This is a genomic window from Ruegeria sp. BC2 (assembly GCF_056539245.1).
Genome location: NZ_JBQFUQ010000004.1, coordinates 221137 through 275469 on the forward strand (window position 1 = coordinate 221137; position 54333 = coordinate 275469).

Sequence of the window (54333 nt, forward strand, 5' to 3'; positions counted from 1 at the left end):
AGACCCGAGGCGTTGGCCGCAGTCACCGAGCCATCCTTCGTGAAGGCTGGACGCAGCTTGGCCATCGCCTCCATGGTCGCGCCGTGACGGATGTACTCGTCACTATCCATCACGATGTCGCCCTTGCGAGTCTTGATGGTGAAGGGCACGATCTCGTCCTTGAACTTGCCGGCCTTCTGCGCGGCCTCAGCCTTGTTCTGGCTGGCCACCGCGAACTCATCCTGCATATCGCGGCTGATCTGCCACTTCTCGGCCACGTTCTCGGCGGTCTGGCCCATGTGGTAGCCGTTGAACGCATCCCACAGGCCGTCGCGGATCATGGTGTCGATGTATTTCATGTCGCCCATCTTGTGGCCCGCGCGCAGCGATGCGGCGTGGGGCGACAGGGTCATGTTTTCCTGACCGCCTGCGCAGACGATCTCGGCATCGCCCAGCTGGATATGCTGAGCGCCCAATGCGACGGCACGCAGGCCCGAACCACAGACCTGGTTGATGCCCCAGGCCGCGCTTTCCTGCGGTAGGCCGGCGTTGATGTGCGCCTGGCGTGCGGGGTTCTGGCCTTGGGCGGCCGTCAGAACCTGACCCATGATGGTTTCGCTCACCTCGGACTTGTCGATCCCGGCGCGTTCCACGACGGCTTCGAGGACGGCAGCGCCCAGATCATGTGCGGGGGTGTTCGCAAAGGAACCGCCAAAGCTGCCGACGCCCGTGCGTGCGGCGGATGCGATTACTACGTTGGTCATACAGTCAATCCTTTACCGTCAAGGTCCTGTGGGAAATCTGACGGCGCAGGTCGCACAGAGCCTCTCTGGCGATGCAAGAGCGCCTCGTGATCCCCCGCTCCAGCACTTTCTGCCATAGCGCAATGCTGCACGTGCAGCAACGGACAGCTTGTCTCATGAGAAAGCCTCGGCTGGATAGCGCCCAAGGGAATTGGGTTCAACTTCCTGTTTTGGCTTCTTTTTCCGGTTGCCACGGGGCTTTCACCGTCGGAGCGCCGAATAGGTAGCCCTGCAGACAGTCCGCACCGCTGGCCACCAGAAACTCGGCATCTTCACGCGTTTCGACCGATTCGGCGATGACCAGAATCTCGAATTCACGGGCGACGGCGATCAGCGCGCGCACCAGCGCCTGATTGTCCGGGTTGGTGCTGACACCCCGTACGAACTGCCCGTCGATCTTCGCCGCGTCAAAGAAGAACTCGCGAAAATACCTGAAGCTGAAGTTGCTGGCGCCGAAGTCATCCAGCGCAAAAGCGATCCCGCGATCCTGAAGCCGGCCCATGAAATCGATCACCAGTTCGGGAACCTGCATTGCCGAGCTTTCGGAGATTTCGAGGATAAGCCGCTCGCCCAGCGTTTTGTCCCGCTTGAGAAACCGGTCCAGGATCCGCGACCAGCGCGCGTATCCGATCGAGCGTGCGGACATGTTGACCGAAAGCCGGATTTCCGGATTGCGAGACAGGGCGCGCAATCCTTTTTCCAATGCTATGCAGTCCAATTCCCGGCCGATTGGTGTGTTTTCCACCTGCGGCATGAACTCCCGCGCGGGGATCACACGGCCGGTTTCGTCCAGCACGCGGATGAATGCCTCATAGAAGGCAACGCCGTGCGGGTCTCGTGCTTGCATGACGGGCTGGAACGCCAGGCGGCATTGCTGATGCTTGACAGCCTCGGTCGCCATTTGAACGGTCGAAGTATCTCGCGCGGCGACGGCCGAATTCAACGGGCTGTCCCCACCCTCTGGCAGATCTGCAAAGTCCTTTTTCCGCATCGACGCCGAATCCCCGTACGTTTCCGAAACCGGTCAGCACGTAGTTTCGGGTCGTACCGGTGAATTTGCGGTTAATGCGCGTCGGGAATCAGTCGGCGGGATCAGCGGGTCGTCTGGGCTGCGTGGCGCAATTCGACTACGGCGCCAATCACGGCGCCCAGGAAGCCTGTGCCCACCATAGCAACTCCAAGCATCATCACCGCCGGCGCAGGCTGCTGGCCAAGGGCGCTGAGCATCGCGATTACCAGGCCCAACAGGCCGGTTGCGGTGAAGATGGCTGTAACGCGGGACATGGTGGAACTCCGACCGAACAAACTTGTCACTTGTCCGGATATGGAGCACGCGCGCCGGAATTCAAGCGCCCGCCCGGCAGACGCCGCCAGTCTCAGGCCTGTTTTGCCTGTTGGTTGGGCAGGTTTTCGTCGAATTGCTCGAAACCGGGCGTTCCGCGATCTTCGGGGTGGCGGGCCAGGTGCTTGGACTTGATCTGCTCGGAGCTGTCACGGCTGCCGTCATGGCTGTAGCCCGGCGGGGCAAAGCAATAGGCCAGCCGCTGTTTCAGGGTCAGGCCCGGCTGGGTCGCGTCGCGCCAGATGGCCACCCATTCGTGAAAGGCCACCCGCAGCGGGTTGAAGGTGCCGATATTGTGCACGAGACCATAATCGACCCGGTCGTCCTCCTGTTCGGGCACGAAGGAGCCGAACAGCTTGTCCCAGATGATGAACACCCCGGCATAATTGCAATCCAGATAGCGCGCGTTGCGGCCGTGATGAGCGCGGTGGTGGCTGGGGGTGTTCATGACCGCCTCGAACCAGCGCGGCATCTTGCCGATGGCCTCGGTGTGAATCCAGAACTGGTAGATCAGGTTCAGGCCGCCGCAGAACAGCACCATCGCCGGGTGGAACCCCAGCAGGATCAGCGGCGCGCGCACGACCATCATGAAGGTGAAGGTATAGGTCCAGGTCTGCCGCAGGGCGGTTGTCAGGTTGTAGTGTTGCGAGCTGTGGTGGTTCACATGGCTGGCCCAGACCCAGCGGATGCGATGCCCGAACCGGTGCACCCAATAGTATCGCAGATCATCCAGCACAAAGCACAGGATGATCACCGGGATCGATGTGCCCAGATCCAAGGGCGTGATCTTCCACAGCCACATGAAGAACCCATAGGCGATGAAGCCCAGCAGGAACCCGGACGCGATGTTGCCCGCCCCCATGATCAGCGAGGTCACGGCGTCGCGGGTTTCGTACCGGCCGCCGCGACCCTTCATGGCAATCCACAGGAATTCGGCCAGGATGGCGGCGATGAAGAACGGCACGGCCCATTGGACGACATCGGGAAAGCTGATCTGGTCGGTCATGCGGGCTCCAACAGGTGGCGCCAGTGGCGGCGCTCGGTTTCGTCAAGGCGGACGGTCACGCCGGGGGTGGCGAAGTCGTGGAACTGGACCTCGATTCCCTCGGGGTGGTCGATCCAGTCGAAATCGCGCAGGTGGCGGGCCACCGTGTCGGCGCCAAAGGACCACAACAGGCCCGGCCCGGTCTCGGTACGTAGCAGTGCGGCGTGTCCGTCATGGGTCAGGGTGACGTCGATGATGGTGTCGTCGGGGAAATGGCGCACCCATTCGGCGCGCGCGGTATCGGCGCTCAGCACGCGCAGGCGCGATTTGCCCGTCAGATGCAGCAGCGCGGTGATGCCGGCAATGCCTCCGACCACCAGAACCAGCAGGATTTCCAGCGGCATGATGTCCTCCCGCGGACAGAGTGCAAGCGGGGTCAGGCCCTGTCAAAGGTGGCGTTGCGTCAGCGGGCATCGTGCGGCTCCAGCAACTCGTGCCGGACAACGCGCTCGACGAAGGGCACCAGCCCTTCGGGCCCCGAGGCGCGATCCTTGAGGTGAATGCAGATATCCGGCCGCCGCGCCGCGATGATGCCCACCAGTTCGCCGCGCACCTTGTCATCGAGGCCCGCGCCCATGATCGCGCAGGCGATGCGCGGTTCGGCGTCCAGTTGCCGCCGCACCTCGTCGGGATCATGCGCGCCCAGCCACCGGATCGGAAGATGGTCCAGTTGCCGCGCCACGTCGCCGATCACGTTGGGCAGCCGGCCGATCAGCAAAACCACCGGTTTCATCTCAGCCTCCTGTCTGTTGCCAATGAAAAACCGGCCCTGTTCAGGCCGGTTCCAGTCTAGCACAAAAGGCCGGTCAGGTGGTCAGCTTTCGGGGTTCAGCAGGGCCGCGATGATCGCCTTGGCGCTGTCCGAGTTCCATTCGGCATCGCCGATCAGCCGCGCGATTTCCCGGCCGTCGGGGTCGATGATCACGGTGATCGGCAGACCGACGATGCCCATCTCGCGGGCGACGGCCTGTTTCGGGTCTTGATGGCGGGGCAGGTTGGTGATGCCGTTTTCGTCAAAAAACTTTTTGATCCCCGCGGGCGAGTTGCGCCCGGTGGCCAGCGTCAGAACCTCGAACTGGTCTCCGCCGAATTCCTCCTGCAACTCGGCGATCTGGGGCATCTCCTTGCGGCAGGGCGCGCACCAGGTGGCCCAGAAGTTCAGCAGAACGTATTTGCCGCGATAATCCGCCAGCGTGGCGGTGCCGCCGTCATCTTCCAGCAGGAATTCCGCGTCCGAGACCGGTTTGGGCTCGGAATGCAGGATCAGGCGTTTCAGGCTGCCGTCGCGCAGGTCGGCCAGGGCCTGCGTGTCGGCGGCCAAAGCGGCATTTGCACCCAGCGCAAGGGCCATATAAAGGGGGATCAGACGAAACAGGCGCATATCAACTCCGGGTTTTCCAGCATGACCGAACAATCCTCGAACCAGATGTGGGGCGGCCGCTTTGCCGCCGGACCAGACGCGATCATGGAGGCGATCAATGCCTCGATCGGGTTCGACCAACGGATGGCAGCCCAGGACATTGCGGGCTCGCGTGCCCATGCCGCCATGCTGGCCGCCACGGGCGTCATAAGTGATAGTGATGCCGAGGCCATTCGGGAAGGGCTGCTCACCGTTTTGTCAGAGATCGAACGCGGCGAGTTCCAGTTCTCGACCGCGCTGGAAGACATCCACATGAATGTTGAGGCGCGGCTGAAAGAGATCATCGGCGAACCCGCTGGCCGCCTGCACACCGGCCGCAGCCGCAATGACCAGGTAGCGACCGATTTCAAACTGTGGGTCCGCGATCAGCTGGACGCCGCCGAATCCGGCCTGCTGGCCCTGATCCGCGCGCTTTTGGCGCAGGCCGAGGCCGGGGCCGATTGGGTCATGCCCGGATTCACCCACCTGCAGACCGCGCAGCCGGTGACCTGGGGCCACCACATGATGGCCTATGTCGAGATGTTCGGCCGCGACCTCAGCCGCGTGCGCGACGCGCGGGCGCGGATGAACGAATGCCCGCTGGGTGCTGCGGCGCTGGCCGGCACGTCCTTCCCGATCGACCGGCACATGACGGCGCAGGCGCTGGGCTTTGACCGGCCCGCCGCCAACTCGCTGGATGCGGTCAGCGATCGCGATTTCGCGCTGGAATTTTTGTCGGTGGCCTCGATCTGCGCGGTGCATCTGTCGCGGTTCGCCGAAGAACTGGTGATCTGGTCCTCGGCCCAGTTCCGCTTTGTCACCCTGTCCGACCGGTTCTCGACCGGATCGTCGATCATGCCGCAGAAAAAGAACCCCGACGCCGCCGAGCTGATCCGCGCCAAGGTGGGTCGGATCTTTGGCGCCAACACGGCGCTGATGATGGTGATGAAGGGCCTGCCGCTGGCCTATTCCAAGGACATGCAGGAAGACAAGGAACAGGTCTTTGACGCCGCCGACAACTGGATGCTGGCGCTGGCCGCGATGGAGGGCATGGTCAAGGACATGACCGCCAACCGCGACAGCCTGGCCGCTGCCGCCGGCTCGGGCTTTTCCACCGCGACCGATCTGGCCGACTGGTTGGTGCGGGTGCTGGGCCTGCCCTTCCGTGATGCGCACCACGTCACCGGATCGCTGGTCGCCATGGCCGAAAAGAAGGGCTGCGACCTGCCCGATCTGACGCTCGAGGACATGCAATCGGTCCACGCGGGCATCACGCAGGATGTCTATTCTGTCCTTGGCGTGGATAATTCGGTAAACTCGCGCCAGTCCTATGGCGGTACGGCCCCGGACCAGGTCCGGGCGCAGATCGCCCGCTGGAAGGAGATGCTGGAATGACAATCTTGCGTGTGATTGCCCTGATCGGGGCCGCCTTCACCTTGGCGGCCTGCGGCGCTGACGGAGAGCCCGTCCAGCCGACCCTGAACGCCAATGTGGGCGTTTCGACCAGTGGCACATATGTGAGCGGGGGCGTCGGCCTGCACCGAGGCCCCCTCAGCGTGTTTCTGGGGATCTGAACGCTCTGCGGTTGAAAGCGACGTGCCAGTCGCCATTTAGCAAGTGATCCAACAAATGAAGGCAGCGAAATGAAACCACTCGGCCTTATCCTGTCGCTTGCCATACTGGCGGCGTGTGAGACCACGAATCCGCCGCGTTCGCAGCCAGTAGAAGAGCCCGCGCGCTCGGGGGCTGGAGTGTCCGTATCCGGATACGCGCGGGCCGGGGTGTCGACGAATTTCTGAATGAGCCGTTGATGCGTTCAGCCGGCCACTGGGTGCCCGCGCTGCCGCAGACACTCGATCAGAATGTCACGCCGGGTGTTGCGCATCTCGGCGGCTCCGGCGACGGCACCTGCCGCTGATCCCACTGCTGCGCCGGCTATGGCGCCTTCTGTGTTTCCAACCGTGTCGTCCGAAATGCCTGCCAGTGCGCCGATCCCGGCGCCTATCAAGGCCTGTGTCCGGGTTTCCGGGTTCCACAGGTCCTGGGACTTGGCCAATGCGCGGCACTGATCCAGATCAGCGGCGTAAGCCGGGCCCGGCTCGGCAGACAGGACGGGTTGGTGTTGGGCCCCGGTGCCGCTGCATGCGGCTGTGACCAGGGCCAGCGGCAAGACGGTCAATGTGAATCGTTCCTTGAACAGCATGAGTTGTCTTTCCTTGTCGGTATTCCGGCGGGACCCGGAGCCACTTCCTTTTGCTGTGGCTTCGGCCCCTATACGAGGGCGTGCCGGGCGGGTTCAGATGTGGCCCAGGCCACGATGAGCCAAGGCCACGATGTAGAAAGCCAGGATGAAATCCAGAATCTCGATCAGTCCCAGCATCAGCGGAATTGAGTCGGGTGATGTGGGGAAGACGTGACCCAGGTCCAACAGGACCACGAAGATGTATCCCCAGGCCGCCACGATGGCGCCCCAGCTTGCCGTTGCCGAACCGCGCAGCATGGCCACCGCCGACCCCACGGCCAGCAGGGCAAGCGCGATCAGAAAGGCGTTGAAACCCCAGAACACCGTTCCGCCCAGCCCGGAAAAGTCGCGGGTCTCGATCGGGCCGCCTGGGACCAGCGTGACAAAGCTGGCGACGAGGACAAGCATCAGTTTGGCGGCTGTCGCCGTGGGTTGGGACGCCATAGGCCGCGTTGGGCCGGTGTTGATTTGTGACGAATGCGCCATGACGGAATCCTTTTAATGACTGGCGGGTCATAAATGGAGATGACTTTACTGACCGTCAAGTCATTAAAAGATTGAATTCGCGTGACGCCGCGTCCAATCTGAGTCAAGAGAGGCGCGCCGGAAGAAAATCGGGGGGCAAGATGCCGAAGATCGTCGATCGCGAAGAGATGCAGGGGCGGATATTGGATGCCGCCATGGCCTGCTTTCTGGATCAGGGCTATCACGCCACCAAGATGCAGGAAGTGGCCCATCAGGCCGGGATGGCCAAGGGCACGTTGTATCTGTACTTCCAAAGCAAGGAGGCTTTGCTTCTGGCGTTGCTGCAGCGGTATTTCGAGGATATCCGCGCTCGCATCAACGACATCCCGGCCCCGCAGACGCTGGACCAGTTCATGACCGGGCTACGTCTGTCCATGCCCGCTGACCGTCTGGCGGCGACGCGGCTGTTCTTTGACGTGCTGGGCCCCGGATTTCAGGACCCGCGCGCGGCCGAGATCATCGGCGGGTTCTTCGCCTGGCTTGCCGATCATTATGCTGCTCAGTTCGCCCCATTGATCCGCGCGGGTGAAATCCGCGGCGATCTCAGTGCGCTGGCCGCCGCGCAGGCGGTGACGGCGATGCTGGATGGATTAGTAATCCATCTGGCGATCTTCGGGGGCGATGAAAGCGACTTTGAAGCGCGGCGCGACGCGACCCTTTCGTTGCTTGAGGCCGGCCTGCGCGGATAAGCCGTTGCGCCCGACTACTGTGCGGTTCGCACCGGAATGCGTGCCCGCGACGCAAATCCCGTTGATCCACAGGCCTGTTTTGGTCTAAGCGCGCAGATATGGATCACTTTCTCTACCGCGATGGCGTGTTGTGCGCCGAGGATGTCCCGGTTGCCGAGATCGCAGCTGCGGTCGGCACGCCGTTCTATGTCTATTCCACGGCGACGCTGCTGCGGCACTACAACCTGTTCGACGAGGCGTTGGCAGGTACCGACCACGTGGTCTGTTATGCGATGAAGGCCGCCAGCAACCAGGCCATTCTGAAAACGCTGGCGCAAGCCGGCGCGGGGATGGACGTGGTTTCGGGCGGCGAGTACCTGCGGGCCAAGGCAGCGGGTGTGCCGGGCGAAAAGATCGTGTTCTCGGGTGTCGGCAAAACGGTCGAGGAAATCCGCATCGCACTAACAGGCGGGATTCGCCAGTTCAACGTCGAATCCGAGCCCGAGATGGAGGTGATAAACGCCGTCGCGCAGGAACTGGGCGTGATCGCGCCGATCACCGTTCGCGTGAATCCGGACGTCGACGCCAAGACGCACGCCAAGATCGCAACGGGCAAATCCGAAAACAAATTCGGCATACCGATCGCCCGCGCACCCGAGGTCTATGCCCATGCGGCCAGCCTGCCCGGCCTGAAGGTGGTGGGCATCGACGTGCATATCGGCTCTCAACTGACCGATCTGGAGCCGTTCCGCCAAGCTTACTCCAAAGTCGCCGAACTGACCGAACAGCTGCGTGCTCAAGGCCACGACATTCACCGTCTGGACCTGGGTGGCGGGCTGGGCATTCCCTATGCCCGCTCGAACGAAGCACCGCCGCTGCCGTTGGAATACGGTGCGATGATCAAGGAAACGCTGGGCCATCTGGGCTGCGAGATCGAGATCGAGCCGGGCCGTCTGATCGCGGGCAACGCGGGGCTGATGGTGTCAAAGGTGATCTATGTGAAGTCGGGCGAAGGGCGCAATTTCCTGATTCTTGACGGGGCGATGAACGATCTGATCCGCCCGGCCATGTACGACGCCTATCATGACATCGTTCCCGTCATTGAGCCCGCGCCGGGGGTCGAACAACGCCCCTATGACATCGTCGGGCCGGTCTGCGAGACCGGGGATACCTTTGCGAAACAAAGGGCGATGCCACCGCTGAACCCGGGGGATCTGGTCGCATTTCGCAGTGCCGGCGCCTATGGCGCGGTTATGTCCAGTGAATACAACACCCGGCCTCTGATCCCCGAAGTTCTGGTTCATGGCGATCAATTCGCGGTTATTCGTGAACGGCCAACCTTTGACGAAATCATAAACCGCGATACCATACCTGAGTGGCTGTGACGCGATAACCGCGCGGGCCCGACCCGGAGGCCTGACGTGACCGACACTCGCAACCTGCCGATCCCCAGACTGTCCCTGTTGCTGACGCGCACGGGGATGCTGGCCGAGCAGGTGATGCGCGCCTTTTGGCCGTTCCTGTCGATTGCGGCCCTGATCATGGCGGCCTTGCTGCTGGGTCTCCACGACCTGATCGGCGTTGAAACCGTCTGGATCATCGGAGCCGCATCCATTCTGGCGTTGACGGTTGCATTGGTCTGGGGCGCGCGGAGGTTTCGTTTCCCCACCCGCACGCAGGCGCTTGTCCGACTGGACGAGACACTGCCGGGCCGCCCCATCCAGGCATTGCTGGATGATCAGGCCATCGGGGCGATGGACGAAGATTCGCGCGCATTGTGGCAGGCCCATCAGGCGCGCATGGCCGCCCGCGCCGCGCAGGCCGGACCGGTCAAGCCTGACCTGAACCTTGCCGCTCGTGACCCCTACGCGCTGCGCTATGCGGCGCTTTTGGCGCTGGTGGTCGGATTGCTGTTCGGATCGTTCTGGAAAGTTGGATCGGTCGCCCAGATGACACCCGGCACGGCCGTAGCCGGCCAGGGCCCCAGCTGGGAAGGCTGGGTCGAGCCACCTCGGTATACCGGCCTGCCGACGCTGTATCTGGCCGATCAATCCGGTCCGACGCTGACAGTGCCACAAGGCAGCCGCGTCACTTTGCGCTTCTATGGCGAGGTCGGCGCGCACAGCTTGACTGAAACCAGTTCCTCCGCTTCCACCACAACAGCAACCGATCCGGATCAGGAGTTTGTCGTCGAGCGTTCGGGCCGATTGTCGATCGAGGGCCCTGCAGGACGTGACTGGGGTGTCGAGGTCATTGCGGACGCGCCGCCGGTAATCGCCGTGGCCGAACCCGCCACCGCCGAGGCTGGTGGCCAGATGAAACTGCCGTTCTCGGCGCGTGACGATTATGGCATCCTGTCAGGCACCGCGTTGATCGAGTTGGACCTGTCTGCGGTCGATCGTCGCCATGGTCTGGCCGTTGCGCCCGAACCTCGCGACGCGGTCACCGTCGACCTGCCCATGCCGATCGCTGGTGACCGGAGCGATTTCACGGAAGATCTGATCGAGGACTTTTCGGAACACCCTTGGGCGCACCTGCCGGTCAAGATTACCCTTTCGGCCGTCGATGCCGCTGATCAGGTGTCGGAGTCGGATGTCTACCGAACCGACCTTCCTGCCCGCCGGTTCTTTGATCCGCTGGCTGCGGCGGTGATTGAACAGCGCCGCGATCTGCTGTGGTCGCGCGACAATGCCAAAAGGGTGGCTCAGCTGTTGCGGGCTGTTTCGCACCGGCCCGAGGATGTCTTCCGTTCGGAAACCGCATATCTGCGACTGCGCTACATTCTGCGCCGGTTGGAAACCTTTACGGAATTCGGCCTGGGCCCCGAACAGCAGACCGAGATCGCGCAAGCCTTGTGGGATCTGGCCATCCTGATCGAAGAAGGCACGCTCGCCGATGCGCTGGAGCGGATGCGTCGCGCTCAGGAACGTCTGACCGAAGCGATGCAGAACGGTGCCAGCGATGAGGAGATCGCCGAGTTGATGCAGGAACTGCGTGAAGCGACCGACGAGTATCTTCGTCAGCTGCAGCGGCTGGCGCAGGAAAACCCGGACGGCCAGCAAGGCCAGCAGAACCAATCCGGTGAATCCATGCAGATGACGCAGGATGACCTTCAGCGGATGTTGGACCGGATCCAGGAACTGATGGAGCAGGGCCGCATGGCCGAGGCCCAGCAGGCGCTGGAGGAGTTCCAGCAGATGATGGAAAACATGCGCGTGACCCAGGGCCAGGGACAGGGGCAACAATCCGAAGGCCAGCAGGCCATGGAAGGATTGGCCGAAACCCTGCGTGAGCAGCAGGGCCTGAGCGACGAGGCCTTCCGTGACTTGCAGGAGCAATTCAATCCCGGCGCGCAGGCCGGTGAAAGCCAGGGCAATGAAGGCCGCTCGGGCGGTCAGGGGCGCGGCCAGAGCCATGAGGGTCAGGGCGGCCAGGGCCAAGGATCGGATCAGGCGGGCGAAGGCCAGCAAGGGCAAGGGACTCTGGCTGACCGCCAACAGGCGCTGCGCGATGAACTGAATCGCCAGCAGCAGAACCTGCCAGGCGCCGGAACACCCGAAGGCGACGCCGCACGCGAGTCGCTGGGGCGTGCAGGTCGTGCCATGGATGAGGCCGAAGATGCCCTGCGGAGCGACGACCTTGCCGAAGCGATCGACCGCCAGTCCGAAGCAATGGAAGCGTTGCGCGAAGGGATGCGCGAGCTGGGTGAGGCCATGGCCCAGAACCAGCAGAACCAGCCCGGTCAGGGTACGCAGGAAGGCGACATGCAGGCCAACAACCGCGATCCGCTGGGTCGGAATCCGGGTGCTGCGGGCTCGATCTCGACCGAGGAGAACCTGCTGCAGGGGGATGATGTGTACCGCCGTGCCCGCGAATTGCTGGATGAAATTCGTCGCCGCACGGGCGAAACCGACAGGCCCAGAATCGAACTGGAATACCTCAAAAGGTTGCTCGAGCGGTTCTGACCGGCAGAGTTACTCGGTCGCGGAGCCAGCCTGCGATTCCAGCCAGACCCGGGCCTGATCGACCATCGAGACATACGACTGCAACACGGGCTCGGCCTGGGGAACCGCCTCGCTGATCTGGCGGGCGTTGCCGTAGATCAGGAACAGGATGACCCCGATAATCAGGATCAGCGCAAAGCCGCGCAGGAACCCGCCCGATTTCCGCGGCGGGGCCTCGGCGGGCTCTGCTTCGGCGGGTGCGTCGTCGCTGCGCAAAGTCGAGTTGATGCTGTCCACATCCGGCAGCGCCTCTTTCTGACCGGTTCCCGAGGCGGTTTCGGTCGCCGCAGGAGGTTTGGGCTTGGGGGCCGGTTCCGGCTGCTGATCCAGGCCCAGATCCGGTTGACTTTCCAGGCCGGATCCTTCCTTGGCGCGCAGTTCGGCCTCACGCGCGGCTTCCTCTCGCAGGATTGTCGCAACGGCCGGATCGACGTTGCCGGTTGGAGCGGCTGGCCGGGCTTCGTCGTCGGGTTCGGGATCGGGCTGTTCGGCTTCTACCTGTTCGTCTTCTGCCTGCTCCGGTTCCGGCGCAGCAGCTTCGGCGGCTGGCGGCTCAGACGCATCCGAGGGCGCACTTTCGGCCGGCCCGTCATCGGTTTCGGCCGCGACAGGCTCAGCCTCCGGGTGTTTGGGTTGGAACCAGGTCTGCTCGCAGCTCGAGCATTGCACGTCTCGGCCTTCTTCCGGAATGACCTCATCCGGAACCTCGTACTGGGCATTACAGTTCGGGCATGTTAGTCGCATACTGCCTCCCCGGCCGCCAGCGGCCTGTCGTCGTTTTTCCAAGAATGATAATCCGTTAAGGCGAAACAGCAAAGCGCGTTTTCGGTCCGGTGGATCAAGTGTCGCCAAATGGACTCGGTGCAGGCATTGAAACCGTGGTCGTGCTCGGGCAAGAAGGGCGCAAGCAATATTGAGGGCAGGCGTGATCGAGCTTGAAAATGTCAGCTACAGCTATGGCGGCGGCGAACTGCTGAGCAATGTCTCGGTCCAGTTGCAGCCAGGGTCGTTCCATTTCCTGACCGGCCCGTCCGGAGCGGGCAAAACGACCCTGTTGAAACTCTGCTATGGCGCGTTGCTGGCCAGTTCGGGGCGGATCAGCGCCTTTGACCAGGACATTGCCCGACTGGACCGGGACCAGATGGCCCTGCTGCGCCGCCGCATCGGTGTCGTACATCAGGACTGCCGGTTTCTGGACCACATGACTCTGGCTGAGAATGTCGCCCTGCCACTGATGGTGTCGGGACGCTCTGTCGAGTCCGAGCAGGAAGATCTGACCGAACTCCTGTCCTGGGTCGGTCTTGGTGGCCGCCTGGACGCACTTCCGCCGGAGCTTTCGGGCGGCGAGCGGCAACGGGCCGCACTGGCGCGGGCGGTCATCCTGTCACCGGACGTGGTGTTGGCCGACGAACCCACCGGCAACGTCGACTGGGAGATGTCCCAGCGTCTGCTGCGTCTGCTGATCGAGCTGAACCACATGGGAAAGACCGTGGTGATCGCCACCCATGATCTGAGCTTGATCCGGGCGGCCAAAAGCCAGGTGCAGGCCCGGGTTCTTCGTATCTCGCAGCGGCGGCTGCAACTGGCGGGGGCGGATCTATGATTGCCGATGACATTCGCGCCCTGCTGCGTCGGGACGCCCGGGCCGACCGCGTCGTGCCGCCAACCGGATTTACGGCGCACCTGACCCTTTTCGTGTCAGGTGCGATGGCCTTTCTGACAGTATTCGCGCTTGCGCTGTCGCTGGCCTCGGGCCGGTTGGCCGATCGCTGGGCCTCGGAGCTGGCCGGAGCGGCCACTCTGCGGATCAATGCGCCTGCTGAACAGCGTGCCGCGCAGACGGAGGCCGCTCTGGAGGTTCTGAAACAGACCTCGGGCGTGGCCTCGGCCCGCGCGCTCAGCGCCGAAGAACAGGCCGCGCTGCTGGCCCCCTGGTTTGGACCAGACCTGCCGCTGGACACGCTGCCGGTGCCACAGCTGATCGAGATCATCGAGGGCGAGCCGGGGCTGGACACGATGGGCCTGCGCCTACGGCTGGCGGCCGAGGTGCCAGGCGCGGTTCTGGATGACCATTCTCGCTGGCGCGAGCCGCTGGTCGATGCGGCCACCTCGCTGCGGCGGTTGGGCTGGATCTCGATCCTGCTGATCGGTGGTGCCACGGCGGCGATGATCACGCTTGCGGCCAATGCCTCGCTTGCGGCCAACGCCCAGATCATCGAGGTGCTGCGTCAGGTCGGTGCACGCGACCGTTTCATCGCCGGTGCCTTCGTGCGGCGCTTCACCTGGCGCGCGTTTTTCGGTGCCTTGGTGGGGACGGTTCTGGGCCTGACCGGGGTGCTGCTGCTGCCGGAGGCCTCGGATGCGGGCGGTTTCCTGACCGGCCTTGGATTCCAGGGCGCCGACTGGCTACTGCCCGCCGTAATCCCCGTTTTGGGCGCGGCCGTGGCCTTTGCCGCCACATGGTTGGCGGCCCGTCGCAAATTGAAGGAGCTTTCGTGATGGCAATGGCGGTCCAATGGGTGCGCTCGCTGATCTTCATGGTCACGATCTACGCCTGGATGGCGGTTCTGGGCCTGGTCTTCGCGCCCTATGCGCTGTTCTCCAAGCGCGGGGCGCTGCGCGCCTGCAAGACCTATGCGCGCACGACCATATGGCTGGCGCGCTGGATGGTGGGCATTCGCAGCGAGGTGCGCGGCAACGTGCCCACGGGTGAAGTGGTGATCGCCGCCAAGCATCAATCCTTCTTCGACATCATCCTGATCTTCGACGCGATCCCCCATGGCAAGTTCATCATGAAGCGCGAACTGCTGTGGACCCCGATTATCGGCATGTATGCCCGTCGTCTGGGCTGTATCCCGGTCAATCGCGGCAAGCGAGGCGCGGCAGTGGCCAAGATGGTCAAGGACGTTTCCAAAGAGTTTACCGAGCCCGGGCAACTGGTGATCTATCCGCAGGGCACCCGCGTGGCGCCGGGGGTCTACAAGCCCTACAAGGTCGGCACCGCCGTACTGTACGAGGGGCTGGGCTTCCCCTGCGTGCCGGCGGCCACCAATGTCGGTGTCTTCTGGCCTCGGTCGGGGATTCTGCGCAAACCCGGCCATGCGATCGTCGAGTTCCTCGACCCGATCGAACCGGGCGTTGATCGCGACTCGTTCCTGGCCCGGCTGGAAGAGGTGATCGAGACGCGCTCGAACGCGCTGATGCGCGAAGTGGGGTTTGATCCGGATGCAGTACATCAATGACATCACCGCGCTCGAGGCGCTGTACGGCACCCCCGGCGCGGCCTCGATGCGGAAGGTTGCGCGGCAACTGACGCCGCTCTACCGCAAATGGATCATGGCGTCGCGGCTGTGCGTGCTGTCCACAGTGGGCCCCGAAGGCGTGGATGGCAGCCCCCGGGGCGATGACGGCCCGGTGGTGATAGAACTGGACCCAGGCACCCTGGCCTTGCCCGACTGGCGCGGCAACAACCGCCTGGACAGCCTGCGCAACATCGTGCGCGATCCGCGTGTGGCGTTGATGTTCATGGTGCCCGGCTCGAACAACGTGGTGCGGGTGAACGGTACCGCCCGGTTGACGGCCGATGCCGACCTGCGCGCCCGGTTCGAGAAAAAGGGTAAGCAACCGGCCACGGTGATCGTTATCGAAATCGGGGAAATCTACTCGCAATGCGCCCGCGCGCTGATGCGGGCTGAAACCTGGACCGGCGGCGATCTCAGCGCCGGGTTGCCGACGGTGGGCGAGATTCTGGCCGAGGTGTCTCAGGGCGAGGAAGGCGGCGCACGCTATGATCGGGAATGGGGCGCGCGCGCCGCAAAGACGATGTGGTGATCACGCTGCCGCTGCGCCCAGTCGGGTGACCCGCGCGATCCATTTCTGGACGCTGTCCTGCTTGGGATAGCTGGCACCGGAAAACCAGGTGAACCGCGTCGGCTTGAACCCGACAAATCCCAGAACCTGACCGCGCATCTGGTGAATCAGCGCCCGGCGGTAAACCAACCGCATGAACCAGCCCGGCGTGTCCGAGGTGATGATGACGCGCGCCGATCGGCCGTCGAGCATCGGCGCCGGGAATCCCAGTTTGTTGGGATTGCGGGTGTCGAACGTACGGCCCGGGATGAACATCCGGTCGATCAGCCCCTTGAGCTTGGCGGGCAGGCCGCCCCACCACATGGGCGTGGTCAGAACCAGGTGATCGCTCCATTCGAAATCCTGCAGAACCTGTTCCAGAACCGGCTCCAGCGGTTTGAAATCATGATAGTTGCCCTGTCCGAAATCGAAATCGAACTCCAGATCGCTGAGGTGAACGGTTTTCACTTCATGGCCCTTGGCGCGGGCGGCTTCGGCATAGGTGTCGGCAAAGGTGCGCGACAGGCTGCTTTCGGCGGGGTGACCGTCGAGGATGAGGATTTTCTTGGGTTGCATCGGGGTTCTCCTAAAATTGACCACGGTCAGTTTATAAAATCAAAAATTGACCACGGTCAATATTAAATTTGACCACGGTCAAAAAACATGCGAACAAGCCTCATGCAGAAGACGATTCAGAAACGAACCCTGAAGACCCGCGCCAAGCTGCTGCAGGCGGCGGCAGACGTGGTGCAGAAGAACGGATACCAGGCGTTGCGCGTGGAAGAGGTGGTGCAGGCCGCCGGTGTGGCCAAGGGCACCTTCTTTGCCCATTTCCACGACAAGGACGCGCTGATGGAGATCCTGATCGGCGAAAAGCTGGACGCCTGTCTGGATCAGGCGCAGGCGGCGGAACCGCCGAAAACCGTGCCCCAGATCATCGAGGCCCTGGCCCCGGTGCATGATTTCATGATGTCCGAACGCTATGTGTTCGACCTGCTGATCCGCTATTCCGGGGCGGCCGCGATCTCTGAAATTGGGCCGATTGCCTATTGCTTCGAGAAATACTTCCGGATCGTGATGATGTGGCTGGATCAGGCCGAGGTTAGACAGGACGTGTCGACCGACCTGCTGGCCGAGGGCGTGCAGGCCTTTGCCATCCAAGCCATGTCACTGAAATTCTGCGCCCTGCATTCAGCGACGACTTTCACCGACCGGCTGGAAACCTATCTGCGGGCGTGGCTGACTCCGGCGGCCTGACCGCCGGAGCCGAACTCATCAGGCGTGGATCGGCCCGTCGCCGCAGGCCAGCGCCGCCTCGCGCACGGCCTCGGAATAGGTCGGGTGCGCGTGGCAGGTCAGCGCCAGATCCTCGGCCGAGGCGCCGAACTCCATCGCAACGCAGACCTCGTGGATCAGGTCGCCCGCGCCGGGGCCGATGATGTGGCAGCCCAGGATGCGGTCGGTCTCCTTGTCGGCCAGGATCTTGACGAACCCGTCGGCGGCAAAGTTCGCCTTGGCGCGGCCATTGCCCATGAAGCTGAACTTGCCGACCTTGTAGGCGCGGCCCTGCTCTTTGAGCGTGGCCTCGGTCTCGCCGACATTGGCAACCTCGGGCCAAGTGTAGATCACGCCCGGAATGACGCCATAGTTTACGTGCCCATGCTTGCCGGCGACCACTTCGGCAGCGGCCATGCCTTCGTCCTCGGCCTTGTGGGCCAGCATCGGGCCTTCGATCACGTCGCCGATGGCGTAGATGCCCGGCACGTTGGTCTGCCAGTCCTTGCCGACCTTGATCTGGCCGCGCGGAGTCAGCTCGACCCCCAGCGCCTCCAGACCCAGCCCGTCATGGAACGGCTTGCGCCCGGTGGCGACCAGAACGGTGTCGGCCTCGATCACGTGCTCGCTGTCATCCTTGCGCAGCTTGTAGGTCACCTTGGCCTTGGTCTTGGTGGCCTCGGTCTTTTGCACGGCGGCGCCCATGACGAAGTTCAGGCCCTGTTTTTTCAGGATGCGCTGGAAGGTCTTCTGCACCTCGGGGTCCATGCCCGGGGTGATGACGTCCAGATATTCGATCACCGTCACCTCGGCGCCCAGACGCTGATAGACCGAGCCCAGTTCCAGCCCGATCACGCCTGCGCCGATCACCACCAGCTTTTTCGGGATCTTGCCCAGCTCGAGCGCGCCGGTCGAGGTTACGACGACCTTCTCGTCGACCTCGACGCCGGGCAGCGAGGCCGCCTCGGAGCCGGAGGCGATGATGATGTTCTTGGCCTCGTGCACTTCGTCGCCGACCTTTACCTTGCCGGGCGCGGGGATCGAGCCCCAGCCCTTGAGCCAGTCGATCTTGTTCTTCTTGAACAGGAACTCGACGCCCTTGGTATTGGTGTCGATCACGTCCTGCTTGTAGGCCAGCATCTGTTTCCAGTCGACCGAGGGGCTTTTGCCCTTGAGGCCCATCTTGGCAAAGTTGTGCTCGGCCTCGTGCAGCTGATGGCTGGCATGCAGCAGCGCCTTGGACGGAATGCAGCCCACGTTCAGACAGGTGCCGCCCAGCGTCTCGCGCCCTTCGACGACGGCGGTTTTCAGGCCCAGCTGCGCGCAGCGGATGGCGCAGACATAGCCGCCGGGACCGGCGCCGATTACGATGACGTCATAGTTAGCCATTTTGTTCTCCCAAATCCGCGGAGTGTTCTTTTTGAAAAGGCGACCCACGGGGTGGATCGCCTGGGTGCCTGTTCAGACAGGTGTCAGAACCTTCACCTGAATATGTGCGACGCCGCCACGTTCATGGTGCATGGCCAGCTCTTCCGATTCGATGAAGCTCTGGGCCCGGTCCAGATCGGTAATCTCGAACAGGGCAACCGCATGATCGCGCTGTTCGGGGTCTTTCCAGACGTGCAGATCGACAATCCCGGCCGCCTTGCGCATCGGCTTGTCCTCGCGGAACACCTTCAGCCAGGCGTCGAAATCGGCCACGTCGGCCTGCCAGAGTACATGCGTCGCCATGATCACAGATCCATCAACAGACGGCGCGGGTCTTCCAGCGCCTCTTTCACGCGCACTAGGAAGGTGACCGCGCCCTTGCCGTCGACGATGCGGTGGTCATAGGACAGCGCCAGATACATCATCGGACGGATCTTGATCTCACCGTTGATGACCATCGGACGTTCCTGAATCTTGTGCATGCCCAGAATGCCCGACTGCGGGGGGTTCAGGATCGGCGAGGACATCAGCGAGCCATAGACGCCGCCATTCGAGATGGTGAAGGTGCCGCCCTGCATTTCGGCCATGCTCAGCTTGCCGTCACGGGCGCGCTTGCCCTTCTCGGCGATGGCTTTCTCGATCTCGGCGAAGGACATCCGGTCCGCGTCGCGGATCACCGGAACCACCAAGCCCTGCGGAGTGCCGGCGGCGACGCCCATGTGGACGTAGTTCTTGTAGACGATGTCATTGCCGTCGATCTCGGCATTGACCTCGGGCACCTCTTTCAGCGCGTGGCAGCAGGCCTTGGTGAAGAACGACATGAAGCCCAGGCGCACGCCGTGCTTCTTCTCGAACTGGTCTTTGTACTGGTTGCGGAGGGCCATCACCTCGGTCATGTCCACCTCGTTGTAGGTGGTCAGGATCGCAGCGGTGTTCTGTGCGTCCTTCAGACGCTTGGCGATGGTCTGGCGGAGGCGCGTCATGCGCACGCGTTCCTCGCGGGCGGCGTCCTCGGCGGCTACGGGCGCGCGCGGGGCTGCGGCCGGTGCCGGAGCGGCCGCGGCAGGGGCAGCGGCGGTTGCGACGGCGCGGGCCACGTCTTCCTTCATGATGCGACCATCGCGGCCGGTGCCGGTGACCTGATCGGCCGACAGACCGGCTTCGGCCATGGCCTTTTCGGCCGACGGCGCATTGGCCACGTCCTTGCCGGTGGCGGCTGCTGCCGGGGCAGGGGCTGCCGCGGCTGGCGCAGCCGGTGCGGCGCCTGCTTCAGCGCCCGAGATCACGGCAAGCTTGGCGGCCGCGTCGACCGTCGCGCCTTCGGGGGCCACGATCTCCGCGAGTACACCCGCAGCCGGAGCCGGGACTTCAACCGAGACCTTGTCGGTCTCCAATTCGCACAGCATTTCGTCCTGTGCGACGGTATCGCCGACCTTCTTGAACCAGGTCGATACGGTCGCTTCGGTGACCGACTCACCCAGTGTCGGAACCATCACGTCGACGCTGCCACCCGAGGCCGCAGGAGCCGCTGCCGGAGCGGCTTCAGCTTTTGGAGCGGGGGCCGCACCCTCACCGGCCTGGATCGTTGCCAACAGCGCATCAACGCCGACCGTCTCACCTTCGGCGGCTACGATCTCGCCCATCACGCCGGCTGCGGGCGACGGAACCTCGACGGTGACCTTGTCCGTCTCAAGCTCGCACAGCATTTCATCCACGGCGACGGCATCGCCGGGTTTCTTGAACCAAGTTGCGACCGTGGCTTCGGTGACGGACTCGCCCAGCGTGGGAACACGAACTTCAATCGTCATCGTTAATTATCCTTCAATGGTCAGCGCTTCGTTCACCAGCGCTTCTTGTTGGGCTTTGTGTTGGCTGGCCAGACCCGTTGCGGGCGAGGCCGAGGTGGCGCGGCCGGCATAGATCGGCCGGGTATGCTTGGCGCCGATGCGGGACAGGACCCATTCGATGTTGGGTTCGATGAATCCCCAGGCGCCCTGGTTCTTGGGCTCTTCCTGGCACCAGACCATCTCGGCTTGTTTGAACCGCTCAAGCTCGTTGATCAGCGAATGGGCCGGGAACGGATAGTATTGCTCGATCCGCAGCAGATAGACGTCGTCGATCCCGCGCGCGTCGCGCTCCTCGAGCAGGTCGTAGTAGACCTTGCCCGAACACATCACCACGCGCTTGATCTTGTCGTCAGGCACCAGTTGGGTATCCGAATTGCCCTTTTGCGCGTCGTCCCACAGCACCCGGTGGAAGCTGGACCCGGTGGTGAAGTCCTCAGCATTGCTGATCGCCAGCTTGTGGCGCAGCAAAGATTTGGGCGTCATCAGGATCAGCGGCTTGCGGAAAGTGCGGTGCAGCTGACGGCGCAGGATGTGGAAATAGTTCGCAGGCGTTGTGCAGTTGGCCACGATCCAGTTGTCCTGGCCGCACATCTGCAGGAACCGCTCCAGTCGTGCCGACGAGTGCTCGGGGCCTTGCCCCTCGAACCCGTGCGGCAGCAGGCAGACCAGACCGGACATGCGCAACCATTTGCTTTCGCCCGAGCTGATGAACTGGTCGAACATGATCTGCGCGCCGTTGGCGAAATCGCCGAACTGGGCCTCCCACAGAACCAGCGCGTTGGGCTCGGCCAGCGAATAGCCGTATTCGAAGCCCAGCACCGCGTATTCCGACAGCATCGAGTCGATCACTTCGTACTGCGACTGTCCGGCGCGGATGTGGTTCAGGGGATAGTAGCGCTCTTCGGTCTCCTGGTTGATGAAACCCGAATGGCGTTGGCTGAATGTGCCGCGGGTGGCGTCCTGCCCCGACAGGCGTACCGGATAGCCCTCGGTCAGCAGCGACCCGAAGGCCAGCGCCTCGCCGGTGGCCCAGTCAAAGCCCTCACCGGTTTCGAACATCTGCTTTTTGTGCTCGAGAAGGCGACCTACCGTCTTGTGCAGGGCAAATCCTTCGGGCACCGTCACCAGCGCCTTGCCGACCTCGGCCAGCGTGTCCGGCGTGATTGCAGTGTCGCCGCGGACATATTCTTCCTTGTTCTTGTCCAGATGCGACCACCGGCCATCCAGCCAGTCGGCCTTGTTGGGTTTGTAATCCTTGCCGGCCTCAAACTCGTCGTTCAGATGCGCCTGGAAGGCGGCCTTCATGTCCTCGATCTCGCCCTCGGGGATCAGACCGTCCTTGACCAGCCGCTCGGTGTACAGCGACAGCGTGGTTTTGTGGGTCTTGATCTTCTTGTACATGATCGGGTTGGTGAACATGGGCTCGTCGCCCTCGTTGTGACCGAACCGGCGGTAGCAGAAGATGTCGATGACCACGTCCTTGTGGAACTTCTGGCGGAACTCGGTCGCGACCTTGGCCGCGTGCACCACCGCCTCGGGGTCGTCGCCGTTCACGTGGAAGATTGGCGCCTCGACCATCAACGCAATATCGGTCGGGTACGGGCTCGACCGCGAGAAATGCGGCGCAGTCGTAAAGCCGATCTGATTGTTCACCACGATATGCATGGTGCCGCCGGTCTTGTGACCGCGCAGACCGGACAGGCCAAAGCCTTCGGCCACGACACCCTGGCCGGCAAAGGCCGCGTCGCCGTGGAGAAGAATGCCCATGACCTTGCTGCGATCGGTGTCGCCAAGCTGGTCCTGCTTGGCCCGGACCTTGCCAAGAACAACCGGGTTCACGGCCTCGAGGTGAGACGGGTTCGCCGTCAGCGACAGGTGCACGGTATTGCCGTCGAACTCACGGTCGCTGGACGCACCGAGGTGATATTTCACGTCGCCCGACCCATCCACGTCCTCGGGCTTGAAGCTGCCGCCCTGGAACTCATTGAAGATGGCGCGGTAGGGTTTGCCCATCACGTTGGCCAGGATGTTCAGACGTCCGCGGTGCGGCATGCCGATCACGATATCGCTCAGGCCCAGAGCGCCGCCACGCTTGATGATCTGTTCCATCGCCGGGATCAGCGCCTCGCCCCCGTCCAGACCGAACCGCTTGGTGCCCATGTATTTCACATGCAGGAACTTCTCAAAGCCCTCGGCCTCGACCATCTTGTTCAGGATCGCCTTGCGGCCTTCCCGTGTGAACGAGATTTCCTTGCCATAACCTTCGATCCGCTCTTTCAGCCAGGCGGCCTCCTCGGGGTTCGAGATGTGCATGTACTGCAGCGCGAAAGTGCCGCAATAGGTGCGCTTCACGATCTCGACGATCTGGCGCATGCTGGCCATCTGCAGACCCAGCACGTTGTCGATAAAGATCGGCCGGTCCATGTCGGCATCGGTAAAGCCATAGGTCTTGGGGTCCAACTCGGGATGGTTGGTCGCGGCGCGCATGCCAAGTGGGTCCAGATCGGCGGCCAGGTGACCCCGGATCCGATAGGCCCGGATCAGCATCAGCGCGCGGATCGAATCCAGCACCGCGCGCTTGATCTGTTCGCCGCTGACATCAACCCCTGCCTTGGCGGCCTTTTCCTTGATCTTGTTGCCCGCTGCCTTGGCGTCGACCTCAATCCACTCGCCGGTCAGGGCGCCGGTCAGGTCATCATTCGGTATCGGTGGCCAGTCGGGGCGCGCCCACGACGGCCCTTCGGCCTCTTTCTGGACGTCCGGTGCCGCGTCTCCCATCTGCCGGAAAAACTCGGCCCAGGCCGCATCGATTGCGCCGGGATCCTTTGTGTACTGGGCATAAAGCTGCTCCAGGTACTCGGCATTGTGCCCCTGCATGAAGCTCGAGGCATGGAAAGCAGAATTGGGCGAGTGTTCGGTCATTGGGTTACCTCATATGGGTTGGGACCGTATTTGTTGGTGCCTGGCTGGCTGGGGCGGGACAGCCACCACAGAACCAGGAGGGGCGACACCAGAAGAACAAGCAGTGTCGGAATGACGATCAGCAGCGTGGCGCGCGTGAACAGGATGTCGAGGCTTCCGCCATGCTGGAAGCTTGAGGCGAGACCGATGCCGAAGACCAGAACGGCAAAAGCCCCAAGGATCAAAAGGATCGGCAACAGCGCATAGAGACCGTTGCGCCCGGTGTCATGCATGCGCCGCCACGCCACGGCCAGATGCGGAAAGAACACGATCAGCGACACGATGCTCTGCACCGGCTGGCTGGATGTGGCGGTCACCTCGACCGAGCCTTCGGATTGCACGGTCGTGACCTGTCCGAAGAAATGCCAGTCGATGACCGTGGCGATTGCGCTCCAGACCAGAATGAACAGGAAAAAATACCAATACTCGGGGCGAGAGGCCCGCCCCGAGAATGTGAAGTATTTGGAGAAACACGTTTTGACGGCTTCGTTGAAGGTCATGTGTTTCGCTCCGCTGAGGCCAGCCCGCGCAAGGGGCCGGCGGTTTACTTGCCGATTGCTTCCAGCACAGCCTCGCCCAGCTGCGCCGGGCTTTCGGCCACGACGATGCCGGCGCTGCGCATGGCTTCGATCTTGTCCTCGGCACCGCCCTTGCCGCCGGCGACGATCGCGCCCGCGTGGCCCATGCGGCGGCCCGGAGGCGCCGTGCGGCCGGCGATGAAACCGGCAACCGGCTTCTTGCGGCCCTTCTTGGCCTCATCCGCCAGGAACTGCGCGGCTTCTTCCTCGGCCGAACCGCCGATCTCGCCGATCATGATGATCGACTCGGTCTCGTCATCGGCCAGGAACCATTCCAGCACGTCGATATGCTCGGTGCCTTTGATCGGGTCGCCGCCGATGCCTACGCAGGTGGACTGGCCCAGACCCACATCGGTGGTCTGCTTGACCGCCTCATAGGTCAGCGTGCCGGAACGCGACACGACGCCGACCGAACCGCGCTTGTGGATGTGGCCGGGCATGATGCCGATTTTGCAGGCGTCGGGCGTGATGACGCCGGGACAGTTCGGGCCGATCAGGCGCGATTTGCTGCCTTCCAGCGCGCGCTTCACCTTCATCATGTCCAGAACCGGGATGCCCTCAGTGATGCAGACGATCACTTCCATCTCGGCGTCGATGGCTTCGAGGATCGAATCCGCGGCAAAGGGCGGCGGCACATAGATCACGGTCGCGTTGGCCTCGGTCATGTGCTTGGCCTCGTGCACCGAGTTGAACACGGGCAGGCCCAGATGCTCCATACCGCCTTTGCCCGGGGTCACACCGCCGACCATCTTGGTGCCATAGGCGATGGCCTGTTCAGAGTGGAACGTGCCCTGCGAGCCAGTAAAGCCCTGACAGATCACTTTGGTATTTTCGTCGATGAGGACTGCCATTTGGCGTTCTCCTGTTTTCGGCGGGATCTGACCCGCCAGCATTCATCGGAATGGCGGGCCGCGACCCGCCCTGAGTTATCGGGTTCAGCCTTTGACTGCCTTCACGATCTTCTCGGCACCGTCTTTCAGGTTGTCCGCCGCGATCACATCCAGGCCAGAGGTGTTGATGATCTCTTTGCCTTTCTCGACATTCGTGCCTTCCAGACGCACGACCAGCGGAACCTGCAGGCCAACCTCTTTCACGGCCGCAACCACGCCCTCGGCAATCACATCACAACGCATGATGCCGCCGAAGATGTTGACCAGGATGCCTTTGACATTCGGGTCGCTGGTGATGATCTTGAACGCCTCGGTCACTTTCTCTTTGGTCGCACCGCCGCCCACATCGAGGAAGTTGGCTGGCTCCGCACCGTACAGCTTGATGATGTCCATCGTCGCCATCGCCAGACCCGCGCCGTTGACCATGCAGCCGATCTCGCCGTCCAGCGCGATGTAGTTCAGGTCGTATTTGCTGGCTTCCAGTTCCTTGGGGTCTTCCTCGGTGGTGTCGCGCAGTTCGGCGATGTCGGGGTGGCGGTAGACCGCGTTGCCGTCAAAGCTCAGCTTGGCGTCCAGCACCTTGAGGTCGCCGCCTTCGGCCACGATCAGCGGGTTGATCTCCAGCATCTCCATGTCCTTCTCGACGAAGGCCTTGTACAGGATGCCCATCAGGCGCACGCATTGCTTGATCTGCGCGCCTTCCAGACCCAGCGAGAAGGCGATGCGCCGGCCGTGATACGGCTGGTACCCAGTGGCCGGGTCAACCGAGAAGGACAGGATTTTCTCGGGTGTCGCTGCGGCTACTTCTTCGATGTCCATACCGCCTTCGGTCGAGCACACGAACGAGATGCGGCTGGTCTGGCGGTCCACCAGCAGGGCCAGGTACAGCTCGCGCTCGATGCCCGAACCGGCCTCGATGTAAACGCGGTTGACCTGCTTGCCTACGGGGCCGGTCTGGTGGGTGACCAGCGTGCGGCCCAGCATCTTCTTGGCTTCTTCGGCGGCTTCTTCCACCGATTTGGTCAGACGGACACCGCCCTTTTCACCGGCATCGGCCTCTTTGAAGTGACCTTTGCCGCGGCCGCCCGCGTGGATCTGTGCCTTGACCACCCAAAGGGGGCCGTCCAGTTCACCGGCGGCTGTTTTGGCTTCCTCGGCGCGCAGAACTGCACGTCCGTCGGAGACCGGAGCGCCATAGCTGCGAAGAAGAGCCTTGGCCTGATATTCGTGAATGTTCATCGAAACTGTCCCGTCTGACTGCGATTAGATCGTTATAGGGGTGTCTAGCGGTAAAAATTAAAGGGTTTTCTGCTGCGATCGCGCTATTTGCCGAAGATTTTCAGCATTTGTGATCACACATTTTCGGGGTGTGATCACAAACAAACCGGTGCCAAAAAATGATTCGAGCGAGTCAGAATAGGCTTTGAAAACATATTCGAAGACCGTGTTCGCAACCCGTTTGCGCCAACATTTCCGGTAGCGTTCGAAGTGGCGGGACCGGACCTGTCAGGCTTTCGGGGCTTGGCGCATTCTCGCAGGCTGGCTAATCTGACCGGGCCTGTGTGGGTCTGGTTGGGTCGGGCAGGTCAAACATGAACAAGCTCCGAGCAGATGACAGTGCCGAACCCAGATTTCCCCGATGTCATGACCTGGATATTCGACGGATCCGGCAAAGCCGTGTCACTGGGCCCCGATGACTTTGCCAGCTGGATACCGGCTGGATCGGAGGGGCAGTTCGCTTGGCAACACCTGAGGCTGGAAGCGCCAGGCACGGCTCCGCTTCTACGCGCCGGCGGGCTTGATGAGTTCGTGATCGACGCTCTGACGGCGGACGAGACCCGGCCCCGCTGTACCGTCCATGGCGATGGCGTAATCCTGAACCTGCGCGGAGTGAACCTGCAAGAAGGGCAACCGCCCGAGGACATGATCTCGGTCAGGCTGTGGTTGACGGAGAACAAGATCATCGGTGTCTGGCGCCGCCCCTTGGATGCGGTTGCGGACATGCTGGCGGCCATCGACCGCGGGCAGGCACCGAAGTCGCCGGGTGACTTCGTCGCGCGCTTGGCCTTGCGGCTGGCAGATAGGGCCGAACCTGCGATCACTGATCTGAATGAACGTGTGGATGATCTAGAAGAGGCGCTTCTTGAGGCGAATGCCGAGATTTCCCGGTCTGAGCTGGCGGCGATCCGCAGGTCCTCCATCGTTCTGCGCCGGTATCTGGTACCCCAGCGCGACGCGTTGACGACGCTCGAGATTGAAGACGTGCCGTGGCTGCAGGCTCACGACCGGTCGCGGTTGCGCGAAGCCTCGGAGCGCATCTACCGGATCGGCGAGGATTTGGCGGCTGTACGGGAACGGGTTCAGATCATACACGATCAGCTGATGGATGAACGGGCCGAACGTATGAACAACCGTATGCTCGTGCTGTCAGTGGTCAGCGCGGTCTTTCTGCCGCTGGGCCTGGTGGCGGGTGTTCTGGGGATCAATGTCGGTGGCATTCCCGGCGCCCAAAGTCCGCATGCGTTCTGGGTCGTTTCCGCCTTGCTGGTCGCACTTGGCGGGATGCTTCTGGGAGTAGCCAGGTGGCTTGGGATGTTCCGATAGAACTCGAGAGCTCAAAAGAAATGCCCCGCCGGTTGGAGCCAGCGGGGCAGGGTGTCATGCCTTTGGCCGGATCTTTGGTGGGGTCCAAAGATCCGATCAATGTATCAGGCCAATGAGCTGTCGATGCCCTTGCAGGCCTCGATCAGACCTTTCACGGCGTTGACCGAATTGTCGAAACCGGCCTGCTCTTCTTCATTGAGCTGGATGTTGACGACCTTTTCGATTCCGCCGGCGCCGATCACGGTCGGGACGCCCACATACATGCCCTTCACGCCCAACTCGCCATCGCAATAGGCGGCGCAGGGCAGAACGCGCTTCTGATCCTTCAGATAGGCTTCGGCCATTTCAATCGCCGAGGTCGCGGGGGCGTAATAGGCCGAGCCGGTCTTCAGCAGGCCGACGATCTCGGCGCCGCCGTCACGGGTACGCTGTACGATGGCGTCCAGCTTCTCCTGCGTGGTCCAGCCCATCTTGACCAGGTCGGGCAGCGGGATGCCCGCAACGGTCGAATAACGCACCGACGGTACCATCGTGTCGCCATGGCCGCCCAGAACAAAGGCGGTGACGTCCTTCATCGATACGTCGAACTCTTCGGCCAGGAAGTGGCGGAAGCGGGCCGAGTCCAGCACGCCGGCCATGCCGCAGACCTTGTTGTGGGGCAGGCCCGAGAATTCGCGCAGCGCCCAGACCATCGCGTCCAGCGGGTTGGTGATGCAGATGACGAAGGCGTCGGGTGCATTGGCGGCGATGCCCTCACCGACCGACTTCATGACCTTCAGGTTGATGCCCAGCAGGTCATCGCGGCTCATGCCCGGCTTGCGCGGCACACCGGCGGTCACGATGCAGACATCGGCACCGGCGATGTCCTCGTAGGATTGGGTGCCTTTCAGCTTGGCGTCAAAGCCCTCGGACGGGCCGGATTCGGCGATGTCCAGCGCCTTGCCTTCCGGGATGCCCTCGGCGATGTCGAAAAGAACGACATCCCCCAGTTCCTTCATTGCTGCGAGGTGGGCAAGCGTGCCCCCGATCTGACCTGCGCCGATCAGCGCGATCTTGGGTCTGGCCATTTGGATTGTCTCCGGTCGGTTTTGAAATCGCGGTTTTGCTAGTCGCTAAAACGCCGTTGCGCAAGGGTTCTGCGGCGCGGCATGCGACCGCATACCGTTTGCCTGCCCCCTGCCGGTTGCGCTAAACCACCCGCAGGACAAGCCGTTTCGGGGCCGCCGCATGGTTGAATTGAACCTGATGTTTTTTGCCGTGGCGATCCCGGCTGTGATCTTTGCGGGCATTTCCAAGGGCGGCTTCGGCTCGGGCGTGGCTTTTGCGTCGTCGTCGATTCTGGCGTTGATCCTTGATCCGGGGCAGGCGCTGGCGCTGATGTTGCCGATCCTGATGGTGATCGACCTGGCCACCCTGCGCCCCTACTGGAAACGGTGGAACTGGCCCGACGCGCGTCTGCTGATGCTGGGGGCAGTGCCGGGTGTGGCGCTGGGCGCGCTGCTGTACCGGGCGACCGACGAAGACCTGCTGCGCCTGCTGATCGGGGGCATCTCGGTGGGCTTCGTGGTCTGGCATGTGGCGCAATCCCGCGGCTGGGTGCGCGGTTTCGCCAACCGCCTGCCGCCTCCGGCCGGGCTGTTCGCCGGGCTGGTCGCTGGCTTCACCAGCTTTGTCAGCCACGCCGGCGGCCCGCCCGCCGCCGTCTACCTGCTGTCGCAACGCCTGACGAAAACCGAGTTCCAGGCCACCACCGTGCTGGTCTTCTGGGTCATCAACATCGCCAAGTTCGTCCCCTACGCCTATCTGGGCATGTTCACGCTGCAGACCGCCTGGGCCGACCTGCTGCTGACCCCCTTTGCCATCCTTGGCGCCTGGCTGGGCGTGCGTGCCCATTGGATGATGTCCGAGCGGCTGTTCTTCGGCATCGCCTATGTTCTGCTGACCCTGACCGGGTCAAAGCTGATCTGGGACGCGCTGACCTGATCCTCAGGTGTTCGGCGGCAGAGCTTCGGCCAGCACCTCATAGGCCTCGCCCGCGGCCACCAGGCAGGTCAGCCCGTTGGGCAGGGTCACCGTGATCGTCCAGGTGCCGGTGTCGTCCGAGGCAAAGACCTCCATCACCGCACCCTGCCGCGCCATGCCGATGCCGCGCCGGGTCTCGCCATAGGTCTCGGCCAGCCGCTGCAGCACGTCCGGCCGGGGCGCACAGTTCGGCGTTTGCGCCTGTACCTGCTGCGCCGCCAGCACCATGATGCCCAGCCCCATCGTCATCTGAAACAAACGCTTATTCATTTCCGGCCCCCTTTGCCTGTTGATCGGACCAAGGCTGCCGGAACCCTCTGCAATTGCGGTGAAACCACCGCGCGTTGCGTCACATGCTGCAATGCGGCGATTTTGGCCTTGAAGTTTCCGGCAAAAAATGCCCCATTCTGCGCAACTTTATTTCAACGAGAGGTTCCCATGGACCCGCGCCAGCGCCCCTACCGCTCTGTTCTGTACATTCCCGGCTCCAAGGAACGGGCGCTCGACAAGGCGCGCACGCTGCCGGTCGATGCCATTATCTTCGACCTGGAAGACGCGGTTGCCGCCGATGAAAAAGAGAACGCACGCGAAACGCTCAAGGCCGCGCTGGCGACGGGCGGATACGGCCCACGCGTCAAGATCGTTCGAATCAACGGTCTGGACACCGACTGGGGCCGTGCCGATGCCGAGGCCGTGCGCGAGATGGATGCCGACGTGGTGCTGCTGCCCAAGGTCAACTCGGCCGCCGACGTGGATGCGCTGGCCGCGATCACCGGCGACCTGCCGATCTGGGCGATGATGGAAACCCCGCGCGGGATGCTGAACGCGGCCGAGATCGCGGCGCATCCGCTGATGGCGGGTTTTGTCTTGGGCACCAATGATCTGGCGAAAGAATTGCAGACCCGCTTCCGCCCTGACCGCCTGCCGCTGATGACCTCGCTTGGCCTGTGCCTGCTGGCCGCCAAGGCCGAGGGGCTGGTGATCGTCGACGGCGTCTACAACGCCTTCAAGGATACCGAAGGTCTGGCCGTGGAATGTGCGCAGGGCCGCGACATGGGTTTCGACGGCAAGACCCTGATCCACCCCGCGCAGATCGAGACCGCCAACACCGCCTTTGCCCCGTCAGAGGCCGAGATCGACCTGGCCCGCCGCCAGATCGCCGCTTTCGAAGAGGTCGAGGCAAAGGGGCAGGGCGTTGCCGTGGTCGATGGCAAGATCGTGGAAAACCTGCACGTTGTAACTGCCCGCGAAATTCTGGCAAAAGCAGAGGCGATATCAGCTTTGCAAGCGGGGTAAGCCAGCATGGGCTTCGTTCTTCTCATTCTCGGTGTGGCGCTTTGGTGGGCCGCGCATCTGTTCAAACGTCTGATGCCCGCGCGCCGCGCGGCCATGGGTGACGCCGGAAAGGGCGCCGTCGCGGGTGCGCTTGTCGTGTCGATCCTGCTGATGATCTTCGGCTATCGCATGACCGATTTCATCCATGTCTGGGCACCGCCCAGCTTCATGATCCACATCAACAACCTGCTGGTGCTGATCGCCATCTGGATGATGAGCCCGGCCGGAACCAAGGGCCGACTGCTGAACAAGGTGCGTCACCCGATGCTGGGCGGGTTCAAGCTCTGGGCCTTTGCGCATCTGCTGGTCAATGGTGATCTGGCGTCGATCATCCTGTTCGGCGGCCTGTTGGCCTGGGCCGTGGTCGAAGTGATCGTCATCAACAAATCCGAGCCCGACTGGACCCCGGGCGAGCCCGGAACGCTGGGCAAGGACGCGATGTTCTTCGTGGCCTCGATCGTGCTGCTGGGCATCATCGGCCACATTCATGGGCTGGTCGGCCCGTCTCCGTTCCCGGGCTAGGCAGGTGATGTGATGGCAAAACTTTATCGACTGCTGACTGAAGAGGACACCTCGGACTTCTGCCACAAGGTGTCCGAGGCGCTGGCCAAAGGGTGGGAGCTGCACGGCTCTCCGGCCTATGCGTTCGATCCGTCCACCAGCAAGATGCGCTGTGCGCAGGCCGTGACCAAGGAGGTCGCGGCCGACTATTCCCCCGACATGAAACTGGGACAGCAGTAATGGCAAAGACCAATCCGGGCCGCTTTTTCGAGGATTACTCCATCGGGCAGGTGCTGCATCACGCGGTGCCCCGCACCGTGACGGTGGGCGAGCGCGCGCTCTATCATGCGCTCTATCCCGCCCGCCACGCGCTCTATTCCTCGGACGAGTTCGCCCGGAGCTGCGGTCTGCCGCAAAGCCCGATCGACGATCTGGCGGCGTTCCATGTGGTGTTCGGCAAGACGGTCCCGGACATCTCGCTGAACGCGGTCGCGAACTTGGGCTATGCCGAGGGGCGCTGGCTGCAGCCGGTCTATCCCGGTGACACCCTGCGGTCGGAAACCGAGGTCATCGGGCTGAAACAGAACTCGAACGGCAAGACCGGCGTGGTCTGGGTGCGCACGCGCGGCCTGAATCAGCGCGACGAAGTGGTGATCGAATATGTGCGCTGGGTGATGGTGCGGAAATCGAACCTTGATGCGCTGGCGCCCGAAACCGTGGTGCCGGACCTGAAAAAGGCGCTGGCGCCCGGTGACCTCGTGGTGCCGAACGGGCTGGATTTCTCGGATTACGATTTTGTACAATCCGGAGAAAACCACCGCTGGGGCGATTACAAAACGGGAGAAATGATCGATCACGTCGATGGCGTGACCGTGGAGGAGGCCGAGCACATGCTGGCCACCCGCCTCTGGCAGAACACCGCAAAAGTGCATTTCGACCTGACCTTCCGCCCCGATGGGCGGCTGATTTATGGCGGCCATGTGATCTCGATGGCGCGCGCGCTGTCGTTCAACGGGCTGGCCAATGCGCAAATGATCGTCGGACTGAACGGCGGGGCCCATGCCAACCCTTGTTTCGCGGGCGACACCATCAAGGCGTGGTCCGAGGTGCTGGGCAAGGCCGAAACCGGCGTGCCCGGCGTGGGCGCGATCCGGCTGCGACTGGTGGCGACCAAGGGCGGCGAGCCCTTTGCGCTGCACGGCCCGGATGGAAAATACAGCCCCGACGTCCTGCTGGATCTGGACTATTGGGCGCTGATGCCGATCTGAGCGGGCTGACCCCCACAGTCTTGTGATCCCGACCGGGCCGAACCGTGCTAGGTTTGGCTCATGTCTTTTCTGCGTATCCTTGCCGCTGCACTTTGCCTTGCCCGCCCGGCGCTGGCCTGCGATCTGGCGCTGGCGCTGGCCGTGGATGTGTCCGGCTCGGTCGACAGTTCGGAATACCGCATCCAGATGGATGGCCTGGCGGCCGGACTGCGCGACCCGGTCGTGTCCGAGGCCCTGGTGCGCGGCCAGGCCCGGTTGATGCTGGTGCAATGGACCGGGACCTCGCGGCAGCGGATCACCATCCCCTGGACCAAAATTGACGGGTTCGACGCACTGGAGGCGTTTGCAGCAAAAGTGTCGGCCGATCCGCGTGTCTGGCGCAATTTCTCGACCGCGATCGGTGAGGCGCTGGAAATGACAGTGAACAGCTTTCTCGAGGTGCCCGAGTGCAAGCGTCATCTGATCGACATCTCGGGGGACGGCGTCTCGAACGAAGGGGTTGAACCCACCGAGATCCGGGACCTTTTGCGCCGTCAGGGGATCACGGTGAACGCAATTGCGATCGAGGAGAGCGAACCAGACCTGACGGCCTATTTCTTTGAAAACGTCATAGTCGGCGAAGGGGCCTTCGTCGTATCGGCTGCCGGTTTCAAGGACTATCCCGAACGGATCCGGAAAAAACTTCTGCGTGAAGTCACGCGGCAGACTGCCGATCTGCGCTGAGCGCAGAAAGATTCGTGATCACATTGCTTGACCCTTGAAAACGCTAACATTGGTGGGCTGGAATGCATTTTGTGATCACGAGAATATTTTGTGTGATCACGTTTCCGAATTATCGGCCGAATTGCGGGTGATTTGATCTTTTTTGCGCGCGCAGCGCGTGACAGGGTCGCAAAATGGAGTAAAAACTTCGGTAGCCAACCTCAAAAGGAGCCGCCATGGCCGATGTCAATCGGGGGAACCGCCCGCTATCGCCGCATCTGTCGATCTATCGTCCGCAGTTGACCTCTGTCACTTCCATCCTGACCCGGATCACCGGCAACGCCATGTTGGTGGCCGCGCTGTTGATCGTCTGGTGGTTCCTGGCCGCAGCCACGTCGCCCGAAGCCTTTGATCGCGCCAATGGTGTGATCACGTCGCTCCTCGGGGACTTGGTCATGGCACTGTCGCTTTGGGGTCTTTGGTACCACACGCTGGCCGGTATCCGGCACCTAATCTGGGACAACGCGATCGGACTGGATATCCCGACAGCCTACAAGCTGGGCTGGGCGGTTGTGATCGGCTCTTTCGTGCTGACTTTTCTGACACTGTTGATCGTTGCCTGAGGGAGGCTGACATGCGTTATCTTACCGACCGCAAACGCGCCGTAGGCCTGGGATCGGCCAAGTCGGGTACCGAACACTTTTGGGCGATGAAGGTCAGCTCGGTTGCGCTGCTGATCCTTGTCCCGCTTTTTGTCTTCACATTTGGCCCCACGCTGGGACAGCCCTTTGACGTGGTGCTGGACTATTACTCGCGGCCATTCCCGGCGATCGTGGCGGCTCTGACGCTGGCCGTCGGGTTCAAGCATTTCGCTGATGGTGCCCAGGTGATGATCGAGGACTATGTGCACGGCACAATGGAAAAGGTTCTGATCATTCTCGTGAAGTGTCTCTCATATGGCGCCGCGGCCGCAGGTATCTTCGCCGTCGCCCGCATTGCCCTCTAACACCCCGGAGCTGAATGAAATGGCTGCTTACGAATACGAAACGCACGAATATGATGTGGTCGTGGTCGGCGCCGGTGGGGCCGGTTTGCGTGCCACGCTGGGCATGGCCGAACAAGGTCTGCGCACCGCTTGCGTAACCAAGGTTTTTCCGACCCGCTCGCACACCGTTGCGGCGCAGGGTGGCATTGCGGCGTCGCTGTCGAACATGGGCCCCGACCATTGGCAGTGGCACATGTATGACACCGTCAAGGGCTCGGACTGGCTGGGTGACACCGACGCGATGGAATACCTGGCGCGCGAAGCACCCAAGGCCGTCTATGAGTTGGAGCATTACGGTGTGCCGTTCTCGCGCACCGAAGAAGGCAAGATCTACCAGCGCCCCTTTGGTGGCCACACGACCGAATTCGGTGAAGGCCCCGCAGTTCAGCGTACCTGTGCTGCTGCCGACCGGACCGGTCACGCGATCCTGCACACGCTGTACGGGCAATCACTGAAGAACAATGCGGAATTCTACATCGAATATTTCGCCATTGACCTGATCATGTCCGAAGATGGGCAGTGCCAAGGCGTCGTCTGCTGGAAGCTGGACGACGGCACCATGCATGTCTTCAACGCCAAGATGGTGGTTCTGGCCACGGGCGGTTACGGCCGCGCCTATTTCAGCGCGACCTCGGCCCACACCTGCACCGGCGACGGCGGCGGCATGGTGGCCCGTGCCGGTCTGGCCTTGCAGGACATGGAGTTCGTGCAGTTTCACCCGACCGGGATCTACGGCTCGGGCTGCCTGATCACCGAAGGCGCCCGCGGCGAAGGTGGATATCTGACCAACTCGGAAGGTGAACGGTTCATGGAGCGCTATGCGCCCCAATACAAGGACCTTGCACCGCGCGACTATGTCTCGCGTTCGATGACCATGGAAATCCGCGAAGGGCGCGGCGTCGGTCCCGAAGGCGACCATATTCACCTGAACCTGAGCCATCTTCCGGCCGAAGCCCTGCACGAGCGTTTGCCGGGCATCTCGGAAAGCGCAAAGATCTTCGCCGGTGTGGATGTCACCAAGGAACCGATCCCGGTTCTTCCGACCGTGCACTACAACATGGGCGGTATTCCGACCAACTATTGGGGCGAGGTGTTGAACCCGACCGCCGACGATCCGAACGCCGTCGTGCCCGGCCTCATGGCCGTCGGCGAAGCCGGTTGCGCGTCGGTTCACGGAGCGAACCGGTTGGGCTCGAACTCGTTGATCGACCTCGTGGTCTTTGGCCGTGCGGCGGCGATCCGGGCGGGCAAGGTCGTCGACCCCGAAACGCCCAACCCGGTCCTGAATCAGGCCTCGGTCGACAAGGCGTTTGATCGGTTCGATGCGGTGCGCAATGCCAGCGGTGCAATCCCGACGGCCGATCTGCGGCTTGAAATGCAGAAAACCATGCAGGCGGATGCTGCGGTGTTCCGGACAGCCAAGACCCTGGCCGAAGGGGTCGAGAAGATGACTGCAATCGCGGCCAAGATGGAGGACATCAAGGTCACGGATCGCAGCCTGATCTGGAACAGCGACTTGATGGAGACGCTGGAGCTGACCAACCTGATGCCCAACGCGCTTGCCACTATCGTTGGCGCCGAAGCGCGGAAGGAATCCCGCGGCGCTCATGCACACGAAGACTTCACCGAGCGCGATGACGAAAACTGGCGTGTTCACACCGTGTCCCGGGTTGACGGGAACAAGATCGAACTCAGCTATCGCCCGGTCATCGTCGATCCGCTGAGCACCGAGGCTGAAGGCGGTATCAGCCTTGAAAAGATCGCGCCCAAGGCGCGGACATTCTGAGGAGAGGAACACATGGTCCAACTGACCCTCCCTACGAATTCCCGGATTACGACGGGCAAAACCTGGCCGAAACCGGAAGGCGCGAGCAACGTGCGTAAGTTCCAGATCTATCGCTGGAATCCGGATGACGGGCAGAACCCTCGGGTCGACACCTATTTCGTCGACATGGACGATTGCGGGCCGATGGTTCTGGATGCGCTGATCTACATCAAGAACAAGGTCGACCCGACCCTGACCTTCCGTCGGTCGTGCCGCGAGGGGATCTGCGGTTCCTGCGCGATGAACATCGACGGGATCAACACGCTGGCTTGCATCTACGGCATGGACGAGATCAAGGGCGACGTGAAGATCTACCCGCTGCCGCACATGCCGGTGGTCAAGGACCTGATCCCGGATCTGACACATTTCTATGCGCAGCACGCTTCGATCATGCCGTGGCTGGAGACCAAGACCAACCGCCCTGCAAAAGAATGGAAGCAGTCGATCGAAGACCGAAAAAAACTGGATGGTCTGTACGAATGCGTCATGTGCGCCAGCTGCTCGACTTCGTGCCCCAGCTATTGGTGGAATGGCGACCGGTACCTTGGTCCCGCCGCGCTGCTGCATGCCTATCGCTGGATTATCGACAGCCGCGACGAGGCCACCGGCGAGCGTCTGGATCAGCTTGAGGATCCGTTCAAGCTGTATCGGTGCCATACGATCATGAACTGCGCAAAGACCTGCCCCAAGGGTCTGAACCCGGCCAAGGCGATTGCCGAGATCAAGAAGATGATGGTCGAACGCGCAGTTTGAACGATGACGACCAACGTGCTTGCCGCGTTGCGGCAAGTGCATGGCCCACATGCGAAATCATTGGATGTGGGCCGCCCCGGCCAAGACTATGTTCGGCACCGGGGAGGAGTGACGGATTGGAAACAGGATCACTCCGATGAAGAACGAATCCAAAAAAACAGACGCAGCCAAAGCCTTGGAATATCTTGAGCAAGCCTGGGCCTACTACGAGCCCGAGCCGGTCAAGCCTGCAAAAGATGCAGAGCCGGAGCTGTTTGAATACGCCAACGCGGCCTGAGTTTACCAAGCCAAGTCTTGAGTCCCGGCGCATATTGCGCGAAGCAGGGGAATGCCTGTTCTTCTGCTTCTGCTCGGCGCCGGCGTGTTCGCCTATTTCGTCTGGCGTTCACGCACGTCTTCTTTGACCCGGGACTGCCGGTGGCGGCAGCACAGGCAAGCCGGCACGTGGAGTTGTGCGTATTGCGGGGCGGTTTCCGTCTCCGAGACGCAGCCCACGCGATGCGAACGGAAATAAGCCTTTTTACCTGAGGGAAACGGGGTTTTCCCAAAGGTCATTCTGGGTCAATCTGCGCAAAACAGCGGAAAGATGCAGAATGCCAAATCCTCCTTCGGATGCCGCCACCCGCCGCGGGATCGCTCCGGTCATTTGCTACTTAAATGACACCCTGCCCAGCGTTGACCTTGACCTGCTGCTGGACGCCCGAAAGAGCGCGCGAAAGACAGCCGAAGTTCTGGTGCCGCCACGTGATGCCCGTTGCTTTGAGGTGCCGGCCGGACACTTCTTTCGGATCACCTCAGTCGAAGGCCCGCAGGTCGGCGACCTGAACCTGTGGAACCTGCACGACCTGAACGAACGTTTCTATTCGGGCAAGACGCGTGCATTGCATGGCACCCATGTCACGACCGGCGAGCGGCTATGGTCCAGCTTTCCCTATCTGCGCCCGATGGCCACGATCGTTGCGGACACCTTGGACTGGTACGGAATCGATCAATATGGCGGGTCGGTGCATGACGTGATCGGAACGCGTTGCGATCCCTATACCGGAAACTTGCTGTCGGGCACTCAATACCATCATTGCTGCCACTCCAACCTGACCCGGGCGCTGGCTGACCATACTGGTCTGGAAATTCCGGTGGCCGAGCGTTTGGTGCACGACGTGTTGAACGTATTCATGTGCACTGGCTTTACCCGCGATACGGGGCAGTATTTCATGAAGGCTTCACCGGTTCGACCGGGTGACTACTTGGAGTTCTTCGCGGAAATCGACCTTCTGGGAGACCTCAGCGCCTGTCCGGGTGGGGATTGCTCGTCCGAGCACTCGTCGGATACCGCCGCCTGTCACCCGCTGTTGGTCGAGGTTTTCGAACCTGCCGAAGGCACGCTGAGCGGATGGCAAAGTCCGGCGCCCAATGGCTATGACCGTACGCATGGGCGCTGAGGCCCGGGGGTGACCCGGGCCGGTTTGTGTCAGGCGTTCGGGAAGGCGGCCTGCAGCGCAATTTCCACCATGTCACCAAAGCTGCTCTGGCGCTCGGACGAGGGCAGAGCCTCGCCGGTCAGAAGGTGATCGGACACGGTCAGAACCGCCAAGGCCCGGCATTTGTGCCGCGCGGCCAGGATATACAGCTCGGCTGCCTCCATTTCGACACCCAGGATTCCGTGACGCACCATCTGTTCGTTCAGGTCGGGGCGTTCGTCATAGAAAACGTCAGACGAGTAGATGCCGCCGATATGGGTTGCCGTGCCCTTGGCCTCGGCTGCTTTGGCGGCAGCCTGCAGCAGGCCCCAATCTGCACAAGGCGCAAAGTTGAGCTCTTTCATGATGCCCCGGGACGGGGTGCTGAGCGTCGTTGACGTCATGGCCAGGATAACATCCCGGACCTTCACGTTTTCTTGCATGCCGCCGCAAGACCCGATGCGGATCAGGGTTTTTGCACCGTAGTCCCGGATCAGTTCATTTACGTAAATGGACAGCGACGGCATTCCCATTCCGCTGCCCTGAATGGTGACCGGGTTTCCTTTCCATTCGCCGGTGAAACCCAGCATCCCGCGGACATCGTTGATTTGCCGCACATTGCTCAGAAAAGTTTCGGCGGCCCATTTCGCACGATACGGATCACCCGGCAAAAGCACGGTCTCGGCGATTTCGCCTTTTTCGGCGCCAATGTGAATTGTCATTTTGATACTTTTCCCGTTCAGATTTCCAGATCGGAAATATCTGCCCCGGCTTTCAGCGCTTCGTGGACCCATTTCGGTTTTCGCCCACGCCCCGTCCAGGTTTGCGCCGGATCGGCCGGATTGCGATATTTCGCTTTGGCTTTCGATCCCTTGCCGGACCGCGTGGGCTGAGACGCCAAGTCGGACAAGGAAAACCCGTAAGCGGCAGCTGCTTTTTCAGCGGCCATCAATGCTTCCTGACGCTCTCTGGCCTCAGCGTTTTCCAGCGCCTTGTCGACCTGATCGCGCAATTCAAGCAATTCCTTACGCGACAGCTTTTCCAGATTTATGCCCATTGTCGTTCTCCGTACCCACCTGATTCATTTTTTACTCATCAGGCAACGTTACGGAGAATCCCAATCAATGGCCATTCTTTAAACGAAATGGGCAATGGAATTAATTTTGGGCGATTATTCCGCGGCCAGCGTTTTTGGATCGGCCAGCAAAACGATATCCCCCATTATGGCATTCAGCTCGAAATTCTTGGGCGTATAGACCTTGGCAACACCCATTGATCTGAGACGATCCGCGTCTTCGTCGGGAATGATGCCCCCGACGACAACGGGAACATCACCCAAGCCAGCTTCGCGCAGGCGGGTCATGACGTCCTGTACCAACGGCAGGTGGCTACCGGACAGGATCGACAGGCCGATCACATGAGCTTGCTGCTCGATGGCCGACTTCACGATTTCCTCGGGGGTTAGGCGGATGCCGTCATAAGTAATGTCCATGCCGCAGTCGCGGGCGCGGAACGCGATCTGTTCGGCGCCGTTGGAATGGCCGTCCAGCCCCGGCTTGCCGACCAGGAATTTCAGACGACGCCCCAGGCGGTCGCTGACCGCATCCACCGCCGCGCGCAGATCGTCCAGACCCTCGGTCTTGTTCGAGACCGACCCCGAAACGCCCGTCGGACCGCGATAGGTGCCAAAGACGCGGCGCATCTCTTCTGCCCATTCGCCGGTGGTGACACCGGCCTTGGCCGCGGCGATCGACGGCTCCATGATGTTGGCGCCCGATTGCGCGGCGGCGCGCAGATCGGCCAGAGCCGCGGCCACGGCGGCCTCGTCGCGGGCGGCACGCCAGTCGTTCAGGCGCGCGATCTGTTCCTGTTCGACCGCCGGATCGACGACCATGATCCCGCCATCCTCGGTCTGCAGGGGCGAGGGTTCGCCCTCGGTCCAGCGGTTCACGCCGACGACGATGGTTTCATTGCGCTCGATCCGGTTGAGACGCTCGGCGTTGGAATCCACCAGCCGCGATTTCATGTAGTCGATCGCCGCAACCGCACCACCCATCGAGTCCAGATTGGCCAGTTCGGCCCGGGCGCCCTGCTTCAGTTCCTCGACCTTGGCGTCGACCACCGGGTTGCCATCGAACAGGTCGTCGTATTCCAGCAGGTCGGTCTCATAAGCCAGGATCTGCTGCATCCGCATCGACCATTGCTGGTCCCAGGGGCGCGGCAGGCCCAAGGCCTCATTCCACGCTGGCAGTTGCACCGCCCGGGCACGCGCCTTTTTCGACAGGGTCACGGCCAGCATTTCGATCAGGATGCGATAGACGTTGTTCTCGGGCTGCTGCTCGGTCAGGCCCAGAGAGTTGACCTGAACACCATAGCGGAATCGGCGGAACTTGGGGTTTTCCACGCCATAGCGCTGTTGCAGGATTTCATCCCAAAGATCGACGAAAGCCCGCATTTTGCACATTTCGGTGACAAACCGGATGCCCGCATTCACGAAAAACGAGATGCGGCCGCACAGCGCCGGAAAGTCCTCGGCCGGAACGCGGGGGCGCAGCTCGTCCAGTACCGCGATGGCGGTGGCCAGCGCATAGGCCAGCTCCTGCTCGGGCGTCGCGCCGGCCTCTTGCAGGTGGTAGGAACACACGTTCATCGGGTTCCATTTCGGTACGTTCGAATAACAATACTCGGCCACGTCCGCGATCATCTTCAGTGAAGGTTTGGGCGGGCAGACATAGGTGCCGCGGCTCAGGTATTCCTTGACCAGGTCGTTCTGCACCGTGCCCTGCAGCTTGGACACATCGGCGCCCTGTTCCTCGGCCACCGCGATATACAGCGCCAGCAGCCAGGGGGCCGTGGCGTTGATCGTCATCGAGGTGTTCATCTGCTCCAGCGGGATCTGGTCGAACAGCACCCGCATGTCGCCCAGGTGGCAGACGGGCACCCCGACCTTGCCGACCTCGCCCCGGGCCAGGGTGTGATCGCTGTCATATCCGGTTTGCGTCGGCAGATCGAAAGCCACCGACAGACCGGTCTGCCCTTTGGCCAGGTTGGATCTGTAAAGCGCGTTCGAGGCTTTGGCCGTGGAATGACCGGCATAGGTTCGGATGAGCCAGGGGCGGTCTTTCTGCGTCTGCGTCATGGTCAGAGCCTCATGCGTCGATGGGTAACAATATTTCTCTCATGGGTTCTAAAGCGCAATTTTCAGCACATGTCAATTCGCTGCGTTGCGGCATGTACGGCGTGCTGTCGATTGTGACAGCGGCGGTTTGATGGCACTGTGCGGGCATGACGCAGACCGTTGAGTTACCGATTTGGCTGTTTGTTCTGATCGTGGTGTTTGCCGCGGTCACTTTTGCCTCGCATTTCCTGTTCCCGTCGGTGCGCTGGTTCTTTCGCCGCCGGCTTGAACGGGCTGTTGAACGGTTGAACCAGCGCCTGCAACGGCCGATCCAGCCGTTCAAACTGGCCGAGCGTCATGACATGATCCAACGCCTGATCTATGACCCGCAGGTTGGTCAGGCTGTTCAGCACCACGCCGAAGAACATGGAATCCCCGAAGCGGTCGCGTTCGAGCAGGCCCGGCGCTACGCCCGGGAAATCGTTCCGTCGTTTTCGGCCTTCATGTATTTCAGCTTTGCCATTCGGGTGGCTCGATGGTTGAGCAACGCGTTCTACGATGTCCGCCTCAGCCACGAGGACGAGGCCGCATTGAAGGAGATCGACCCCAAAGCAACCGTGGTCTTTGTGATGAATCACCGGAGCAACATGGATTATGTTCTGGTGACCTATTTGGCCGCGCAACAGTCGGCGCTGTCCTATGCGGTGGGCGAGTGGGCACGGGTCTGGCCGCTCAGCCGGTTGATCCGCGCGATGGGAGCCTATTTCATCCGGCGCAAGTCCGGCAGCGAACTCTACCGGCAGGTTCTGGCCAGCTATGTGCGCCTGGCCACCAATGCCGGTGTGACGCAGGCGATGTTCCCCGAGGGCGGTCTGAGCCTCACCGGGTCTTTGGGGCGACCCAAACTGGGACTGCTGAAATACATCATCGACGGCACCAGTCCCGATGGTCGCGACGTCGTGTTCGTGCCGGTTGCGCTGAACTATGACCGGGTGCTGGAGGATACGATTCTGACCGCCGCCGCCCTGGGCAGCGAACGGCGGTTCCGTGCTCGGATCGGCGTGATCACAAGGTGGAGCCTGAAACAGATATGGCGCCGTATCATCGGGCGCTACAAACGGTTCGGTCTTGCCTCGGTTCGATACGGCCTGCCCATTTCGCTGCAGGAGTTCCGCGAACAAGCTGGCCCGGACTTGATGACGGATCTGGCCCGAGAACTGATGCGCCGGATTGGCCGGGCGATTCCTTTGGTACCAGCGCCCGCCGCGTGCTGGCTCGTTCGCGAAAACGGCACCATCTCCGAGTCTGACGTTCAGTCACGGATCGCCGAGCTGATGCGGCGCGAGGGCGCCGCGGACGAAGACCTGAAAGCCATCCCGCCTGCGATCGAACAACTGGTCGAACGGCGAATACTGAGCAGAAACAACGGAATGCTGTCGCCATCGGTCGAGCGGCTGGATCTGATGAAGTATTATGCGGCCTCAGCGCCCATTGGCGAAGACCCGGATGGTTCTGCGGTTGCAAAAGAAATTTCTGCGACTGCTGGGTCATAAAATTTCAATAATGATCCGAAATGGGTTGCAAAATTACTCATAGGCCAATATTCCAGCCTATGAAGCGCGCGATTCTGCGTCGCGGCGAACATGTTTGACAGAGGAGGCCACAATGGCTTTGGACACCGACGGCGGCATCGCGTCCTACGAGGCACCGGAAAAAGACCTCTACGAGATGGGTGAAATCCCTCCGATGGGATATGTGCCCAAACAGATGTATGCGTGGGCCATCCGCAAAGAGCGCCACGGTGAGCCCGACACTGCAATGCAGTTGGAAGTGGTCGATGTGCCCAAGCTGGACAGCCACGAAGTGCTGGTTCTGGTGATGGCGGCGGGCGTCAACTACAATGGTGTCTGGGCCTCGCTCGGCAAGCCGATCAGCCCCTTCGATGGTCACCAGGCCCCGTATCACATTGCCGGATCGGATGCTTCGGGCATCGTCTGGGCGGTGGGCGACAAGGTGAAACGCTGGAAGGTCGGCGACGAGGTCGTGATCCACTGCAACCAGGACGATGGCGACGATGAAGAGTGCAACGGCGGCGATCCGATGTATTCGCCCAGCCAGCGGATCTGGGGCTATGAAACGCCCGATGGGTCGTTTGCGCAATTCACCAACGTGCAGGCACAGCAGCTGATGCCGCGTCCCAAGCACCTGACCTGGGAGGAAAGCGCCTGCTACACGCTGACTCTGGCCACTGCCTATCGGATGCTGTTTGGCCATGAACCGCATGACCTGAAACCGGGCCAAAATGTTCTGGTCTGGGGCGCGTCGGGGGGCCTTGGCTCCTACGCGATCCAGCTGATCAACACGGCCGGCGCCAACGCGATCGGCGTGATCTCGGACGAAAGCAAGCGCGACTTCGTCATGGGGTTGGGCGCCAAGGGCGTCATCAACCGCAAGGACTTCAACTGCTGGGGCCAGTTGCCCACGGTAAACACGCCTGAATATGCCGAGTGGTTCAAAGAGGCCCGCAAGTTCGGCAAGGCGATCTGGGACATCACGGGCAAGGGCGTGAACGTCGACATGGTGTTCGAACACCCCGGCGAGAGCACCTTCCCGGTCTCGACCTTTGTTGTCAAAAAAGGCGGCATGGTCGTGATCTGCGCCGGGACCACCGGCTACAACCTGACCTTTGACGTTCGGTACATGTGGATGCACCAGAAGCGTCTGCAGGGTTCGCATTTCGCGCACCTAAAGCAGGCGTCCGCTGCAAACCGGCTGATGCTTGAGCGGCGTCTCGATCCATGCATGTCCGAAGTGTTCACTTGGAAAGAACTGCCCGAGGCGCACATGAAAATGATGCGGAACGAGCACAAGCCCGGCAACATGTCTGTCTTGGTTCAGGCCCCGCGTACGGGCATGCGGACCTTGGAAGAGGTTCTGGACGCCCGCGGTTGATCACCGCGCTTTGAAAGCAAGCGCCCGCGAATCGCTTGGACGGTTCGCGGGCGTTTTGCGTTCCGAAGATGGGATATTGTTTTTCAATACCATGCACATTTGGGACCCGCTGTTTTTGGGGAGTAGAAAGCAGTGAATAGGCAAGAAAACAGCGTACATGTTATGGTTGTGTTAACCCTTCGTTAACTGTTTCGGAGAGACCATGATGGCGCGAAATGAGTGGATACTGGACGTATTGTCGGACCTCAACGCCTTCGCCGTTGCGAATGGGTTGACCGCGCTGGCCGAGCAGCTTGACGACACCAGGCTGATCGCCGCGGCCGAAATTGCGTCCCTGAACGATGAGGCAAAAGCGCCGTCGAATGGGAACACAGTTCGATTTGAGCCAGGTCCTGGAGGATTTGGAAAACACCAGCACGCTTGACGAGCTGGGTGCGGTTGCTGTCCGCATCAGGGATAAACTGAAGGTCGATCACATCGTCTATCACTGGGTCGATGGCGCCGGCGACCAATATGGCTACACCACCTATCCGGATGCCTGGGCCGACCGATACCGTGAACGCAACTATCACCGAATAGATCCCGTTATCCTGGGCTGTTTCCAGCGGTTTCATCCGGTCAACTGGAAATCTCTGAACTGGTCCGGCAAGGTCGCCAAAGCCTTTCTGCAAGATGCTTTGGATCATGGTGTCGGCAATCAGGGCTATTCGATCCCAATTCGTGGGCCGAATGGCCAGTTCGCGCTTTTTACGGTCAATCACAGTTGCAGCGACGAAGCTTGGGAAGCCTTCATCGTGACCTACAGCCGCGAGTTGATACTGCTCGCCCACTACTTCAACCGCAAAGCTTTGGATTTCGAGCAGGACCGCAGGCCTGAATCCGCGCGCGGCCTCTCTCCGCGCGAGATCGACGCGATGACGCTGCTGGCCTTGGGCTACAGCCGGGCGCAGGTCGCGCACTCCCTGTCTATTTCCGAGCACACATTGCGTGTCTATATCGAAAGTGCCCGGTCCAAGCTGGGTGCTCTGAATACAACCCATGCCATCGCCACTGCCCTCAGCAGAGGATTAATAGTGGTTTAAGACCCGCGCGAGGGCCACAGGGTAAATTAACTACGACTTTGTACCCCTTTCGTTCCAGCACTGGACGACAAGGGGAAAAGTCATGCTGCGTTATGTTTACGCTGACGAGCTTCATAAATTTCCAAAATTGGCCGAGGGGATGTTTCGCGACCGCGCCGATCAATTCAAATCCCGCCTGGGATGGGATGTTCATGTCAATTCCAAAGGAGAGGAACGGGATCAATATGATGATCTGAACCCGCTGTATGTCATCTGGGAAGAGCCGGACGGCAGTCACGGCGGCTCGATGCGGGTATTGCCCACGACTGGCCCTGTCATGGTAAACGAGGTGTTCGGGCATCTGACGGGCGGCAGCCCAATCCGCAGCCCGCTGATCTGGGAAGTGACGCGGTTCTGCCTGTCCCGCACCGCTCATCCACACACGGCCGGGGCAATCATGCTGAGTGGTGGAGAGATCATGGAAGGCTTCGGTCTTACCCACATCGCCGGGGTCTTTGATGCAAGGATGATCCGTATCTATCGGCTGATCGGTTCCTCGCCGGTGGTCTTGGGGTCGGAGGGGGCGGGCCGTGACCAGATCTCGGTCGGTCTTTGGCCCTATTCCGCTGACGATTGCAACCGCGTGGCCGAGCGGGCGGGCATCCCGCGCGAACTGTCGCGATTGTGGTTCAAGACGGCGTTCGGGTCCGCCGCGCGGCATCGGTTCGCACTGTCTGCCTGACGTTGAATTCCGCATCTGGCGCAGGGTGGCGCGGCCCTGTAGGGTCGCGCCATGTCTCTGCCCAAGGTTACTTTTTCCGAAGATCAGGCCGCCGCGTTCGACAGCATTGCCCAGATGCTGAAAACCGCAGGCGTGGACCTGGAAGATGATGCACTGCTCAAGCTGCCCGGCCAGGGCGAATCGGGGGTCATGGCGGTGATCGGCAAGGCCGGGTCGGGCAAGACCCTGCTGTTGGCCGAACTCTACAAGGCGCTGGCCGAGACCGGAGTTCAGATCGTCTCGGGCGACTATGAAAGCCGCAAATCGAAGGACAAGCGCAGCCTTGCCATTCTGGCCCCGACCAACAAGGCCGCCAGCGTGTTGCGGTTGCGCGGTGTTCCGGCCACCACCATTCACCGCATTCTGTACACGCCGGTCTATGATCCGGAATACGAACGGATCGCCGAGTGGCTGGCGGGCAACGACGATCGCCCCGAGATCGAAGGCCTGACCGACGAGGCGTTTGACCGCGCGGCCGCGTTCTATGCCAACAACAAGTCCATCCCCGGTGCCCTGGCCGCCGCCGGCCTGCGCGGATCGGATTTCATCACCGGCTGGAAACGGCGCGACGAGCCGTTGGATATCGGGTTCGTCGATGAGGCTTCGATGCTGGACGACCGGCAGTTCGAGGATCTCAAGGAGATCTTTCCCACCTTGCTGCTGTTCGGCGATCCGGCGCAGTTGGCACCGGTGAATCAGTCCGGGTCGATGGTGTTCGATGCTCTGCCCGAACCGCGCAAGCTGATCCTGCACCGGGTGCACCGGCAAGAGGCCGACAACCCCATCCTGGACCTGGCCCATGCGCTGGCCGATCCTGCCATGGGGTTCGAGGATTTTGAACGTCTTGTCGAGCAGACCGCCCGCACGGATGACCGCGTGGTCTGGGGCCAGCGGGTCGAGGTCGACCTGATGGCCCGCAGCCCGGTTTTGGTCTGGCGGAATGCGACGCGTATCCGGCTGATCCAGGCCTTCCGTCAGGTGCATGGCGCCCCCGAGACCGAGCTGTTGGAAGGCGAACCGTTGATCTGCGACGGGATCGAGCTGCCGCTGAAGCACCGCAAGAAACGGCTCGACCTCGAGGCGCGCGGGCTGATCAAGGGCGCGCAGGTGATCTATCTGGGGCCGGGGCGCAAGCCTGGGTTCTCGCGGCTGCATGTCATGGGGGCCGAAGACCCGCAGGTCAGCGCCGCGTCGATCGTGCAGATCGAAAAACCGGACGAGGAAGAGCCCTTCATCCCCTTTGCCGCGCGCATGGGGGCCACGTTTCTGCATGGGGCCGCCGTGACGATTCACAAGGCGCAAGGCTCGCAATGGGACACGGTGCAGGTCTTTGCACCTGACCTTTACGCCGCCGCCCGCATGGGCCGGACCGAGGCCGGGCAACCCCTGTGGAAACGGCTGGCCTATGTGGCCATCACCCGCGCGCAAGAGCGGCTGATCTGGGTGGTGCGCAACAGGCTGTCCAAACCAAGCCACCCGTTGCGGGTCGACGATCTGCGCGCGGTCCCGGCTGCAAAACTTACGCTGGAGGCGGAGGAGACGTGAAGACGATCATCGTGACCGGGGCCAGTTCGGGCATCGGGCGAGCGACGGCCGAGCTGTTTCTGGATCAGGGCTGGAAGGTCGGCCTATTGGCACGCAGTGCGGACAAGCTGAGCCAGATGGCCGCGACGCGCGAAAACGCCATTCCACTGGCGGCCGACGTGACGGACCCCCAAGCGGTGTCAGCAGCCTTCGATGGATTTCAGGCAAAAGCCGGGCGATTGGACGTTCTGTTCAACAACGCGGGGATCTTTGCCCCAGCCGGGACGATCGACGAGATCGCGCTGGACGACTGGTATCAGAGCGTCAACGTGAACCTGAACGGGATGTTTCTGTGTGCCCGTGCCGCCTTTGGCGCGATGCGGTGGCAGAACCCGCAAGGTGGACGCATCATCAACAACGGCTCGATCGCGGCGCATGTACCGCGTCCGAACTCGGTGCACTACACCGCCACCAAACACGCGATTACCGGGCTGACGCGGAGCCTGTCGCTTGACGGCCGCGCTCATGGGATCGCCTGTGGGCAGATCGACATCGGAAATGCCAGAACCCAGATGGTGCAGAACCTGGTCGATACGGCGGTTGCTGAAGGGCGAGAGCCTGATCCGACGATGGCGGTCGAAGATGCCGCGCGCTCGGTCCTCCACATGGCCAGCCTGCCGCCCGAAGCCAACGTTCAGTTCATGACCGTGATGGCAACGACGATGCCGTATATCGGGCGCGGGTAGCGGTCAGTTTTCGCGCAACAGTCGGAAAGCCGTCGAAGCGCCCCAGCCTGCGGCGATGGCAATGACGAGGGACATCAACCCGTACCAGACCGGCTGTTGACGCGACATGTTGTAGAGAAACCGCTCGAGCCCGACTTTCCGAACGTCGATAACCGTCTCGAACTGCGAAATGACTTCGCCGTTCCGCATCAGGAAGATGCGGGTCAGGTAGTCGCCTTCGGTCAAGTCGGCCGGCATCTCGATGGAGGTGCGGAATAGCGTTTGCTCATCCACGGCAACCGTGTTCTCCCGGATCGAGTACAGGCCCTCATCCTCGCGGATCCTGACGACAGCCCGGGCGAAATCCTGAGCCTCCCGGATATGCATGGCTGCCCCGACGGACCGGATCGCGCGCCGTATCGAGATGCGATAGCGCAGATCTTCGGTGTCGGTGATGATGTCCGTGAACGGCGCGCTTGTGGCGACTGCGTAGAAGCTGGGTGCGGAATCGACCAGAACGCTGTCGGTATTCACCCAGATGCCGAATTTCTTTTCCTTGCGCCGCACCATGACCGGCTCGGACGGACCCGCGACTGCCACGATCACCTCCAGCGGAGGGCCGGGCGGGATCGGCGCCTCGCGCTTGACGGCGCCAAAGATCAGAATCTCGGATCCGTCGAAATCGGCGGTGATGGCTACGCGATCCTGGCTGAGGCCAAGAACGACCTGCTCATCCGCGGCATGGACGGGGAGGGTCAGGAACACAAGGGCGATGAACCAGCGCAACACGTCAATGCCCCCCATCGGTGCCAAGCGAGTACAGCTCGGCCGGTTGCAACAACAGATCCAGGGCCAGCTTGCCGCAAACCGCCAAGACAAGAGCGGCCAGCAGAACGCGCAGCTGCTCGGCCGGGATGCGTGCCCCCAGCACGGTCCCGATCTGAGCCCCGATCACCCCGCCAACCAACAGTAGGACAGCCAGCACGATATCGACCGTAAAGTTGGTCGTGGCGTGCAGCATGGTGGTAAAGCCAGTGACGAAAATGATCTGGAAAAGGGATGTCCCCACAACCACTTTGGTTGGCATTCCCAGCAGATAGATCATGGCGGGCACCATGATGAATCCGCCGCCCACACCCATGATTGCCGACAACACGCCGACGAACAGCCCGACAAGCACCGGCGGAATGACCGAGATATACAGCCCCGAGGTCCGGAACCGCATCTTGAACGGCAGGGCGTGGATCCACCCCCTCTGGCGCCGTTTGACAGGGACCCCACCGGCCTTGCGGGACCTGCGCAGCGCATTGAGGCTTTCAAAGAACATCAGCCCGCCAATGACGCCCAGAAAGACGACATAGCAGAGCTTGACCAGCAGATCGACCTGACCCAGGCTTTTGAGATAGTTGAAGAAGACAACGCCAACGGCGGCGCCGATCAGACCACCCACAAGAAGGACCGTGCCCATCTTCAGATCGACCGTTTTTCTTCGGAAATGCGCCAGCACGCCCGAGAATGACGAGGCAACGATCTGGTTCGCCTCGGTTGCCACGGCAACGGCGGGTGGGATGCCGATAAAGAACAGCAGCGGGGTCATCAAAAAGCCGCCACCGACACCGAACATACCGGACAGGATTCCCACCATGCCGCCGAGGCCAAGCAGCAGAAAGGCGTTTACGGAAACTTCGGCGATAGGCAGGTAGATATGCATGTGGTCTAGCCGATCCGTACTGCGGTGGACTGGTTAATGCGAGCAAAGGCAGGCGCGCTGCGTTGGGCGAAGAAACGGACTGGTGGGTACATGGCGGTTTCGAAGGATAAACTGGTCACGATCAAACCCCCGCCAATTCAGAAAGCGAATAAAATTCTGTCGGAGCCACGATCAGTTCCAGCCCGACTTTTCCGGCCACGATCATGACCAGAACCGCCAGCAAAACCCGCAGCTGCTCAGCCTTCAACCGAGCGCCGACCATGCTGCCGAACTGGGCCCCAACGACCCCCCCGATCAACAGGAACAAGGCCAGCACGATATCCACGCTGAAGTTGGTCGAAGCGTGGATCATCGTCGTGAACCCGGCCACGAAAATGATTTGAAACAGCGAGGTTCCGATCACCACCTTTGTTGGCATTCCGAGGATATAGATCATTGCCGGAACCATGATGAACCCGCCGCCAACGCCCATGATGGCCGACAGGATCCCGACGCCAAAGCCGACCAGGATGGGTGGAATGACCGAGATGTACAGGTTTGACTCGCGGAACCGCATTTTGAACGGCAGTGCATGAACCCAGGTGCGTTGGCGGCGTGCGGTCGGTGCGGTGCCGCCCGCCGCTCGTGACCGGCGGATTGCACGCAGGCTCTCAATGAACATCAAGGTGCCGATGAGGCCAAGAAACACGACGTAACACAGCTGGACCGCCAGATCGACCTGTCCCAAATGCTTGAGATAGTTGAAGACGAGCATCCCCAGCGTCGCGCCTAGCAGGCCGCCGCCCAACAGAACCGACCCCATCTTCAGGTCTACGGTCCTGCGCTTGAGATGTGCCATTAGCCCCGAAAACGAGGATGCCACGACCTGGTTGGCCGATGTCGCCACGGCGACTGCAGGTGGAATACCGATCAGAAACAGCAATGGCGTGATCAAAAAGCCGCCTCCCACTCCGAACATGCCGGACAGAACGCCCACGGAAACACCAATCGCCAGCAGGACAAACGGGCTAACGGATACTTCGGCTATGGGAAGGTAGACGTGCATACCCTCTTAGAGCGCTTGCGGCATGCAAAATCAACTCTGCATGCCGCTTTGCAGCAAACAGGACTGAAAAGCAGTCCTGAACTGGCCTTATCAGCGCTCTTTCACATAAGGCTCGCCACCGGCCCTTGGCGGGACCGCTTTGCCGACGAAACCTGCCAGGATCACCACGGTCAGGATATAGGGCAGCGCGTCCATGACCTGAACGGGGATTATGATGCCGCCCAGGTCGATATTCTGGAACCGCAGAGCAACAGCCTGCAGCAGCCCGAACAGCAAACACGCCCACATGGCGTGCCACGGCCGCCACTTGGCAAAGATCAGTGCGGCCAGTGCGATGAAGCCCCGGCCGGCCGTCATGTCTTTGACGAACCCTGCCTGCAACGCTGTAGCCAAATAGGCCCCGGCGATGCCACACAGCACGCCACAGATGGCGACGGCTGCGTACCGAAGCCCCACCACCGAGACGCCCGCGGTGTCCACTGCCGCCGGGTTTTCACCCACGGCGCGCAGGCGCAGTCCAAAGCGGGTGCGGAACAGCACCCACCAGGTGGCGGGCACCATCAGGAACGCCACGTAGACAAGAATCGAGTGGCCTGAGAGCAGCTCGGCGTAGATGGGACCGATGATCGGCACACCGCTTAGTGCCTCGGCGAAGGGGAAGTTGATTGGCTCGAACCGGCCACCCCCGAACAACGACGGAGTGCGGCCGCCTTGCTGGAACCAGTCCTGGGCCACCAGCACGGTCAAGCCGGCAGCCAGGAAGTTGATGGCGACACCGGAAATCAGCTGGTTGCCCCGGAACGTGATCGAAGCAAGCCCGTGTAGGCCAGACAGCACCAAGGACGATGCGATGCCGGCCAGCAGGCCCAGCCATACCGACCCGGTGACGGCGGCAACGGCGGCCGAGAAGAATGCGGCCATCAGCATCTTGCCTTCCAGGCCGATGTCGAAAATGCCAGCGCGTTCCGAATACAAGCCGGCCAGACAGGCCAGAAGCAGCGGCGTGGCCAGGCGAATGGTCGAGTCCAGAACCTGGACGATCGTCAGGAACAACTCCATCAGTTCGCCTCCTTCCGCAGAGCCAGGAACAGCTTTTCAAGCGGCATGCGGACCATGTTGTCCAGCGCTCCGGTGAACAGGATCACCAGCGCCTGGATCACCACGATCAGCTCGCGCGGGATCGACGTCCACAGGGCCAGTTCCGCGCCGCCCTGGTAGAGGAAACCAAACAGGATGGCTGCCAGGAACACGCCAAACGGGTGCGAGCGGCCCATCAGGGCCACCGCGATGCCGATAAAACCCGCGCCCTCGGTCGAGTTGAGAACCAGCCGCTCGGCCTCACCCATGACGTTGTTGATAGCCATCAGGCCCGCCAAAGCGCCCGAGATCAGCATCGCCACGATGGTGATACGCACAGGCGAGATACCGGCATAGACCGCACCGGTTTCCGAATGCCCATAGGCCCGGATTTCATAGCCCAGGCGGGTGCGCCAGATCAGCGCCCAGACGACGATGCAGGCGATGACCGCGATGATCAGCGAGATGTTGGCCGGAGCCGCCTTGGAGAAGGTGATCCCGATCGGGGCCAGCATCTCGTGCAGGGTGGGCAGATGTACCGCCTCGGCAAAGCGGGCGGTGGCCGGGTCTTGCGAGCCGGCCGGTCGCATCACGTTGACCAGCATGTAGTTCAGCAGCGCCGCGGCGATGAAGTTGAACATGATCGTGGTGATCACGATATGGCTGCCGCGCTTGGCCTGAAGATAGGCCGGTATCGCCGCCCAGGCCGCGCCGAACAGCATGCCGGCGGCCATCGCAGCCAGCAGAGCGATGCTCCAATGCGGCCAAGGCACATAGAGGCACACCATGGCAACGCCCAGTCCGCCCAACATGGCCTGACCTTCGCCGCCGATGTTGAACAGACGGGCGTGGAAGGCCACCGCGACCGCCAAACCGGTGAACATGAAGTTGGTGGCATAATACAGGGTGTAGCCCCAGCCATAGGTCGACCCCAGCGCGCCGGTGACCATCAGGTTCACCGCCTCGATCGGGTTTTCGCCAATGGCCAGAATGACCAGTGTCGACAGGATTGCGGCCAGGATCAGACTGATGAGCGGGATCAGAATGACGTCGGCCCATTTGGGCATCTTATCCATGTTACGCGGCCTCCCCCGCAACACCGGCCATCAACAGGCCCAGTTCTTTTTCATCCGTTTCATGGGGCAGACGCTCGCCCATGATATGTCCGTCGAACATCACTGCAATCCGGTCGGATAGAGAGAAGATCTCTTCCAACTCGACCGAAACCAGCAGGATCGCCTTGCCCTGATCGCGCAGGGCGACGATCTGCTTGTGAATGAACTCGATCGCGCCGATGTCCACGCCGCGGGTCGGCTGGCCCACCAACAGCAAATCGGGGTTCCGCTCGATTTCGCGAGCAACCACGATCTTCTGCTGGTTTCCACCCGAAAAGTTCTTGGCCGACAGCCAGCCATTGGGCGGACGCACGTCGAATTTCTCGATCTTTCGTTCTGTGTCGGCGCGCAGGGCGGCGTTGTTCATGAAAATTCCGCGTTGGTAGGCGGGGTCGCGGTGGTAGCCGAAGGCCACGTTTTCCCAGGCGTGGAAGTCCATGATCAGACCTTCGCGCTGCCGGTCTTCGGGCACATGCGCGATGCCTTGGGCGCGCCGCGCCTGACCGTCGGCCTCGGGTCCGCTGAGTGCCAGTGGCGTACCATTCAGTTTGATCACGCCTGATCCCGGGCGCATGCCGCCCAATACTTCGAGCAGCTCGGACTGCCCGTTGCCGGCGACGCCTGCGATGCCCACGATCTCGCCCGCGCGGACGGTCAGGTCGATACCTTTGACGCGCTCGACGCCCGCCGAATCCGTCACCCGCAGGTTCTCGATTTCAAGGATGGGCTTGCCGGGTTTGGCCGGCACCTTGTCGACGCGCAGCAGAACCTTGCGCCCGACCATCAGCTCGGCCAACTCCTCGGGGTTGGTCTCGGCGGTCTTGACCGTGGCGGTCATCTGGCCGCGGCGCATCACCGACACGGTGTCGGTGGCTTC

General features: G+C 62.0%; 58 protein-coding genes (2 of these 58 cut by a window edge). 29 read left to right on the top strand and 29 right to left on the bottom strand.

Annotation, left to right across the window (positions count from 1 at the left end; translation table 11 throughout):
* The 7 genes from ACR0CU_RS16145 to ACR0CU_RS16175 form a co-directional block, all read right to left on the bottom strand.
* A protein-coding gene (locus ACR0CU_RS16145) for an acetyl-CoA C-acetyltransferase (RefSeq protein WP_093963511.1) crosses the window boundary here: on the bottom strand, positions 1–743 show its 5' portion. 433 nt of this gene lie to the left of the window's left edge; only the first 743 of its 1176 coding nucleotides appear in the window; it begins with the start codon at positions 741–743; the stop codon falls past the left edge of the window.
* Positions 744–939: 196 nt separating this feature from the next.
* Entirely contained in the window at positions 940–1773 is an 834-nt protein-coding gene (locus tag ACR0CU_RS16150; RefSeq protein WP_170448519.1) for an EAL domain-containing protein, read from the bottom strand.
* A gap of 101 nt (positions 1774–1874) precedes the next feature.
* Entirely contained in the window at positions 1875–2066 is a 192-nt protein-coding gene (locus ACR0CU_RS16155) for a hypothetical protein (RefSeq protein WP_093963509.1), read from the bottom strand.
* 92 nt (positions 2067–2158) lie between these two features.
* The gene (locus tag ACR0CU_RS16160) at positions 2159–3130 is read right to left on the bottom strand and encodes a sterol desaturase family protein (RefSeq protein WP_170448517.1); all 972 of its coding nucleotides are present in this window, start codon (positions 3128–3130) and stop codon (positions 2159–2161) included.
* Complete coding sequence (locus tag ACR0CU_RS16165) at positions 3127–3513, bottom strand: hypothetical protein (protein WP_170342244.1); 387 nt, start codon at positions 3511–3513, stop codon at positions 3127–3129. Before ACR0CU_RS16165 ends, ACR0CU_RS16160 begins: the two co-directional genes overlap by 4 nt.
* 59 nt (positions 3514–3572) lie before the next feature.
* On the bottom strand, positions 3573–3902 hold the full coding sequence (locus ACR0CU_RS16170; RefSeq protein ID WP_170448515.1) for a hypothetical protein: 330 nt from the start codon (positions 3900–3902) through the stop codon (positions 3573–3575).
* An 81-nt stretch (positions 3903–3983) separates the two neighbouring features.
* Positions 3984–4550 carry a TlpA disulfide reductase family protein gene (locus ACR0CU_RS16175; RefSeq protein WP_170448513.1) on the bottom strand — a complete coding sequence of 189 codons (567 nt, stop codon included), beginning with the start codon at positions 4548–4550 and terminating at the stop codon, positions 3984–3986.
* A 21-nt stretch (positions 4551–4571) separates the two neighbouring features.
* On the opposite strand from ACR0CU_RS16175, the gene argH reads away from it, so the two are divergent.
* Positions 4572–5963 (top strand): argininosuccinate lyase, encoded by a 1392-nt coding sequence (gene argH / locus ACR0CU_RS16180; protein ID WP_170448511.1) that lies wholly within the window; start codon positions 4572–4574, stop codon positions 5961–5963.
* Positions 5960–6142: a hypothetical protein gene (locus tag ACR0CU_RS16185; protein ID WP_170360096.1), complete on the top strand. Its 183-nt coding sequence runs from the start codon at positions 5960–5962 to the stop codon at positions 6140–6142. Before argH ends, ACR0CU_RS16185 begins: the two co-directional genes overlap by 4 nt.
* Positions 6143–6384: 242 nt before the next feature.
* Here the strand turns inward: ACR0CU_RS16185 and ACR0CU_RS16190 are convergent, their stop codons facing one another.
* Positions 6385–6771, bottom strand: coding sequence for a glycine zipper family protein (locus ACR0CU_RS16190; protein ID WP_170360098.1), 387 nt, complete (start codon positions 6769–6771; stop codon positions 6385–6387).
* 93 nt (positions 6772–6864) lie between these two features.
* The gene (locus ACR0CU_RS16195) at positions 6865–7296 is read right to left on the bottom strand and encodes a DUF8051 family protein (RefSeq protein ID WP_480643438.1); all 432 of its coding nucleotides are present in this window, start codon (positions 7294–7296) and stop codon (positions 6865–6867) included.
* Positions 7297–7436: 140 nt separating this feature from the next.
* Here ACR0CU_RS16195 and ACR0CU_RS16200 point away from each other — a divergent pair, with 140 nt between their 5' ends.
* From ACR0CU_RS16200 to ACR0CU_RS16210, 3 genes are all read left to right on the top strand, one after another.
* Positions 7437–8024 carry a TetR/AcrR family transcriptional regulator gene (locus ACR0CU_RS16200; RefSeq protein ID WP_170448507.1) on the top strand — a complete coding sequence of 196 codons (588 nt, stop codon included), beginning with the start codon at positions 7437–7439 and terminating at the stop codon, positions 8022–8024.
* Between the two features lie 98 nt (positions 8025–8122).
* Positions 8123–9388: a diaminopimelate decarboxylase gene (lysA, locus tag ACR0CU_RS16205; RefSeq protein ID WP_170448505.1), complete on the top strand. Its 1266-nt coding sequence runs from the start codon at positions 8123–8125 to the stop codon at positions 9386–9388.
* A gap of 36 nt (positions 9389–9424) precedes the next feature.
* Positions 9425–11968, top strand: coding sequence for a TIGR02302 family protein (locus ACR0CU_RS16210; protein WP_367647602.1), 2544 nt, complete (start codon positions 9425–9427; stop codon positions 11966–11968).
* A 9-nt stretch (positions 11969–11977) separates the two neighbouring features.
* On the opposite strand, the gene ACR0CU_RS16215 is transcribed toward ACR0CU_RS16210, so the two are convergent.
* Complete coding sequence (locus ACR0CU_RS16215) at positions 11978–12751, bottom strand: zinc-ribbon domain-containing protein (protein ID WP_170448503.1); 774 nt, start codon at positions 12749–12751, stop codon at positions 11978–11980.
* Positions 12752–12932: 181 nt separating this feature from the next.
* Here ACR0CU_RS16215 and ACR0CU_RS16220 point away from each other — a divergent pair, with 181 nt between their 5' ends.
* The 4 genes from ACR0CU_RS16220 to ACR0CU_RS16235 are packed head-to-tail and all read left to right on the top strand — an operon-like array spanning position 12933 to position 15838.
* Complete coding sequence (locus ACR0CU_RS16220) at positions 12933–13610, top strand: cell division ATP-binding protein FtsE (RefSeq protein WP_170342228.1); 678 nt, start codon at positions 12933–12935, stop codon at positions 13608–13610.
* Positions 13607–14506 (top strand): cell division protein FtsX, encoded by a 900-nt coding sequence (locus tag ACR0CU_RS16225; RefSeq protein WP_170448501.1) that lies wholly within the window; start codon positions 13607–13609, stop codon positions 14504–14506. The genes ACR0CU_RS16220 and ACR0CU_RS16225 overlap by 4 nt, the downstream gene beginning before the upstream one ends.
* On the top strand, positions 14506–15249 hold the full coding sequence (locus ACR0CU_RS16230) for a lysophospholipid acyltransferase family protein (RefSeq protein ID WP_170448499.1): 744 nt from the start codon (positions 14506–14508) through the stop codon (positions 15247–15249). Before ACR0CU_RS16225 ends, ACR0CU_RS16230 begins: the two co-directional genes overlap by 1 nt.
* Positions 15233–15838 carry a pyridoxamine 5'-phosphate oxidase family protein gene (locus tag ACR0CU_RS16235; protein WP_480643441.1) on the top strand — a complete coding sequence of 202 codons (606 nt, stop codon included), beginning with the start codon at positions 15233–15235 and terminating at the stop codon, positions 15836–15838. Before ACR0CU_RS16230 ends, ACR0CU_RS16235 begins: the two co-directional genes overlap by 17 nt.
* Here ACR0CU_RS16235 and ACR0CU_RS16240 read toward each other — a convergent pair whose 3' ends face one another.
* The gene (locus ACR0CU_RS16240) at positions 15839–16432 is read right to left on the bottom strand and encodes an NAD(P)H-dependent oxidoreductase (protein ID WP_170448495.1); all 594 of its coding nucleotides are present in this window, start codon (positions 16430–16432) and stop codon (positions 15839–15841) included. It lies immediately after the preceding gene.
* A gap of 102 nt (positions 16433–16534) precedes the next feature.
* Here ACR0CU_RS16240 and ACR0CU_RS16245 point away from each other — a divergent pair, with 102 nt between their 5' ends.
* Entirely contained in the window at positions 16535–17113 is a 579-nt protein-coding gene (locus tag ACR0CU_RS16245; protein ID WP_170342920.1) for a TetR/AcrR family transcriptional regulator, read from the top strand.
* An 18-nt stretch (positions 17114–17131) separates the two neighbouring features.
* On the opposite strand, the gene lpdA is transcribed toward ACR0CU_RS16245, so the two are convergent.
* The 7 genes from lpdA to sucC all read right to left on the bottom strand — a co-directional run bounded on the left by lpdA (position 17132) and on the right by sucC (position 26074).
* Positions 17132–18520 carry a dihydrolipoyl dehydrogenase gene (gene lpdA / locus ACR0CU_RS16250; protein ID WP_170448493.1) on the bottom strand — a complete coding sequence of 463 codons (1389 nt, stop codon included), beginning with the start codon at positions 18518–18520 and terminating at the stop codon, positions 17132–17134.
* A 72-nt stretch (positions 18521–18592) separates the two neighbouring features.
* Positions 18593–18862 (bottom strand): hypothetical protein, encoded by a 270-nt coding sequence (locus ACR0CU_RS16255; RefSeq protein ID WP_170342212.1) that lies wholly within the window; start codon positions 18860–18862, stop codon positions 18593–18595.
* Positions 18863–18864: 2 nt separating this feature from the next.
* Entirely contained in the window at positions 18865–20367 is a 1503-nt protein-coding gene (gene odhB / locus ACR0CU_RS16260; RefSeq protein ID WP_170436057.1) for a 2-oxoglutarate dehydrogenase complex dihydrolipoyllysine-residue succinyltransferase, read from the bottom strand.
* Positions 20368–20373: 6 nt separating this feature from the next.
* Positions 20374–23328 (bottom strand): 2-oxoglutarate dehydrogenase E1 component, encoded by a 2955-nt coding sequence (locus ACR0CU_RS16265; protein ID WP_480643445.1) that lies wholly within the window; start codon positions 23326–23328, stop codon positions 20374–20376.
* Entirely contained in the window at positions 23325–23867 is a 543-nt protein-coding gene (locus tag ACR0CU_RS16270; protein WP_170360119.1) for a DUF805 domain-containing protein, read from the bottom strand. Before ACR0CU_RS16270 ends, ACR0CU_RS16265 begins: the two co-directional genes overlap by 4 nt.
* Positions 23868–23911: 44 nt before the next feature.
* Positions 23912–24796: a succinate--CoA ligase subunit alpha gene (gene sucD / locus ACR0CU_RS16275; protein ID WP_170448489.1), complete on the bottom strand. Its 885-nt coding sequence runs from the start codon at positions 24794–24796 to the stop codon at positions 23912–23914.
* An 84-nt stretch (positions 24797–24880) separates the two neighbouring features.
* Positions 24881–26074, bottom strand: a complete 1194-nt coding sequence (gene sucC, locus ACR0CU_RS16280) for an ADP-forming succinate--CoA ligase subunit beta (RefSeq protein ID WP_170448487.1) — start codon at positions 26072–26074, stop codon at positions 24881–24883.
* A 372-nt stretch (positions 26075–26446) separates the two neighbouring features.
* On the opposite strand from sucC, the gene ACR0CU_RS16285 reads away from it, so the two are divergent.
* Complete coding sequence (locus ACR0CU_RS16285) at positions 26447–27439, top strand: zinc transporter ZntB (protein ID WP_170448485.1); 993 nt, start codon at positions 26447–26449, stop codon at positions 27437–27439.
* Positions 27440–27543: 104 nt separating this feature from the next.
* Here the strand turns inward: ACR0CU_RS16285 and mdh are convergent, their stop codons facing one another.
* Positions 27544–28506, bottom strand: coding sequence for a malate dehydrogenase (gene mdh / locus ACR0CU_RS16290; protein WP_170342201.1), 963 nt, complete (start codon positions 28504–28506; stop codon positions 27544–27546).
* A 160-nt stretch (positions 28507–28666) separates the two neighbouring features.
* Here mdh and ACR0CU_RS16295 point away from each other — a divergent pair, with 160 nt between their 5' ends.
* The gene (locus ACR0CU_RS16295) at positions 28667–29422 is read left to right on the top strand and encodes a sulfite exporter TauE/SafE family protein (RefSeq protein WP_170342199.1); all 756 of its coding nucleotides are present in this window, start codon (positions 28667–28669) and stop codon (positions 29420–29422) included.
* Positions 29423–29425: 3 nt separating this feature from the next.
* Here the strand turns inward: ACR0CU_RS16295 and ACR0CU_RS16300 are convergent, their stop codons facing one another.
* Positions 29426–29731, bottom strand: a complete 306-nt coding sequence (locus ACR0CU_RS16300) for a hypothetical protein (RefSeq protein WP_170420753.1) — start codon at positions 29729–29731, stop codon at positions 29426–29428.
* Between the two features lie 168 nt (positions 29732–29899).
* Between ACR0CU_RS16300 and ACR0CU_RS16305 the strand changes: the two genes are divergently transcribed.
* The 11 genes from ACR0CU_RS16305 (at position 29900) to ACR0CU_RS16355 (ending at position 38329) form a co-directional block, all read left to right on the top strand.
* Entirely contained in the window at positions 29900–30757 is an 858-nt protein-coding gene (locus ACR0CU_RS16305; protein ID WP_170448482.1) for an HpcH/HpaI aldolase/citrate lyase family protein, read from the top strand.
* A gap of 6 nt (positions 30758–30763) precedes the next feature.
* Entirely contained in the window at positions 30764–31318 is a 555-nt protein-coding gene (locus tag ACR0CU_RS16310) for an NnrU family protein (protein WP_170448481.1), read from the top strand.
* A gap of 12 nt (positions 31319–31330) precedes the next feature.
* Positions 31331–31537: a DUF1737 domain-containing protein gene (locus tag ACR0CU_RS16315; protein ID WP_170343327.1), complete on the top strand. Its 207-nt coding sequence runs from the start codon at positions 31331–31333 to the stop codon at positions 31535–31537.
* Positions 31537–32565: a MaoC family dehydratase gene (locus ACR0CU_RS16320; protein ID WP_170448479.1), complete on the top strand. Its 1029-nt coding sequence runs from the start codon at positions 31537–31539 to the stop codon at positions 32563–32565. The genes ACR0CU_RS16315 and ACR0CU_RS16320 overlap by 1 nt, the downstream gene beginning before the upstream one ends.
* Positions 32566–32625: 60 nt before the next feature.
* The gene (locus ACR0CU_RS16325; RefSeq protein ID WP_170448477.1) at positions 32626–33288 is read left to right on the top strand and encodes a DUF1194 domain-containing protein; all 663 of its coding nucleotides are present in this window, start codon (positions 32626–32628) and stop codon (positions 33286–33288) included.
* Positions 33289–33503: 215 nt separating this feature from the next.
* Positions 33504–33890, top strand: a complete 387-nt coding sequence (sdhC, locus tag ACR0CU_RS16330; protein ID WP_170343324.1) for a succinate dehydrogenase, cytochrome b556 subunit — start codon at positions 33504–33506, stop codon at positions 33888–33890.
* Positions 33891–33901: 11 nt separating this feature from the next.
* Positions 33902–34273 (top strand): succinate dehydrogenase, hydrophobic membrane anchor protein, encoded by a 372-nt coding sequence (gene sdhD, locus ACR0CU_RS16335; protein WP_093963475.1) that lies wholly within the window; start codon positions 33902–33904, stop codon positions 34271–34273.
* Positions 34274–34292: 19 nt separating this feature from the next.
* Positions 34293–36098, top strand: coding sequence for a succinate dehydrogenase flavoprotein subunit (gene sdhA, locus ACR0CU_RS16340; RefSeq protein ID WP_170448475.1), 1806 nt, complete (start codon positions 34293–34295; stop codon positions 36096–36098).
* A 12-nt stretch (positions 36099–36110) separates the two neighbouring features.
* Positions 36111–36890 carry a succinate dehydrogenase iron-sulfur subunit gene (locus ACR0CU_RS16345; RefSeq protein ID WP_170343321.1) on the top strand — a complete coding sequence of 260 codons (780 nt, stop codon included), beginning with the start codon at positions 36111–36113 and terminating at the stop codon, positions 36888–36890.
* A gap of 136 nt (positions 36891–37026) precedes the next feature.
* Positions 37027–37167, top strand: a complete 141-nt coding sequence (locus tag ACR0CU_RS16350; protein ID WP_170343320.1) for a hypothetical protein — start codon at positions 37027–37029, stop codon at positions 37165–37167.
* A 316-nt stretch (positions 37168–37483) separates the two neighbouring features.
* Positions 37484–38329: an urea carboxylase-associated family protein gene (locus ACR0CU_RS16355; protein ID WP_480643450.1), complete on the top strand. Its 846-nt coding sequence runs from the start codon at positions 37484–37486 to the stop codon at positions 38327–38329.
* Between the two features lie 29 nt (positions 38330–38358).
* Here the strand turns inward: ACR0CU_RS16355 and deoD are convergent, their stop codons facing one another.
* From deoD to ACR0CU_RS16370, 3 genes are all read right to left on the bottom strand, one after another.
* Positions 38359–39069, bottom strand: coding sequence for a purine-nucleoside phosphorylase (deoD, locus tag ACR0CU_RS16360; RefSeq protein ID WP_170367636.1), 711 nt, complete (start codon positions 39067–39069; stop codon positions 38359–38361).
* Between the two features lie 17 nt (positions 39070–39086).
* Positions 39087–39404, bottom strand: coding sequence for an H-NS histone family protein (locus ACR0CU_RS16365; protein WP_170436077.1), 318 nt, complete (start codon positions 39402–39404; stop codon positions 39087–39089).
* A gap of 114 nt (positions 39405–39518) precedes the next feature.
* A complete protein-coding gene (locus ACR0CU_RS16370) occupies positions 39519–41486 on the bottom strand; it encodes a protein meaA (RefSeq protein WP_480637539.1) in 1968 nt (655 codons plus the stop codon).
* Positions 41487–41632: 146 nt separating this feature from the next.
* Between ACR0CU_RS16370 and ACR0CU_RS16375 the strand changes: the two genes are divergently transcribed.
* The 6 genes from ACR0CU_RS16375 (at position 41633) to ACR0CU_RS16400 (ending at position 48529) form a co-directional block, all read left to right on the top strand.
* Positions 41633–43018: a 1-acyl-sn-glycerol-3-phosphate acyltransferase gene (locus ACR0CU_RS16375; RefSeq protein WP_170448469.1), complete on the top strand. Its 1386-nt coding sequence runs from the start codon at positions 41633–41635 to the stop codon at positions 43016–43018.
* A gap of 112 nt (positions 43019–43130) precedes the next feature.
* On the top strand, positions 43131–44417 hold the full coding sequence (gene ccrA, locus ACR0CU_RS16380; RefSeq protein ID WP_093963466.1) for a crotonyl-CoA carboxylase/reductase: 1287 nt from the start codon (positions 43131–43133) through the stop codon (positions 44415–44417).
* Between the two features lie 362 nt (positions 44418–44779).
* Positions 44780–45499 (top strand): helix-turn-helix transcriptional regulator, encoded by a 720-nt coding sequence (locus tag ACR0CU_RS16385; protein ID WP_170448467.1) that lies wholly within the window; start codon positions 44780–44782, stop codon positions 45497–45499.
* A gap of 82 nt (positions 45500–45581) precedes the next feature.
* On the top strand, positions 45582–46220 hold the full coding sequence (locus ACR0CU_RS16390) for an acyl-homoserine-lactone synthase (RefSeq protein WP_170448465.1): 639 nt from the start codon (positions 45582–45584) through the stop codon (positions 46218–46220).
* A 51-nt stretch (positions 46221–46271) separates the two neighbouring features.
* Complete coding sequence (locus tag ACR0CU_RS16395) at positions 46272–47804, top strand: ATP-dependent DNA helicase (protein WP_170448463.1); 1533 nt, start codon at positions 46272–46274, stop codon at positions 47802–47804.
* The gene (locus ACR0CU_RS16400; protein ID WP_170406715.1) at positions 47801–48529 is read left to right on the top strand and encodes an SDR family oxidoreductase; all 729 of its coding nucleotides are present in this window, start codon (positions 47801–47803) and stop codon (positions 48527–48529) included. The genes ACR0CU_RS16395 and ACR0CU_RS16400 overlap by 4 nt, the downstream gene beginning before the upstream one ends.
* A gap of 3 nt (positions 48530–48532) precedes the next feature.
* Here the strand turns inward: ACR0CU_RS16400 and ACR0CU_RS16405 are convergent, their stop codons facing one another.
* From ACR0CU_RS16405 to ACR0CU_RS16430, 6 genes are all read right to left on the bottom strand, one after another.
* Positions 48533–49312, bottom strand: coding sequence for a TIGR02186 family protein (locus ACR0CU_RS16405; protein WP_174822853.1), 780 nt, complete (start codon positions 49310–49312; stop codon positions 48533–48535).
* On the bottom strand, positions 49299–50219 hold the full coding sequence (locus ACR0CU_RS16410) for a sulfite exporter TauE/SafE family protein (protein WP_170343309.1): 921 nt from the start codon (positions 50217–50219) through the stop codon (positions 49299–49301). Before ACR0CU_RS16410 ends, ACR0CU_RS16405 begins: the two co-directional genes overlap by 14 nt.
* Positions 50220–50340: 121 nt before the next feature.
* A complete protein-coding gene (locus tag ACR0CU_RS16415; protein ID WP_170343308.1) occupies positions 50341–51264 on the bottom strand; it encodes a sulfite exporter TauE/SafE family protein in 924 nt (307 codons plus the stop codon).
* Between the two features lie 90 nt (positions 51265–51354).
* The gene (locus tag ACR0CU_RS16420) at positions 51355–52323 is read right to left on the bottom strand and encodes an ABC transporter permease (RefSeq protein WP_170367643.1); all 969 of its coding nucleotides are present in this window, start codon (positions 52321–52323) and stop codon (positions 51355–51357) included.
* Positions 52323–53417, bottom strand: a complete 1095-nt coding sequence (locus ACR0CU_RS16425; protein ID WP_170360161.1) for an ABC transporter permease — start codon at positions 53415–53417, stop codon at positions 52323–52325. Before ACR0CU_RS16425 ends, ACR0CU_RS16420 begins: the two co-directional genes overlap by 1 nt.
* Before the next feature lies 1 nt (position 53418).
* Positions 53419–54333: the 3' portion of an ABC transporter ATP-binding protein gene (locus ACR0CU_RS16430; protein WP_093963455.1), read on the bottom strand. 615 nt of this gene lie beyond the right edge of the window; only the last 915 of its 1530 coding nucleotides appear in the window; its start codon lies beyond the right edge, outside the window; it ends in the stop codon at positions 53419–53421.

What these genes read in the sequence shown, in the direction of transcription:
- ACR0CU_RS16150 (WP_170448519.1), bottom strand. Translation starts at nt 1,773, where the DNA reads ATGCGGAAAAAGGACTTTGCAGATCTGCCAGAGGGTGGGGACAGCCCG.
- ACR0CU_RS16155 (WP_093963509.1), bottom strand. Translation starts at nt 2,066, where the DNA reads ATGTCCCGCGTTACAGCCATCTTCACCGCAACCGGCCTGTTGGGCCTG.
- ACR0CU_RS16160 (WP_170448517.1), bottom strand. Translation starts at nt 3,130, where the DNA reads ATGACCGACCAGATCAGCTTTCCCGATGTCGTCCAATGGGCCGTGCCG.
- ACR0CU_RS16165 (WP_170342244.1), bottom strand. Translation starts at nt 3,513, where the DNA reads ATGCCGCTGGAAATCCTGCTGGTTCTGGTGGTCGGAGGCATTGCCGGC.
- ACR0CU_RS16170 (WP_170448515.1), bottom strand. Translation starts at nt 3,902, where the DNA reads ATGAAACCGGTGGTTTTGCTGATCGGCCGGCTGCCCAACGTGATCGGC.
- ACR0CU_RS16175 (WP_170448513.1), bottom strand. Translation starts at nt 4,550, where the DNA reads ATGCGCCTGTTTCGTCTGATCCCCCTTTATATGGCCCTTGCGCTGGGT.
- argH (WP_170448511.1), top strand. Translation starts at nt 4,572, where the DNA reads ATGACCGAACAATCCTCGAACCAGATGTGGGGCGGCCGCTTTGCCGCC.
- ACR0CU_RS16185 (WP_170360096.1), top strand. Translation starts at nt 5,960, where the DNA reads ATGACAATCTTGCGTGTGATTGCCCTGATCGGGGCCGCCTTCACCTTG.
- ACR0CU_RS16190 (WP_170360098.1), bottom strand. Translation starts at nt 6,771, where the DNA reads ATGCTGTTCAAGGAACGATTCACATTGACCGTCTTGCCGCTGGCCCTG.
- ACR0CU_RS16195 (WP_480643438.1), bottom strand. Translation starts at nt 7,296, where the DNA reads ATGGCGCATTCGTCACAAATCAACACCGGCCCAACGCGGCCTATGGCG.
- ACR0CU_RS16200 (WP_170448507.1), top strand. Translation starts at nt 7,437, where the DNA reads ATGCCGAAGATCGTCGATCGCGAAGAGATGCAGGGGCGGATATTGGAT.
- lysA (WP_170448505.1), top strand. Translation starts at nt 8,123, where the DNA reads ATGGATCACTTTCTCTACCGCGATGGCGTGTTGTGCGCCGAGGATGTC.
- ACR0CU_RS16215 (WP_170448503.1), bottom strand. Translation starts at nt 12,751, where the DNA reads ATGCGACTAACATGCCCGAACTGTAATGCCCAGTACGAGGTTCCGGAT.
- ACR0CU_RS16225 (WP_170448501.1), top strand. Translation starts at nt 13,607, where the DNA reads ATGATTGCCGATGACATTCGCGCCCTGCTGCGTCGGGACGCCCGGGCC.
- ACR0CU_RS16230 (WP_170448499.1), top strand. Translation starts at nt 14,506, where the DNA reads ATGGCAATGGCGGTCCAATGGGTGCGCTCGCTGATCTTCATGGTCACG.
- ACR0CU_RS16235 (WP_480643441.1), top strand. Translation starts at nt 15,233, where the DNA reads ATGCAGTACATCAATGACATCACCGCGCTCGAGGCGCTGTACGGCACC.
- ACR0CU_RS16240 (WP_170448495.1), bottom strand. Translation starts at nt 16,432, where the DNA reads ATGCAACCCAAGAAAATCCTCATCCTCGACGGTCACCCCGCCGAAAGC.
- ACR0CU_RS16245 (WP_170342920.1), top strand. Translation starts at nt 16,535, where the DNA reads ATGCAGAAGACGATTCAGAAACGAACCCTGAAGACCCGCGCCAAGCTG.
- lpdA (WP_170448493.1), bottom strand. Translation starts at nt 18,520, where the DNA reads ATGGCTAACTATGACGTCATCGTAATCGGCGCCGGTCCCGGCGGCTAT.
- ACR0CU_RS16255 (WP_170342212.1), bottom strand. Translation starts at nt 18,862, where the DNA reads ATGGCGACGCATGTACTCTGGCAGGCCGACGTGGCCGATTTCGACGCC.
- odhB (WP_170436057.1), bottom strand. Translation starts at nt 20,367, where the DNA reads ATGACGATTGAAGTTCGTGTTCCCACGCTGGGCGAGTCCGTCACCGAA.
- ACR0CU_RS16265 (WP_480643445.1), bottom strand. Translation starts at nt 23,328, where the DNA reads ATGACCGAACACTCGCCCAATTCTGCTTTCCATGCCTCGAGCTTCATG.
- ACR0CU_RS16270 (WP_170360119.1), bottom strand. Translation starts at nt 23,867, where the DNA reads ATGACCTTCAACGAAGCCGTCAAAACGTGTTTCTCCAAATACTTCACA.
- sucD (WP_170448489.1), bottom strand. Translation starts at nt 24,796, where the DNA reads ATGGCAGTCCTCATCGACGAAAATACCAAAGTGATCTGTCAGGGCTTT.
- sucC (WP_170448487.1), bottom strand. Translation starts at nt 26,074, where the DNA reads ATGAACATTCACGAATATCAGGCCAAGGCTCTTCTTCGCAGCTATGGC.
- ACR0CU_RS16285 (WP_170448485.1), top strand. Translation starts at nt 26,447, where the DNA reads ATGACAGTGCCGAACCCAGATTTCCCCGATGTCATGACCTGGATATTC.
- mdh (WP_170342201.1), bottom strand. Translation starts at nt 28,506, where the DNA reads ATGGCCAGACCCAAGATCGCGCTGATCGGCGCAGGTCAGATCGGGGGC.
- ACR0CU_RS16295 (WP_170342199.1), top strand. Translation starts at nt 28,667, where the DNA reads ATGGTTGAATTGAACCTGATGTTTTTTGCCGTGGCGATCCCGGCTGTG.
- ACR0CU_RS16300 (WP_170420753.1), bottom strand. Translation starts at nt 29,731, where the DNA reads ATGAATAAGCGTTTGTTTCAGATGACGATGGGGCTGGGCATCATGGTG.
- ACR0CU_RS16305 (WP_170448482.1), top strand. Translation starts at nt 29,900, where the DNA reads ATGGACCCGCGCCAGCGCCCCTACCGCTCTGTTCTGTACATTCCCGGC.
- ACR0CU_RS16310 (WP_170448481.1), top strand. Translation starts at nt 30,764, where the DNA reads ATGGGCTTCGTTCTTCTCATTCTCGGTGTGGCGCTTTGGTGGGCCGCG.
- ACR0CU_RS16315 (WP_170343327.1), top strand. Translation starts at nt 31,331, where the DNA reads ATGGCAAAACTTTATCGACTGCTGACTGAAGAGGACACCTCGGACTTC.
- ACR0CU_RS16320 (WP_170448479.1), top strand. Translation starts at nt 31,537, where the DNA reads ATGGCAAAGACCAATCCGGGCCGCTTTTTCGAGGATTACTCCATCGGG.
- ACR0CU_RS16325 (WP_170448477.1), top strand. Translation starts at nt 32,626, where the DNA reads ATGTCTTTTCTGCGTATCCTTGCCGCTGCACTTTGCCTTGCCCGCCCG.
- sdhC (WP_170343324.1), top strand. Translation starts at nt 33,504, where the DNA reads ATGGCCGATGTCAATCGGGGGAACCGCCCGCTATCGCCGCATCTGTCG.
- sdhD (WP_093963475.1), top strand. Translation starts at nt 33,902, where the DNA reads ATGCGTTATCTTACCGACCGCAAACGCGCCGTAGGCCTGGGATCGGCC.
- sdhA (WP_170448475.1), top strand. Translation starts at nt 34,293, where the DNA reads ATGGCTGCTTACGAATACGAAACGCACGAATATGATGTGGTCGTGGTC.
- ACR0CU_RS16345 (WP_170343321.1), top strand. Translation starts at nt 36,111, where the DNA reads ATGGTCCAACTGACCCTCCCTACGAATTCCCGGATTACGACGGGCAAA.
- ACR0CU_RS16350 (WP_170343320.1), top strand. Translation starts at nt 37,027, where the DNA reads ATGAAGAACGAATCCAAAAAAACAGACGCAGCCAAAGCCTTGGAATAT.
- ACR0CU_RS16355 (WP_480643450.1), top strand. Translation starts at nt 37,484, where the DNA reads ATGCCAAATCCTCCTTCGGATGCCGCCACCCGCCGCGGGATCGCTCCG.
- deoD (WP_170367636.1), bottom strand. Translation starts at nt 39,069, where the DNA reads ATGACAATTCACATTGGCGCCGAAAAAGGCGAAATCGCCGAGACCGTG.
- ACR0CU_RS16365 (WP_170436077.1), bottom strand. Translation starts at nt 39,404, where the DNA reads ATGGGCATAAATCTGGAAAAGCTGTCGCGTAAGGAATTGCTTGAATTG.
- ACR0CU_RS16370 (WP_480637539.1), bottom strand. Translation starts at nt 41,486, where the DNA reads ATGACGCAGACGCAGAAAGACCGCCCCTGGCTCATCCGAACCTATGCC.
- ACR0CU_RS16375 (WP_170448469.1), top strand. Translation starts at nt 41,633, where the DNA reads ATGACGCAGACCGTTGAGTTACCGATTTGGCTGTTTGTTCTGATCGTG.
- ccrA (WP_093963466.1), top strand. Translation starts at nt 43,131, where the DNA reads ATGGCTTTGGACACCGACGGCGGCATCGCGTCCTACGAGGCACCGGAA.
- ACR0CU_RS16385 (WP_170448467.1), top strand. Translation starts at nt 44,780, where the DNA reads ATGGGAACACAGTTCGATTTGAGCCAGGTCCTGGAGGATTTGGAAAAC.
- ACR0CU_RS16390 (WP_170448465.1), top strand. Translation starts at nt 45,582, where the DNA reads ATGCTGCGTTATGTTTACGCTGACGAGCTTCATAAATTTCCAAAATTG.
- ACR0CU_RS16395 (WP_170448463.1), top strand. Translation starts at nt 46,272, where the DNA reads ATGTCTCTGCCCAAGGTTACTTTTTCCGAAGATCAGGCCGCCGCGTTC.
- ACR0CU_RS16405 (WP_174822853.1), bottom strand. Translation starts at nt 49,312, where the DNA reads ATGGGGGGCATTGACGTGTTGCGCTGGTTCATCGCCCTTGTGTTCCTG.
- ACR0CU_RS16410 (WP_170343309.1), bottom strand. Translation starts at nt 50,219, where the DNA reads ATGCATATCTACCTGCCTATCGCCGAAGTTTCCGTAAACGCCTTTCTG.
- ACR0CU_RS16415 (WP_170343308.1), bottom strand. Translation starts at nt 51,264, where the DNA reads ATGCACGTCTACCTTCCCATAGCCGAAGTATCCGTTAGCCCGTTTGTC.
- ACR0CU_RS16420 (WP_170367643.1), bottom strand. Translation starts at nt 52,323, where the DNA reads ATGGAGTTGTTCCTGACGATCGTCCAGGTTCTGGACTCGACCATTCGC.
- ACR0CU_RS16425 (WP_170360161.1), bottom strand. Translation starts at nt 53,417, where the DNA reads ATGGATAAGATGCCCAAATGGGCCGACGTCATTCTGATCCCGCTCATC.